The 56,959-nt window shown below is 72.5% G+C and carries 49 protein-coding genes and 1 tRNA gene (2 of these 50 cut by a window edge); 24 read left to right on the forward strand and 26 right to left on the reverse strand.

Features of this window, described 5'->3' with window-relative positions:
• A protein-coding gene (gene msrB, locus ASC64_RS03945; protein WP_056906171.1) for a peptide-methionine (R)-S-oxide reductase MsrB crosses the window boundary here: on the reverse strand, nt 1-16 show its beginning. It extends 383 nt beyond the left edge of the window; only the first 16 of its 399 coding nucleotides appear in the window; the start codon lies at nt 14-16; its stop codon lies beyond the left edge, outside the window.
• Nucleotides 17-69: 53 nt separating this feature from the next.
• Between msrB and ASC64_RS03950 the strand changes: the two genes are divergently transcribed.
• Nucleotides 70-1,152 (forward strand): DNA polymerase domain-containing protein, encoded by a 1,083-nt coding sequence (locus tag ASC64_RS03950; protein ID WP_056906172.1) that lies wholly within the window; start codon nt 70-72, stop codon nt 1,150-1,152.
• A gap of 149 nt (nt 1,153-1,301) precedes the next feature.
• Here ASC64_RS03950 and ASC64_RS03955 read toward each other — a convergent pair whose 3' ends face one another.
• A complete protein-coding gene (locus tag ASC64_RS03955; RefSeq protein ID WP_056906173.1) occupies nt 1,302-4,043 on the reverse strand; it encodes a stealth conserved region 3 domain-containing protein in 2,742 nt (913 codons plus the stop codon).
• 78 nt (nt 4,044-4,121) lie between these two features.
• Between ASC64_RS03955 and ASC64_RS03960 the strand changes: the two genes are divergently transcribed.
• Nucleotides 4,122-5,201: a sulfotransferase family protein gene (locus tag ASC64_RS03960; protein WP_056906174.1), complete on the forward strand. Its 1,080-nt coding sequence runs from the start codon at nt 4,122-4,124 to the stop codon at nt 5,199-5,201.
• A 324-nt stretch (nt 5,202-5,525) separates the two neighbouring features.
• On the opposite strand, the gene ASC64_RS03965 is transcribed toward ASC64_RS03960, so the two are convergent.
• Genes ASC64_RS03965 through ASC64_RS03990 form a run of 6 tightly spaced genes read right to left on the reverse strand, consistent with a single transcriptional unit; the run spans nt 5,526 to nt 10,724 of the window.
• Entirely contained in the window at nt 5,526-6,110 is a 585-nt protein-coding gene (locus tag ASC64_RS03965; protein WP_056906175.1) for a hypothetical protein, read from the reverse strand.
• Entirely contained in the window at nt 6,107-7,228 is a 1,122-nt protein-coding gene (locus tag ASC64_RS03970; RefSeq protein ID WP_056906176.1) for an ATP-dependent DNA ligase, read from the reverse strand. The genes ASC64_RS03965 and ASC64_RS03970 overlap by 4 nt, the downstream gene beginning before the upstream one ends.
• Before the next feature lie 36 nt (nt 7,229-7,264).
• The gene (locus ASC64_RS03975; protein ID WP_056906177.1) at nt 7,265-7,963 is read right to left on the reverse strand and encodes an ABC transporter permease; all 699 of its coding nucleotides are present in this window, start codon (nt 7,961-7,963) and stop codon (nt 7,265-7,267) included.
• Between the two features lie 13 nt (nt 7,964-7,976).
• Complete coding sequence (locus ASC64_RS03980) at nt 7,977-8,888, reverse strand: ABC transporter ATP-binding protein (protein ID WP_056906178.1); 912 nt, start codon at nt 8,886-8,888, stop codon at nt 7,977-7,979.
• Entirely contained in the window at nt 8,885-9,760 is an 876-nt protein-coding gene (locus tag ASC64_RS03985) for a hypothetical protein (protein WP_056906179.1), read from the reverse strand. Before ASC64_RS03985 ends, ASC64_RS03980 begins: the two co-directional genes overlap by 4 nt.
• Nucleotides 9,753-10,724 (reverse strand): ABC transporter ATP-binding protein, encoded by a 972-nt coding sequence (locus tag ASC64_RS03990; protein WP_235563506.1) that lies wholly within the window; start codon nt 10,722-10,724, stop codon nt 9,753-9,755. Before ASC64_RS03990 ends, ASC64_RS03985 begins: the two co-directional genes overlap by 8 nt.
• Before the next feature lie 173 nt (nt 10,725-10,897).
• Between ASC64_RS03990 and ASC64_RS03995 the strand changes: the two genes are divergently transcribed.
• Nucleotides 10,898-10,979 (forward strand) — tRNA-Gln (locus ASC64_RS03995).
• 66 nt (nt 10,980-11,045) lie between these two features.
• Here ASC64_RS03995 and ASC64_RS04000 read toward each other — a convergent pair.
• Complete coding sequence (locus ASC64_RS04000) at nt 11,046-12,053, reverse strand: zinc-dependent alcohol dehydrogenase (protein WP_056906180.1); 1,008 nt, start codon at nt 12,051-12,053, stop codon at nt 11,046-11,048.
• Nucleotides 12,050-13,513, reverse strand: coding sequence for a DUF4389 domain-containing protein (locus tag ASC64_RS04005; RefSeq protein ID WP_056906181.1), 1,464 nt, complete (start codon nt 13,511-13,513; stop codon nt 12,050-12,052). The genes ASC64_RS04000 and ASC64_RS04005 overlap by 4 nt, the downstream gene beginning before the upstream one ends.
• A 201-nt stretch (nt 13,514-13,714) precedes the next feature.
• Between ASC64_RS04005 and ASC64_RS04010 the strand changes: the two genes are divergently transcribed.
• Nucleotides 13,715-13,999: a hypothetical protein gene (locus ASC64_RS04010; RefSeq protein WP_056906182.1), complete on the forward strand. Its 285-nt coding sequence runs from the start codon at nt 13,715-13,717 to the stop codon at nt 13,997-13,999.
• Nucleotides 13,996-15,348 carry a glycosyltransferase gene (locus tag ASC64_RS04015; RefSeq protein ID WP_056906183.1) on the forward strand — a complete coding sequence of 451 codons (1,353 nt, stop codon included), beginning with the start codon at nt 13,996-13,998 and terminating at the stop codon, nt 15,346-15,348. Before ASC64_RS04010 ends, ASC64_RS04015 begins: the two co-directional genes overlap by 4 nt.
• Here ASC64_RS04015 and ASC64_RS04020 read toward each other — a convergent pair whose 3' ends face one another.
• Nucleotides 15,349-17,034, reverse strand: coding sequence for a SulP family inorganic anion transporter (locus ASC64_RS04020; RefSeq protein ID WP_056906184.1), 1,686 nt, complete (start codon nt 17,032-17,034; stop codon nt 15,349-15,351).
• Complete coding sequence (locus tag ASC64_RS04025; RefSeq protein WP_056906185.1) at nt 17,031-17,612, reverse strand: hypothetical protein; 582 nt, start codon at nt 17,610-17,612, stop codon at nt 17,031-17,033. Before ASC64_RS04025 ends, ASC64_RS04020 begins: the two co-directional genes overlap by 4 nt.
• 102 nt (nt 17,613-17,714) lie before the next feature.
• Between ASC64_RS04025 and glmU the strand changes: the two genes are divergently transcribed.
• Together glmU and ASC64_RS04035 are read left to right on the forward strand one after the other, a co-directional pair.
• Nucleotides 17,715-19,175, forward strand: a complete 1,461-nt coding sequence (glmU, locus tag ASC64_RS04030) for a bifunctional UDP-N-acetylglucosamine diphosphorylase/glucosamine-1-phosphate N-acetyltransferase GlmU (protein ID WP_056906186.1) — start codon at nt 17,715-17,717, stop codon at nt 19,173-19,175.
• 108 nt (nt 19,176-19,283) lie between these two features.
• Complete coding sequence (locus tag ASC64_RS04035) at nt 19,284-20,255, forward strand: ribose-phosphate diphosphokinase (protein ID WP_056906187.1); 972 nt, start codon at nt 19,284-19,286, stop codon at nt 20,253-20,255.
• Nucleotides 20,256-20,391: 136 nt separating this feature from the next.
• Here ASC64_RS04035 and pepN read toward each other — a convergent pair whose 3' ends face one another.
• The gene (gene pepN, locus ASC64_RS04040; RefSeq protein WP_056906188.1) at nt 20,392-22,800 is read right to left on the reverse strand and encodes an aminopeptidase N; all 2,409 of its coding nucleotides are present in this window, start codon (nt 22,798-22,800) and stop codon (nt 20,392-20,394) included.
• A gap of 294 nt (nt 22,801-23,094) precedes the next feature.
• On the opposite strand from pepN, the gene ASC64_RS04045 reads away from it, so the two are divergent.
• The 14 genes from ASC64_RS04045 (at nt 23,095) to ASC64_RS04110 (ending at nt 41,238) form a co-directional block, all read left to right on the forward strand.
• Nucleotides 23,095-23,778 (forward strand): 50S ribosomal protein L25/general stress protein Ctc, encoded by a 684-nt coding sequence (locus tag ASC64_RS04045; RefSeq protein WP_056906189.1) that lies wholly within the window; start codon nt 23,095-23,097, stop codon nt 23,776-23,778.
• A gap of 137 nt (nt 23,779-23,915) precedes the next feature.
• Nucleotides 23,916-24,527 carry an aminoacyl-tRNA hydrolase gene (gene pth / locus ASC64_RS04050; RefSeq protein WP_235563508.1) on the forward strand — a complete coding sequence of 204 codons (612 nt, stop codon included), beginning with the start codon at nt 23,916-23,918 and terminating at the stop codon, nt 24,525-24,527.
• Nucleotides 24,528-24,663: 136 nt separating this feature from the next.
• A complete protein-coding gene (locus tag ASC64_RS04055) occupies nt 24,664-25,473 on the forward strand; it encodes a hypothetical protein (protein WP_056906191.1) in 810 nt (269 codons plus the stop codon).
• 120 nt (nt 25,474-25,593) lie between these two features.
• Nucleotides 25,594-26,436 (forward strand): glycosyltransferase, encoded by an 843-nt coding sequence (locus ASC64_RS04060; protein ID WP_056906192.1) that lies wholly within the window; start codon nt 25,594-25,596, stop codon nt 26,434-26,436.
• A complete protein-coding gene (locus ASC64_RS04065; protein WP_082550168.1) occupies nt 26,433-27,149 on the forward strand; it encodes an acyltransferase in 717 nt (238 codons plus the stop codon). Before ASC64_RS04060 ends, ASC64_RS04065 begins: the two co-directional genes overlap by 4 nt.
• Nucleotides 27,149-28,216: a Gfo/Idh/MocA family protein gene (locus ASC64_RS04070; RefSeq protein WP_056906193.1), complete on the forward strand. Its 1,068-nt coding sequence runs from the start codon at nt 27,149-27,151 to the stop codon at nt 28,214-28,216. Before ASC64_RS04065 ends, ASC64_RS04070 begins: the two co-directional genes overlap by 1 nt.
• The gene (locus ASC64_RS04075; protein ID WP_056906194.1) at nt 28,213-29,214 is read left to right on the forward strand and encodes an NAD-dependent epimerase/dehydratase family protein; all 1,002 of its coding nucleotides are present in this window, start codon (nt 28,213-28,215) and stop codon (nt 29,212-29,214) included. Before ASC64_RS04070 ends, ASC64_RS04075 begins: the two co-directional genes overlap by 4 nt.
• Complete coding sequence (locus tag ASC64_RS04080) at nt 29,211-30,362, forward strand: DegT/DnrJ/EryC1/StrS family aminotransferase (protein WP_056906195.1); 1,152 nt, start codon at nt 29,211-29,213, stop codon at nt 30,360-30,362. The genes ASC64_RS04075 and ASC64_RS04080 overlap by 4 nt, the downstream gene beginning before the upstream one ends.
• Complete coding sequence (locus ASC64_RS04085; RefSeq protein WP_056906289.1) at nt 30,359-31,003, forward strand: NeuD/PglB/VioB family sugar acetyltransferase; 645 nt, start codon at nt 30,359-30,361, stop codon at nt 31,001-31,003. The genes ASC64_RS04080 and ASC64_RS04085 overlap by 4 nt, the downstream gene beginning before the upstream one ends.
• Nucleotides 31,000-32,148, forward strand: a complete 1,149-nt coding sequence (locus tag ASC64_RS04090; RefSeq protein WP_056906196.1) for a DegT/DnrJ/EryC1/StrS family aminotransferase — start codon at nt 31,000-31,002, stop codon at nt 32,146-32,148. The genes ASC64_RS04085 and ASC64_RS04090 overlap by 4 nt, the downstream gene beginning before the upstream one ends.
• A complete protein-coding gene (locus tag ASC64_RS04095) occupies nt 32,145-33,164 on the forward strand; it encodes a glycosyltransferase (protein ID WP_082550169.1) in 1,020 nt (339 codons plus the stop codon). Before ASC64_RS04090 ends, ASC64_RS04095 begins: the two co-directional genes overlap by 4 nt.
• A 114-nt stretch (nt 33,165-33,278) precedes the next feature.
• A complete protein-coding gene (locus tag ASC64_RS04100; protein ID WP_056906197.1) occupies nt 33,279-38,045 on the forward strand; it encodes a DUF4082 domain-containing protein in 4,767 nt (1,588 codons plus the stop codon).
• A 56-nt stretch (nt 38,046-38,101) separates the two neighbouring features.
• Nucleotides 38,102-39,634, forward strand: coding sequence for an oligosaccharide flippase family protein (locus ASC64_RS04105; protein ID WP_162245768.1), 1,533 nt, complete (start codon nt 38,102-38,104; stop codon nt 39,632-39,634).
• Nucleotides 39,631-41,238, forward strand: coding sequence for a glycosyltransferase (locus tag ASC64_RS04110; RefSeq protein WP_056906199.1), 1,608 nt, complete (start codon nt 39,631-39,633; stop codon nt 41,236-41,238). Before ASC64_RS04105 ends, ASC64_RS04110 begins: the two co-directional genes overlap by 4 nt.
• A gap of 29 nt (nt 41,239-41,267) precedes the next feature.
• Here ASC64_RS04110 and ASC64_RS04115 read toward each other — a convergent pair whose 3' ends face one another.
• The 11 genes from ASC64_RS04115 to ASC64_RS04165 form a co-directional block, all read right to left on the reverse strand.
• Nucleotides 41,268-42,632 carry an O-antigen ligase family protein gene (locus ASC64_RS04115; protein WP_056906200.1) on the reverse strand — a complete coding sequence of 455 codons (1,365 nt, stop codon included), beginning with the start codon at nt 42,630-42,632 and terminating at the stop codon, nt 41,268-41,270.
• Complete coding sequence (locus ASC64_RS04120; RefSeq protein ID WP_056906201.1) at nt 42,629-43,459, reverse strand: Wzz/FepE/Etk N-terminal domain-containing protein; 831 nt, start codon at nt 43,457-43,459, stop codon at nt 42,629-42,631. Before ASC64_RS04120 ends, ASC64_RS04115 begins: the two co-directional genes overlap by 4 nt.
• 13 nt (nt 43,460-43,472) lie before the next feature.
• A complete protein-coding gene (locus ASC64_RS04125) occupies nt 43,473-43,754 on the reverse strand; it encodes a phosphopantetheine-binding protein (RefSeq protein WP_056906202.1) in 282 nt (93 codons plus the stop codon).
• An 83-nt stretch (nt 43,755-43,837) separates the two neighbouring features.
• Nucleotides 43,838-45,064 carry a pyridoxal-dependent decarboxylase, exosortase A system-associated gene (locus tag ASC64_RS04130; RefSeq protein ID WP_056906203.1) on the reverse strand — a complete coding sequence of 409 codons (1,227 nt, stop codon included), beginning with the start codon at nt 45,062-45,064 and terminating at the stop codon, nt 43,838-43,840.
• Entirely contained in the window at nt 45,061-46,689 is a 1,629-nt protein-coding gene (locus ASC64_RS04135) for an acyl-CoA ligase (AMP-forming), exosortase A system-associated (RefSeq protein ID WP_082550171.1), read from the reverse strand. Before ASC64_RS04135 ends, ASC64_RS04130 begins: the two co-directional genes overlap by 4 nt.
• A gap of 91 nt (nt 46,690-46,780) precedes the next feature.
• Nucleotides 46,781-47,797 (reverse strand): glycosyltransferase family 2 protein, encoded by a 1,017-nt coding sequence (locus ASC64_RS04140; protein ID WP_082550172.1) that lies wholly within the window; start codon nt 47,795-47,797, stop codon nt 46,781-46,783.
• Complete coding sequence (locus ASC64_RS04145) at nt 47,794-48,504, reverse strand: hypothetical protein (RefSeq protein ID WP_056906204.1); 711 nt, start codon at nt 48,502-48,504, stop codon at nt 47,794-47,796. Before ASC64_RS04145 ends, ASC64_RS04140 begins: the two co-directional genes overlap by 4 nt.
• 25 nt (nt 48,505-48,529) lie before the next feature.
• On the reverse strand, nt 48,530-49,576 hold the full coding sequence (nadE, locus tag ASC64_RS04150; RefSeq protein WP_082550173.1) for an NAD(+) synthase: 1,047 nt from the start codon (nt 49,574-49,576) through the stop codon (nt 48,530-48,532).
• Complete coding sequence (gene asnB / locus ASC64_RS04155; RefSeq protein WP_056906205.1) at nt 49,573-51,570, reverse strand: asparagine synthase (glutamine-hydrolyzing); 1,998 nt, start codon at nt 51,568-51,570, stop codon at nt 49,573-49,575. The genes nadE and asnB overlap by 4 nt, the downstream gene beginning before the upstream one ends.
• The gene (locus tag ASC64_RS04160; RefSeq protein WP_082550174.1) at nt 51,570-52,421 is read right to left on the reverse strand and encodes a serine O-acetyltransferase; all 852 of its coding nucleotides are present in this window, start codon (nt 52,419-52,421) and stop codon (nt 51,570-51,572) included. Before ASC64_RS04160 ends, asnB begins: the two co-directional genes overlap by 1 nt.
• A 23-nt stretch (nt 52,422-52,444) precedes the next feature.
• Nucleotides 52,445-52,729 carry an acyl carrier protein gene (locus ASC64_RS04165; RefSeq protein WP_235563510.1) on the reverse strand — a complete coding sequence of 95 codons (285 nt, stop codon included), beginning with the start codon at nt 52,727-52,729 and terminating at the stop codon, nt 52,445-52,447.
• Nucleotides 52,730-52,935: 206 nt separating this feature from the next.
• Between ASC64_RS04165 and acpS the strand changes: the two genes are divergently transcribed.
• On the forward strand, nt 52,936-53,322 hold the full coding sequence (gene acpS / locus ASC64_RS04170) for a holo-ACP synthase (protein WP_056906206.1): 387 nt from the start codon (nt 52,936-52,938) through the stop codon (nt 53,320-53,322).
• Nucleotides 53,323-53,336: 14 nt separating this feature from the next.
• On the opposite strand, the gene ASC64_RS04175 is transcribed toward acpS, so the two are convergent.
• Nucleotides 53,337-54,497 carry a glycosyltransferase gene (locus ASC64_RS04175; protein WP_056906207.1) on the reverse strand — a complete coding sequence of 387 codons (1,161 nt, stop codon included), beginning with the start codon at nt 54,495-54,497 and terminating at the stop codon, nt 53,337-53,339.
• A 115-nt stretch (nt 54,498-54,612) separates the two neighbouring features.
• Between ASC64_RS04175 and ASC64_RS04180 the strand changes: the two genes are divergently transcribed.
• A complete protein-coding gene (locus tag ASC64_RS04180; protein ID WP_156384996.1) occupies nt 54,613-55,569 on the forward strand; it encodes a hypothetical protein in 957 nt (318 codons plus the stop codon).
• Nucleotides 55,570-56,007: 438 nt separating this feature from the next.
• Here the strand turns inward: ASC64_RS04180 and ASC64_RS04185 are convergent, their stop codons facing one another.
• A complete protein-coding gene (locus ASC64_RS04185) occupies nt 56,008-56,376 on the reverse strand; it encodes a hypothetical protein (RefSeq protein ID WP_056906209.1) in 369 nt (122 codons plus the stop codon).
• Here ASC64_RS04185 and ASC64_RS04190 point away from each other — a divergent pair.
• Nucleotides 56,348-56,959, forward strand: partial view of a DUF222 domain-containing protein gene (locus tag ASC64_RS04190; RefSeq protein ID WP_156384997.1) — the 5' portion only. 291 nt of this gene lie beyond the right edge of the window; the window shows 612 of its 903 coding nt (coding positions 1-612); the start codon lies at nt 56,348-56,350; its stop codon lies beyond the right edge, outside the window. The genes ASC64_RS04185 and ASC64_RS04190 overlap by 29 nt on opposite strands.

Below are 56,959 nucleotides of genomic sequence, written 5' to 3' on the forward strand. Positions count from 1 at the left end.
GAACGTCATAGGCCATACCTCTGAGTTTACGGACGCGTTCCAGTGAGGCGTCCCGCTAGGGTCGCGGGTATGGCGAAGGCGTCGGAGGCGTACGTCCGGGCGGGGGAGCGCGAGGTCAGGATCTCGTCCCCCGAGCGGGTCATCTACGAGGCGACGGAGGCGACGCCGGAGGTCACCAAGCTGATGGTGGCGGAGTACTTCGCCAGCGTCGAGGACGGCCTCATGCGGGCCCTGCGCGATCGCCCGACCGCGCTCGAGCGCTGGACCTCCGGCGTCCGCGAGGGGATGAAGCTCGCGACCGGGCCGCAGGACCGCAACGCCGACGCGTTCTACCAGAAGCGCGTCCCCAAGGGGGCTCCCGACTACCTCGAGATTGCGACGATCACCTTCCCGTCCGGTCGCACCGCCGACGAGATCTGCCCGACCGAGATCGCCGTGCCGGTCTGGTGCGCGCACATGGGCACGCTGACCTTCCACCCGTGGCCTGTGCGACGTGCCGATGTCGACCATCCCGACGAGCTGCGGATCGACCTCGACCCCCAGCCGGGCACGACCTTCACCGACGCCGTGCGGGTCGCCGGCGTCGCCCGCGAGCTGCTCGAGGAGATGGGACTGATCCCCTTCGTGAAGACCTCGGGCAACCGCGGCATCCACATCTACGTCCGGATCCGTCCCGAGTGGGACTTCGCGGCCGTGCGGCACGCGGCGATCGCGATCGGCCGTGAGCTCGAGAAGCGCGACGACGGCGTGACCACCGCGTGGTGGAAGGAGGAGCGCGGCGAGCGGATCTTCGTCGACTTCAACCAGAACACCCGTGACCGCACCATCGCGTCGGCGTACTCCCTGCGGCCCATCGCGGGTGCCCCGGTGTCGACGCCGGTGACGTGGGACGAGCTCGCGACGCTCTCGTCACCCTTGGCGTTCAACCTCTTCACGGTGCCGGAGCGGCTGGCCGCCGACGGCGACCCGTGGGCCGCGATCGACGACGTCCACTGCGGCCTCGAAGTCCCGCTCGCGCTCTGGGACGAGCACCCGGTCGAGCTCAACTTCCCGCCGGACCACCCGAAGATGCCCGGTGAGCCGCCCCGCGTCCAGCCGTCGAAGAAGGTCGAGTCGCACTGGGACGCCGAGGGCAACCGCATCCCCGACTGAGACCCCGCCGCGTTCCTCACCGTCGCTGGTTGAGGAGGGCGGGCAGCGCCCGTCACGAAACCCCTCAGCCTCGGGCGTGCGAATCGGGTGACCGGGTCTCGTGACAGGCGCCGGGGCGCCTTCCTCGACCACCGAAGGCGTGGGGCGCGCTACTTCTCCCAGGGTGCCGGGATCGGGAAGTACTCCTCGAGGAACTCGTGGAGCAGGCCGTCGGCGCGCTCCTCGTCGAAGGCGGCGAGCATGTTGTCGGCGATGCAGAAGAAGTCGCGGTTGCGGTGGCTCATCTGCTTGAGCTGGACGGGCAGCTGCTGGTGGCCGAGGTCGACGTAGCCGTGGTGGGCGGTGGCGCGGAAGGCCTGCCCGGTGATCAGCCCGTAGCTCTGCGCGAAGGACGACAGCATCGACACGTCGGCCTCGGAGCGGAAGGGCGCGAGCGTGGTGGCCTCGACCTCGGCGGGGAAGCGGGCCGCGATCTCCTCCAGCGTCGTACGACGTTGGGGGTGCGGGCTGTGCATCATCGTCTGGGTGAGGTTGACGCCGAACGCCTCGGCCAGGATCCGGCGGTTGTTGAGCGCCGCGGTGAGGTAGGGGCGGTCGTCGGTGCCCGGCAGGCCGACGGCGCGGTGGTCGGCGACGAAGGCGGCGTACTGGCCGCCGGGTGAGAAGAAGTGCTCGGGGCGCCGCGGCCGCCCGAGGAACACGTCGTCGTTGACGTAGACGAAGTGGTCGGCCAGGTCGGGCACGGCGTGGAGGCGGGTCTCGATGGCGTGCGAGCTGAAGGTCGGCAGCGCGGCCTCGGGCAGGATGTCGCGGTGGTCGACGACCCGGATGCGGTCGTGGGAGGTGTCGAGCCACGACGGCACCTGGCCCGCGGTGACGAGGTGGATCCGGCGCACCCAGGGGGCGAAGAGGTGGAGGCTGCGCATCGAGTAGCGCAGCTCGTCGCGGCTGCGGTAGCGCTGCGCGCCGCCCGCCCGGGCGCTCGGCGTGCCGCCCATCTCGGTGATCCGCTGGTCGCGCGCGGCCAGCCACGCCTCGTCGTCGCCGTCGACCCACGTGTAGACGACGTCGACGTCTAAGCGGCAGTCGTCGACGGTCGGGAGGGCCATCGTCTCCAGCGTCGGGACGGTCACGCCCTCGACCTCGATCGTGGTGCGCGGGGTCCCGGCGGGCACGCGGTCGCCGAACCGGTTGAGGCTCGGCGCGAACAGCTCGCCGTCGGGCGACTCCTCCCAGAACTGCACGCCGACCTCGACGCCCTCGCCGAGCACGCCGTCGTGGCCGCCACGCATGGGCCACGGCTCGAGGAACAGCGAGGCGGTGCGGTTGCGCGCGAGCTCGTCGGTCATCGCGGCGACCGTGCCGCGCCGCTCGGGCCAGCCGCGCTCGGCGGGCTCGCGGACCGACAGCCAGTCGGGCACGGACGCAGCGGCCAGCGCCGCGAGGAAGGCGCCCCGGCGTGACGACGGCACGACGACGAAGGGGTGCGGGTCGAGGCCACGGGCGGGCACCACGAACCAGCCGTCGCTGCTCGCGGTGGCTGCGGCGGTGAGCGCCTGCAGGGTCGTCGTACGCGCCTGGGCGGGGGTGAGGCCGCGGGCGCCGGTCGTCTCGGGCAGGTCGCCGATCGGTCCGGGGCGCAGGCCGTGCAGGACGCGTCGCGGGGCGAGCGGGTCGGCGCGGCGGGCCATGGCACCGCGGAACACGTCGACCCACTGGCGGGCCAGCGCCAGGCCGTCCCAGCGCTCGGACCGCTCCAGCGCGGCGGCACCGAGCCGGGTGCGGAGGTCGTCGTCGGTGGCGACGCGCTGCATGGCGGCGGCGAGGGCGGCCTTGGAGCCCGGCGGCACCAGCAGCCCGTCGACGTCGTGGGTGATGATCTCGCGGGGGCCGGAGGGGCAGTCGTACGACACCGCCGGCACGCCCGCGGACATCGCCTCCTGCAGGACGAGCGGGTAGCCCTCGGCGCGCGAGGCGAGCACCGCGACGCTCGCCCGGGTCCACTCGGTGGTCATGTCGTCGGTCGTGCCCGGGAGCTCGACCCGGCCCTCGAGCCCGAGCTTGCGGACCTGTGCGGCGAGGTTGCCGGCGCGCGGGCCGTCGCCCCAGATCCGCAGCGTCCAGCCGGGGATCTCCTCGTGGATGCGCCAGAACGCGTCGACGACGTGCTCGAACTGCTTCTCGGGGGCCAGCCGACCGGCCGTGACGAACGTCTTCTGGTCCAGCGCGGAGCGCGGTTGCGGCTCGGCGGGCAGGGGGTTGGGGATCACGAGCAGCTCGGGTGCGGCACCCCCGAGGCGGCCGGCGAGCCAGCGCGACATCGACTCGGTCAGCGACACCACGACGTCCGCGCGGGGAGCGAACTCCAGCAGCGCGCCGAGGTCGTTGACCCGGCTGGAGGAGGCGCGATGCTCCTGGTGCACCAGCGCGACGCCGTCCGGCGCGAGCTGGGCGACCACGGCCAGCAGCTCCGGGGTCGTCGTGACGAGGACGTCCGCGTCGAGCGCGGGCAGCGCCTCGCGCAGGGTCGCGTCGGTCAGCGCGTTGAAGGTCGCGTCCCACGACCGCGGCACGATCACGGACTCGCGGTCGGCGAGCTCGGCCGGGTGACGACCGTTGACCGCGGCCGCCCGCTCACCGCGTACGTCGACGAGGTAGGTGACCTCCAGCCCGTCGGCCAGCGGGTAGTGGGTCGTCGCACCGCTTCGGGTGACGCTCAGGATCCGCACCCGGTGGCCCTCGCCGAGGCCGACCAGCGCGTTGGCCTGCGCGATCCCGGAGCGCGCGGTGCCGCCCATGCCGTCGGCGTTGAAGAGCACGAAGACGATGTCGAGAGGCCCGTCGCGGCGCACGCGGCGTACGGCCGATCGCACCTTGTCGGAGAGTGCCACGTGTCCGGTGTCCTGTCCTCGTCGAGTGCGGTCGCCACGATCCTAGGAGGTGGGACGCCGGCCGATAGGGTGACCCGCATGCCGACGCCCCCCACCCCGCTGGTCCTCGTCTCCGGTTCCGGCCGCAGTGGCACCAGCTCCCTGGCGGGCACGCTCAAGCGGCTGGGCCTCCACGTGCCGCAGCCCGAGGTCGAGGCGTCGGAGACCAACCCGCGCGGCTTCTACGAGCCGCAGTGGGTCATCGACTTCCACAAGCGCCACCTCCGCGAGCTCGCGCTGTTCAACATCGACAGCCGACCGGCCGCGGTCGACCTCGTCGCCGACTACCTCGCGTCCGGTGAGCCGACCGCCGAGCTGCGCGAGTGGCTCTCCGGGCAGCTCGACGCAGAGCAGATCGTCGTGAAGGACCCGCACGCCTTCTGGTTCGCCCGGGCGTGGGAGGACGCGAGCCGCGACCTCGACGTGGACCTGCGCTGGCTGACGGCGCTGCGCCACCCGGCCGAGGTCGTCGGGTCGCGCGACATCGCCTACCTCTCCAGCCAGTCCGACGACCTGAGGCTCACCAAGGAGACCTCCAACGTCGCCGGTTGGGTGCACGCCGCCCTCCTGACGGAGCAGGCCGGGCGCGGTGACAAGCGCTCGTTCGTGAGGTACGTCGACCTCCTCGCCGACTGGCGCGCTGCGCTGGCGCCGGTCCAGCAGCAGCTCGAGCTCGACTTCAACACCGATCTCTCGTCGACCGAGCACCACCCGGTGGACGACTTCATCGAGCCGTCGATGCGCAAGTCCCAGCTGACCTGGGACGACGTCCGCACCCCCGTGTGGCTGCGCGACATGGCCGAGGAGGTCTGGCAGCTCCTCGGCGTGCTGACGACGTCCCCGGCCGACGACGACACGCAGGCGCGCCTGGACGTCATCCATCTCGAGTACGACACCCGCTACGCCGACGCCGTGGCCCTCACGTTCGACCACACGAAGGCGGAGTCCACGCTGGCCGCCCGCGAGGCGCGTGACGCGCAGCGCGCCACGGTGCAGCACCTGCGTCGCGAGCTCGACCAGGCGCGCCGGGCCGGCAGGCCGCAGACCGTCGGCGGGCGCGAGGCCGCCTCGATCCTGGGCCGCGCCGTCGTACGCCGGGTGCGGCGACCGCGCGGCTGAGCCGTCGTACGCCCCTCGGTGGGGTCGGCCAGGCCCGGACGTGAGCCCGCTGGGGTAGTCCACCGGCATTCGGTTGTCGGGACGTGGGTGTGGGAGCCACTTCCCGGTGGACTATCGCGGGGGTGGCTGGGTAGTCCAGTGGCGTACGGCTGTTGGGGGGCGTCCTGAACAGCCACTTCTCACTGGACTACGTCGACGTGGGGTGGGGCGGGGTAGTCCAGTGGCGTACGGCTGTGAGGAAGGACGTGGGGCAGCCACTTCTCACTGGACTACCCCGACACCGGGTGCCGCGACCTCCGCGGTCCAAGACCGGACCAAGACCGGTCAGAGGCCGGTGACGCCCTCGCCGGAGCCGGAGGCCTGCTCGTCGAAGTTCTCGTGCTCGATGAGGTGCAGGACGGGTACGCCGAGCTTGCGACGGGCCCGCGAGGTCCAGTCGACGTGGAAGAACTCGGCGACCACGTGCGGACGCGTGAGGATGATCGCCTCGCGGGCGTCGACCGCCGCGACCATCGCGGTCAGCGCGTCGACGGGCGGCTCGGAGGTGACCTTGCCGTGGCAGGTGCCGCCGGCCTCCTTGAGCGCGACGAGCGTCTGCTGCAGCTCGGCGGAGGAGTTCTCCTGGCACTCCTTGCGGAGAGCCTCGATGTCGACGTCGTTCATCGCCAGGGCCGGGGCGGCCATCAGGTCACCGGCGCCGAGGGTGCCGAGGGAGGCCTCGATGCGGGCGGCAGCGTCCTCGAGGGGCAGCAGCACGTGGTAGACGACCGGGTCCTCGATCTCGACGTGGAGCGAGCGCACCTGCTTGGCGTCGGCGGGGGACAGGGCCTGCTCGACGAGGAGCACCACGTCGTAGGTGCCCTGCCCGTCGTGGATCGAGTCGTCGGGGATCTCGGTGTGGTCGGTCATGACTCGCCTCCGTGGTCGGTGCTCAGGATTCTAGTGAGGTCATAGCCCGCGGGCTCGTCCAGCTGGGCATATCCGCAACTCTCGGGATCGCGGTCGGTGCGCCACCTCGTGAAGTGCGCAGTGTGCCGGAAGCGGCGACCCTCCATGTGGTCGTACTTCACCTCCAGCACCCGCTCGGGTCGCAGCGCGGTGAACCCGAGGTCCTTGCCCTGGCTCCAGCGGCTCTGGGTGCCGGGGACGCGCTCGGGGTTGGCGGTGAGGAACTCGTTCCACTTCCCCCAGGGGTGGTCGGCGATGTCGCAGACCAGCGGCTGCAGCTCGTGCCACATCGCGGCCCGCTTCGCGGCGGTGAAGCTGGCCGAGACGCCGATGTGCTGCAGCTCGCCGTCGTCGTCGTACAGGCCGAGGAGCAGGGAGCCGATCAGCGGCTCCTCCGGCGTCGACGTCTTGTGCTCGCGGTAGCCGGCCAGCACGACGTCGGCCGTGCGCTCGTGCTTGATCTTGAGCATGGTGCGCTTGTTGGGTTCGTACGCCGCTCCCAGGGGCTTGGCGACCACGCCGTCCAGGCCGGCGCCCTCGAACTCGTCGAACCACCGTTCGGCCTCCGCCGGGTCCTCGGTGGTGCGGGTCAGGAAGCACGGGCCGGTGCCGTCGAGGTCGGCCAGCGCCTCGACCAGGGCGGCGCGTCGCTCGGCGAAGGGGCGCGCCAGGAAGGACTCGTCACCGAGCGCGAGCAGGTCGAAGGCGACGAAGCCGGCCGGCGTCTCCACCGCGAGCTTGTCGACGCGGCTCGCCGCCGGGTGGATCCGCTCCTGCAGCGTCTCGAACTCCAGCCGCCAGCCCTCGGGCCCCTGCAGCCCGACGAAGATCTCACCGTCGAGCACGATGCGCTCGGGCAGCTGCCGGCGGCAGGCCTCGACCACCTCGGGGAAGTAGCGGGTCAGCGGCTTGGTGTTGCGGCTGGCGAGCTCGACCTCGTCGCCGTCCTTGAAGACCAGGCAGCGGAAGCCGTCCCACTTGGGCTCGAAGCTCAGGCCGCCGTGCTTGGCGGGATCCGGCACGCCGCTGACGCTCTTGGCCAGCATCGGCTGGACGGGCGGCATCACGGGAAGGTCCACGAAATCGAGCCTATCCCTGACCGGAGCGGCCGGGCGTCAGTCCTCGCCGCGCAGCGAGAACGAGCGCAGCCGGTCACCGGCGAACCACACGCCGGCCACCGTCACCACGATGCTGGCCAGCACCGCCCAGGTCAGGTTCGCCGGGTCGGGCAGCTTGGCGGAGACCTCGTGGCCGACGCGCAGGCCCCACTGGCCGATGCTCAGCCACGCGACGCCGGTGAACAGGTTGCCGAGCAGGCTCTCCCAGATCAGCACGAACATCAGCGACGCGATGACTGCGTGCCGGGTGATGGCGGAGATCGCCAGGAACAGTGCGGAGTACGCCGTCCCGGCGACGACGGCGCCGACGAACATCCCGAGCGCGCGGGTGGTGTCACCCGTGATGAGCGAGGCGACGAGGATCGCCAACGACCCGGCCACCAGCGTGGCGGCGAGCGCGACGACCCACTTGCTGATGGCCACGACGTAGCGGTTCACCGGCTTGGCGAGCAGGTAGACGATCGAGCCGTCGTCGACCTCGGGACCCAGCACCGAGGACGCCGCGAGGATCGCGACCAGCGGCAGCACGAGCGGGTAGCCCAGCCCGGGCAGGATGTCGAAGGCCGCGTCCCCGTCGGTGAGCGCGGTGATCAGGGTGACCAGCGCGATCAGCAGCACCGGGAAGGCCAGCAGCAGGAAGAAGCGGCGTCGGCCCAGCAGTGCTTGCAGGGCGAGCTTGGCGATCGTCCCGTTCATGAAGGGTCCTTGATCATCGGGCCACCAGGTAGGCGAAGACGCTCTCCAGCGACTCGTCGCTGGGGGAGAGCTCGAACAGGGTCACGTCGTGCTGCCGCGCCCAGCCGGGCAGGCCGACGGCGAAGCTGCCCAGGTCGTCGACCTGGACGTCGAGCTGGTCGGCGCGCAGGCTGACCGCGCGGACCGCCGGCTGGGCGATGAGGACCGCGGCCAGCGCGCGGTTGTCGCTGGACTGGACCGCGTACTGCACCGGCCGGTCGGTCATCAGCCGGCGGATGGCACCGAAGTCGCCGGAGGCCGCGTGGCGACCGGAGACGACGACCTCGATGTGCCGGGCCAGCCGCTCGACCTCCTCGAGGATGTGCGAGCTGAAGAGCACCGTGCGGCCCTCGTCGCCCAGGCGGCGCAGCAGGTCCATCAGGTGCATCCGCTGACGGGGGTCCACGCCGTTGAACGGCTCGTCGAGCAGCAGCACCGCGGGGTCGTGCACCAGGGCTGCCGCGATCTTGATGCGCTGCCGCATGCCCTTGGAGTAGGTGTCGAGACGCCGAGCGGCCGGCTCGACCATGTCGACCTCCTCGAGGATCCGCTCGGTGGCGGCGGCCGCGTCGGGGAGGCGGTGCAGGTCGGCGTTGGCGCGGACGAACTGCCGGCCGGTGAGGTAGCCGAAGCTGAGCTCGCGCTCGGGCACCAGGCCGATCTGGCGGTAGATGGCCGTGTTGCGCCACACAGGTTGGCCGTCGAGCGTGACGTGCCCGGAGGACGGGGCCAGGAAGCCCGACATCATCGCCATCAGCGTGGTCTTGCCAGCGCCGTTGGGCCCGAGGAGGCCGGTGACGCCGGGGCCGATCGACAGGGACACGTCGTTGACGGCGACCACGTTGCCGAACCAGCGCGAGGCGGAGTCGAGGACGAGGGTGCTCATCGCGAACCCACCTTCCGGAAGCGGGCGACCAGGCCGAGCACGCAGAGCGCGGTCAGCACCACGGCGACCAGGACGTACGCCAGTGCCCAGGCGCTCCCCGGCGGGGTGAACGTGACGACCCCGGCGTGCCAGGCGTCGGCGAGGCCGCTGAAGATCGACCACGGCGAGAGGAGCCCGGCCGCGACGCCGATGCCGTCGGCGTCCTGTGCGTTCGTGATGGCCTGCACCGAGGTGACCACGCCGGAGACGACGATCAGGGCGACCACCGACCCCACGACCGCGAAGCCGCGGCGCAGGGAGACCGAGGAGATCAACCCGGTGACGCCGGCGACGAGCGCGGCGAGCAGCAGCTGGAGGACCACCGCCTTGAGCAACCCCTCGAGCTGGTCGCTCTTGTCGAGGCCGGCCAGCAGGGCGCCGGCGAACAGCAGGAACGTCGGCACCCACATGAAGAAGAGAAGCGACGTGGTCAGCGACAGCCACCTCGTCACCGCGAAGACCGAGGAGGAGAGGGGCCGGGCCAGGTAGAGCACGATCGAGCGGTGCCGCAGGTCGCGGGAGAACAGGACCGGTGCCTGCGCGGCCGCGAAGAGGCTGATCACGAGCTGCACCTGGTTGGTGTAGTCGGCGTAGGTGACCGGCAGCGAACCCAGGCCGGTCAGCACGACGACGCCCACCACGATCGCCGCCGGCAGCGTGGCCATGGCCAGCAGGATGAACGGCAGGATCTTCGACTTGCCGGAGCGGCCCAGGCCGTAGGTGTGGCGCAGGCCGGTGACGTAGAGCGTGCGGGCGATGGTCGCGGTGCCGTCGCGCGGACCGTCGTAGCGCCGGTAGCCGAGGTCGTGGATGACGCCGGAGCGCTCAGACATGGGCACCTCCCTCGAGGAACACGTCCTCCAGGTGGCCGTGGTCGGGCTCGAGCCGCATCAGCCCCAGCCCGAGCTCGGCGGTCACGTCGCGGATCACGTCGTGGACCGCGCCGGCCTCGGCCAGCTCGGGCGGCGGCGGGTCGACGGCGACCATCGACCCCCGGGGACGGCAGGTGAGCCCACGCTGGGCGAGGGCCTCGCCGAGACGGTCGCGCTCGGTCTCGGTGCCGACCACCTCGACGAGCAGGTTGCCGGTCCGGCGGAGGAAGTCGGTGGTGGCGCTGGACCGCAGCAGGCGGCCGCCGTCGAGGACGATGACGTGGTTGCTGACCTGCTCGAGCTCACCGAGGAGGTGGGAGGTGACCAGCACGGCGATGCCGAAGTCGCTGCCGATGCGCTGCACGAGGCGCAGCATGTCGGTGCGGGCCGCCGGGTCGAGGCCGTTGGTGGGCTCGTCGAGGAAGACCAGGTGGGGGTCGTGGACGAGTGCCTGTGCGAGCTTGGCCCGCTGCTTCATGCCGGTCGAGTAGCCGCCCATCGGCCGGTAGCGCTCCTCGTCGAGCCCGACGTGCCGCAGCACGTCGGCCGCGCGCTCACGCGCCGGTGCGGCGCCGAGGCCGGACATCCGGGCCATGTGCACCACGAAGTCACTGGCGCTCACGTCGGGCGGGAGGCAGTCGTGCTCGGGCATGTAGCCCACCAGCCGCCGGATCTCCTGGCTCGCGTGCTCGATGTCGTGGCCCAGCACGCTGGCGCTCCCGCTCGTCGGCTCGAGGAGCCCGAGCAGGATCTTGATGAGCGTCGACTTGCCAGCGCCGTTGGCGCCGACGAGGCCGGTCACCCCGGGGCCCACGTCGACGGTCAGGTCGGTGAGCGCGTGCACCGAGCCGTAGTGCTTGGTGAGGCCCGCGGTCGTGATGACCGACTGGTTGGTGGGCAGCAGCCCGGTGAGTTCCCCCGTCACGCCCGCCACGCTAGCGGCCGGCGACGTCGTACGGCATCAGGGATCGCCCGGATCGGCGTGAAGGTCTGGTGAAGATACGTCCCGCCCGTGACGCTGCGGACGTGCTGCGATCCGGTCGCCCCGCCGACCGGATCGCCACACGTCCCGTGCTTTCTCCTAGGCTTGGGCACCTATCCCCGGTTGGTCTGCCGGCAGGGCCCGCCTGACTTTGAATCAGGACTAGCGACGTAGGTTCGACTCCTACCCGGGGAGCCACGCACAGGACCGTGGAGCCCCGGTGCCACCGGGTGGCTCCAGGGCTCCACGATGACGGGGCCGGCGCTACATCTCGAAGACGAGGCGGGCCGGCACCTCGCCGGCGAGGACCTCCTCGAAGCACGCGTTGACGTCCTCCAGCCTGCGGGTCTCGGTGACGACGCGGGTCAGGCCGCGCGCGTGGAGGTCGAAGCACTCGGCCAGGTCGTTGCGGGTGCCGACCAGGGAGCCGATGACCGAGATGCCCTTGAGCACGGTCTCGAAGACCGGGAGCTCGAGCCGGTCGTCCGCGGGCAGTCCGACGAGCACGAGCCGGCCGTTGGGGTTGAGGGCGGCGTGCGCGGCGCGCATCGCAGCCGGCGACGGCACGGTCACGAGGGCGACGTCGACGCCGCCGAGCGCGGCGAGCTCGGCCTGCTGGTCGCCGCGTGCGTCGACCACGTGGTCGGCGCCGAGGTCCTTGGCCAGCTGGAGCTTCTCGTCGTGCACGTCGACCGCGACGGTGCGCGAGCCGAACACGCGGGCGTACTGCAGTCCCAGGTGCCCCAGGCCCCCGATGCCGACCACCATCGCGGTCTCACCGGGCTGCGGCCGGGCCACCTTCAGCCCCTTGTACGTCGTCACGCCCGCGCAGGTGAGCGGCGCGGCGTCGCGCGAGGTCACCGCGTCGGGCACCGGCACGACGTGGCTGGCGTAGGCGACGGCGTGCTCGGCGTAGCTGCCGTCCATCGTGTAGCCCATGTAGGACGGGCTGGTGCAGTAGGTCTCCCAGCCGGCGACGCAGTAGCGGCAGTGGCCGCAGGCGTGGCCCAGCCAGGGCAGCGCGACGCGCTGACCGATCACGACGGGGAGGTCGCCCTCGCCGACCACCTCGACGGTCCCGACGCCCTCGTGGCCGGGGATGAGCAGGTCCTTGGGCTTGACCGGCCACTCCCCGCGGGCGGCGTGGATGTCGGTGTGGCACAACCCGCAGGTCTCGATCCGCACGAGCACCTGGCCGGGGCCGGGCTCGGGGACCGGGACGTCGCGGATCTCCAGCGGTGCGCCGAGCGTGGGGACGACTGCTGCCTTCATCGTTCTCTCCTAGCAACTGTGCGGACGGGTACGGCGATCAGCAGGGCCCCGGCGAGCAGCAACAGCCCGGCGAGGACGAAGAGGACGGCGACGACGGCGTCGAGGACGGGGAGCTGGGCCCCCGTGGCGACGTCGGCGGAGACGCCTCGGGCGCCGTCGGTGCGCATCAGCACGAAGGTCCAGCTGCCGTCCTGCGGCTCCCAGTCGAGGGTCGCGCCCGTGCCAGTGGCGCTGGCCACCCAGAACGTCTGGTCCTGGGGCGCCGACCGGGGCGCTCGGCCTGACGTCTCCTCCAGCACGGCCTTGCCGTCCCGGATCTCGCGGAAGACGTCACGCCCGACGCCGTCGAGGTAGGCGGACACGTCCGCCGAGCGCGCAACGCCGATGAAGAGGGGCGTCGCGGAATCGCTCTCCGCCGTGACCCGGACGTCGCCCAGGACCCGGTCGGGGACCCAGTCGGGTGCCCCTTCGGTGGTGATCCGTGCGTCCTCGGAGGTGATGGCCCACGCGCCGCCGTCCATGCCGATGGCGGGACTCATCACGAACCCGTCGTCGCGGTCGGTCGCACCGACCAGCGCGAGGGTCCCACCGGCCCCGGCGAGGCCGAGGCCGGCGAGCACCAGGACCGATCCGGCGACGACGGAGACGATGCGCCCGGTGGTCCAGCCCCGGGGGCCGGCGTGCGGGGCAGCGACGGGCGCGGGCGGGCTGTCCAAGCCGTCCGGACTGTCCGGACTGTCCGGACTGTCCGGGCGGCGGGAGGCCGTGGCGCTCTCGTGGCCGCCCATGTCGAGGCGGAACGGCGGGTACTCGTCAGTCATCAGTGCGACGTAGCCGGCGACGCGCAGCACCCACCGGTTGAGGCCGAGGACGAGGTCGAAGACCTGCTGCGGGTAGCGACCGGTGAACAGCAGGACGACGGCGGCGACCAGCACGAGGACGCCGATGAGGCTGATGCTGATCCAGCTCTCGTCGTCCGCGCCGCTCACGCCGTACGCCACGCCGCCGGCGAAGAGCGCGACGATCAGGTAGTGCGGGATCGCCAGCAGCCACCACTTCACCAGCACCAGCCCGCGCGACAGGTGCTCGGGGTGGTCGACACTGAGGTGGGCGGGGTAGTCCGGCACCTCGGCGAGCGTGAACGGCGGGTAGCGGTCGGTGCCGAGCACGCCGTAGGAGTAGTAGGAGACGCGCCAGCTCCAGCGCATGACGCCGACGTTGAAGTCGAAGATCGGCCGCGGGTAGCGGCCAGTGAACAGGATGGCGAAGAACGCCACCACGCTCAGCACCGCGAAGGCGACCCACAAGAAGGCCAGCACGACGTAGTGCGGGATGGCGAGGAACCACTTGACGATCCACAGGCCCCGGCTCAGGCCGGGGTCGAGGTCGGCGTCGACGTGCACCGGGTAGCTCGGGGGAGCGGCCGGGGGGACGGGTGAGGCGGTGGTCGAGGTGGTCATCAGTGAGCCCTTCGGTCGACGGCTCCCGGACGGTGCGTGACGCGACCGGGAGCCGCTCGTTCCCCTCGATCGTTGCGCTGCCGCGAGGCACCGGGCAGGGCCGAACGGCACGACTTCCCGGGGAGGTGGTGGGACCTAGGACCCTGTCGTCCCCCACGTGGGGGAGCGAGACTCGGGGCATCCACAAGGAGGAGGACCCGCATGGCCCACGCCCCCGCACCGCCCCCGCCCGACACGGTCCGGCTGGTCGTCGACGACGTGGCCGGCCTCGCGGACCTGGTCCGGGAGGCGGCGCTGCGCGCCCTCGGCTCCGACCGGGCCCTCGAGCTCGTCGAATCGGCCGTGCCAACGTGCGACCACGCGGCGCGGGCCCGCGCGATCCGGCGCATGGACGAGGCGCTGGACGTCGCCCGCCGTGCCGCTCCGGGGGTCCAGGTCCGGGTGGGTGCCCCGATCGAGCTGCCCTCACCCAGGCACCCGTCGTGACGGGGGTCGAGGAGGTCGCGGTCGCCCCGATCGCGCTGCAGCGGCTGGAGCCCCTGCTGACCCCCGAGCGCGTCGAACGCCTCGAGACGTACGTCGCCGTGGCCCGCCGGCTGCTCGAGGGCCGCACCGTCTGGAACCTCAACTCGACCGCGCGTGGCGGCGGGGTCGCGGAGATGCTGCACACGCTCGTGGCCTACGCGGCCGGCACCGGCGTCGACATCCGCTGGCTGGTCGTCGGCGGTGACCCCGACTTCTTCGCCGTGACCAAGCGCCTGCACAACCGGCTGCACGGCGTCCCCGGCGACGCGGGAGCGCTCGACGCGGCCGCGCGGGCGACGTACGACGCCACGCTGGCGCGGCACCGTGGCCAGGTCCTCGAGCACGTCCGGCCCGGCGACGTGGTCCTGCTGCACGACCCGCAGACGGCCGGGCTCGCCCAGGCCCTGCGGGACCGTGGTGCCTTCGTGGTCTGGCGCTGCCACGTGGGGCTCGACGACCACAACGCGTGGACGCGGGAGGCGTGGGGGTTCCTGCGCGAGCTGGTCGAGCCCGCGCAGGCCTGCATCTTCTCGCGGGAGTCGTTCGCCCCGGACTGGGTCGACCGGCGGTGGCTGCGCGTGATCCCGCCGTCGCTCGACCCGTTCAGCCCCAAGAACATCGACCTGGACGCGGCCGAGGTCGACCGCTTGGTCCACCGTGAGGGACTCGTGGTCGAGGGGTCGCCGCTGCCGAGGGACGGCCGCGTCGTGCTGCAGGTGAGCCGGTGGGACCGGCTCAAGGACATGGCGGGCGTGCTCGACGCCTTCGCCGGGCACCTCGACGAGCTGCCGCCCGACGTCCACCTGGTGCTGGCCGGTCCGGAGGCGACGGGCGTGGCCGACGACCCCGAGGCGGCCGAGGTGCTGGCGGAGTGTCGTGCGCTCTGGCGCGCGCTCCCCACCCGGGCCCGCGACCGCAGCCACCTGGTGTCGGTGCCGATGGACGACCTCGACGACAACGCCCGGACCGTCAACGCGCTGCAGCGCTGGGCGACGGTCGTGGTGCAGAAGAGCCTGGCGGAGGGGTTCGGGCTGACCGTGACGGAGCCGATGTGGAAGGGCAGGCCCGTCGTCGCGTCCGCCGTCGGCGGCATCCTCGACCAGGTCGAGGACGGCGTCAGCGGCCTGCTGCTGCGCGACCCGCGCGACGGCGCCGAGCTGGCAGGCGCACTGTCGTCCCTCCTCGCCGACGCCGGGCGGCGCGAGGAGATGGGACGCGCGGCGCACGAGCGGGTGCGCGACCACTACCTCGCGGACCGCCACCTGATCCAGTACGTCGAGCTGTTCGCGCAGCTGATGGGCGAGGTGTAGTCACTCCCGGCCGGTTGCGGCGCGGAACGCCTCCAGGGCGGTCGGCAGCGTCGGGAAGATGTGCTCCTCCCCGATGCGGTCGAGCACGCCGCTCGGCTGCAGCGCGTTGCGCGGGTCCTGCTTGAGCCGGGCCAGCGCCAGCACGATGCCCTTCGCGGCGAGCTCGGCGCGCAGGGTCTCGAGCGCGTCCGCGCCGGTGAGGTCGACCTCCCCGATGGTCTCGGCGTTGAGCAGCACCCACTCCGGGGCGTACGCCGCCACCGAGTCCCGCACCCGGGCGAGGAAGTTCTCGGCGTTGGCGAAGAACAGCGGGGCGTCGTAGCGGTAGACGAGCAGCCCGGGGACGGGAGCAGCGTCGTCGTAGTCGTCGACGTCGTGCATGCCTGCGACGTCGGGCACGAGGCCCTCGACCGCGTCGTGGGGGCGCGCCACCCGGCGGAACACGTCGACGAGGGAGAGGCTGACCGCGACCAGCACGCCCTCGAGGACCCCGAGGGCGAGCACGCCGAGCGCGGTGGCGAGCGCGATGACCAGCTCCGTACGCCGGTAGCGCGCGATCCGGACGAACTCCGCGACGTCCACCAGACGGAGGCCGGCGTAGACGACCACCGCGGCGAGGGCCCCGTCCGGGAACCGGGCGAGCACGGGGCGCAGCGCCACGACCAGGACCAGTGCGGCGGCCAGGGTGGACAGTCCCGCCCAGCGGGACCTTCCCCCGACGGCGTCGACGATCGCCGTCCGGCTGCCCGAGCTGCTGACCGGGAACCCGTGCACCAGCCCTGCGGCGACGTTGGAGACCCCCAGCGCGAGGAGCTCGCGCTGCGCGTCGACGCGGTCACCCCGGCGGGCCGCGAAGGCGCGGGCATCGATCACGTTGTCGGTGAACCCGACCACCGCGATGGCGAGCGCGGTGGTCAGCAGTGCCCACGACCCCAACGACGACAGGGCGGGCAGGCCGACGTCCGGCAGTGCGAACGGCAGCGTGCCCACGACCGCCACCCCGTCCTCGGAGAGGCGGGCCACGGCCACGGCGAGGGTCGCGGCGAGCATGCCGAGCAGCGGCACAGGTCCGGTGGGCCACAGCCGGTCGCCGACCAGCAGCACGGCCAGGGTGCCGAGGCACACCGCGAGCGTGGGCCAGTGGATCGCCGACGGGTGCTGCGCCACCCACCACGCCTGCGTCAGCGGGTCGCCCTCGGGGGCGTCAGCAGCCGTCCCGCGCCCAGTCTGCGACAGCACCATCAGGCCCGCGATGCCGGCCATGTAGCCCACCAGCACGGGCTTGGAGAGCAGGTCGGCCAGGAACCCCAGGCCGCCGGCCCACGCGAGCAGGCACACGCCGCCGACCGCCAGGGCCAGCAGCGCCGCGGTGTCCTGCGCGGACTTCCCGGGCACCGTGATGGCGGCGAGCGCCGCGCCCGTCATCAGCGCCGTCGTCGACTCGGGACCCACGGAGAGCTGCGGGGACGACCCGAGCAGGAAGTAGACCGCGAGCGCGGCGAACGCCGCCCAGAGCCCGGCGGCGGGCGGCACCCGCGCCAGGCCGGCGTACGCCAGCACCTGCGGGACCAGGTACGCCGCGACGGTCACGCCCGCGACCACGTCCCGCCGGAGCGCGCGCGCCTCGGGCGGGCGCAGCGAGTCGAGCCACCTGGAGGAGGGAGTGGAGGAGGGTGAGGTCGTCATCGCGACCCGGCCACGAGTCCGGCGTGCCAGCCCGGTGCCCGTCCGCCGGCGGGCGGCGCCACCCGGGCGAGGTCGTGGTCGCTGCGGACGAGGAGCCACGAGGTCAGCGAGTTGGAGTTCCACATGTCGCCGGTGCGCTGCTCGTCGAGCGCCCAGGTCGCCGTACGGAACTGGGGCGCCAGCTCGAGCACCCGCTGCGCGCGCCGGACGTCGGCGCTCATCCGGACCGGGCTGTCGACGGCCTCGTCGACGTCGGGGATCCGTCCGCCCTGCCAGCACCGGACCTCGTAGCGGAACAGCCGGGACCGCCCCAGCCAGCGCAGGCCTACCGGTCCCTCGGCGACCACGCCCCGATCGGGCTCGCGTGTGTTCCAGACCGGGGCCATCTCGATGGCCCAGCGGTCAGGGCCCAGGCGTACCTCGAGGGCGGAGTGGTAGAGGTCGCAGGCGCGGCGGTGCTCACGACGCGCGACGAAGGCCTCGAACACCCGGCCATTCAGCCGGACGCAGTGCCCGCCTGCGCCGAGCGGCAGCCAGTACAGGTCCACGCTGGCGCGCCGCGACGTGCTCTCGGTCATCGCACCTCCTCGGCGCCAGTCGACCGCGCGCGCACCGCGCCCCGCTAGGGCCCAACGTCCCGCGCTTCCGCGGGGCGGAGGGACCGGTGACAGACTGCGGCCATGGACAACCTCACCGTCATCGTCCTCGCCGCAGGCGGCGGCACCCGGATGAAGTCGAAGACCATGAAGGTGCTGCACCCCATCGCCGGGCGCTCCATGATCGGCCACGTGCTGCGCGCCGTGCAGGCCGTCGAGCCCACCCGCGTGGTCGCGGTCGTCGGCCACCAGCGCGAGCAGGTCGGACCCCACATCACGGAGCTGCTGCCCGACGCGGTGCTGGCCGTGCAGGAGACGCAGGAGGGCACCGGGCACGCCGTACGGATCGCGCTGGAGGCGGCGGGCACGACCACCGGCACGGTGATCGTGGCCGCTGGCGACACCCCACTGCTGGAGGGCGAGTCGCTGCGGGCGTTCGCCGAGGAGCACGAGGCCGCCCAGCGTGCAGTGAGCATCCTGAGCGGGCGCGTGCCGAACCCGTTCGGCTACGGCCGCATCGTCCGCAACGCCGAGGGCGACGTCGAGGCGATCGTGGAGGAGAAGGAGGCCACGCCCCAGCAGCAGGCGATCGACGAGATCAACTCCGGCATCCTGGCCTTCGACGCGGAGTTCCTCGTCTCGGCGCTGCCCCGGATCAGCAACGACAACGCCAAGGGCGAGTACTACCTCACCGACGCCGTGGGCCTGGCCCGCGAGGACGGCCTCACGGTCGGCGCGCACCTCATCGAGGACGTCGACCAGACCGAGGGCGCCAACGACCGTGCCCAGCTCGCCGAGCTCGGTCGCCGGCTCAACAGCCGCATCGTGACGCGCTGGATGAAGGAGGGCGTCACGGTCATGGACCCGGCGACCACCTGGATCGAGGCCGACGTGGTCCTCGAGCCCGACGCGACGATCCTGCCCGGCACCCAGCTGCTCGGCGCGACCGTGGTCCGCGAGGACGCCGTCGTCGGCCCGGACACCACGCTCAAGGACTGCGAGGTCGGCGCCGGCGCCCGCGTCGTACGCACCCACGGCGAGCTCGCCGTCATCGGCGGGGGCGCGACGGTCGGCCCGTTCGCCTACCTCCGGCCGGGCACCCAGCTCGGCGCCGGCGGCAAGATCGGCACCTTCGTCGAGACCAAGAACGCCCAGATCGGCGACGGCGCCAAGGTGCCGCACCTGTCCTACGTCGGCGACGCCGAGATCGGTGAGGGCACCAACATCGGGGCCGGCAGCATCTTCGCCAACTACGACGGGGTGGCCAAGCACCGCACCGTCATCGGTCGCCACGCCAAGACCGGGTCGAACAACACCTTCGTCGCACCCGTCGCGGTGGGGGACGGCGCCGGCACCGCGGGGGGCACCGTCGTACGCCGCAACGTGCCGTCGGGCGCGCTGGCCGTCAGCTCCTCGCCGCAGCGCAACCTCGAGGGCTGGACCGAGTCGAGGCGCGCCGGCACGGCGCAGGCGGAGGCCGCGCGAACGGCGCGTGAACAGCAGGAGAAGGACTCCCCGGGATCTGGTCCGGGATCCGCTGGGTGACCCGGGGTTGGGGATGTCGGGTCGGTGGGTGAGAATCGTGCCAGCACCTCCGATCGAGCCACCCCCGAGGCTGACCAGCACAGCGAGGAGTCGCGCCGCGTGACCGGAATGAAGCGGACCACCGAGAAGAACCTGATGGTCTTCAGCGGACGGGCCTACCCCGAGCTCGCGGAGCAGGTCGCCGACCTCCTCGAGTGCGGCCTGGTCCCCCAGGACGCGCGGGCCTTCGCCAACGGCGAGCTCTACGTCCGCTACGAGGAGTCCGTGCGGGGGTGCGACGCCTTCGTGATCCAGAGCCACACCGCTCCGATCAACGAGTGGATCATGGAGCACCTGATCATGGTCGACGCGCTCAAGCGCGCCTCGGCCAAGCGGATCACCGTGGTCATGCCGTTCTACGGCTATGCCCGCCAGGACAAGAAGCACCGCGGTCGCGAGCCGATCTCGGCCCGCCTGATGGCTGACCTGTTCAAGACCGCGGGCGCCGACCGGCTGATCACCGTCGACCTGCACGCCGACCAGATCCAGGGCTTCTTCGACGGCCCCGTCGACCACCTGATGGCGCTGCCGATCCTCACCGACTACGTCAAGGAGAAGTACGGCGACCAGCAGCTCGCCGTCGTCTCCCCGGACGCCGGCCGGATCAAGGTCGCTGAGCGCTGGTCGGCCCGGCTCGGCGGCGTGCCCCTGGCGTTCATCCACAAGACACGCCGCATCGACGTGGCCAACGAGGTCGTCGCCAACCGCGTCGTGGGTGAGGTCGCCGGCAAGATCTGCATCCTGACCGACGACATGATCGACACCGGCGGCACGATCGTGAAGGCCGCCGAGGCCTGCATGGCCGACGGCGCCGCCGGCGTGATCATCGCCGCGACCCACCCGATCCTGTCCGACCCCGCCGTCGACCGGCTCAAGAACTCCTCCGCGATGGAGGTCGTGGTGACCAACACGCTGCCCGTCCCCGCCGACAAGCAGTTCGACAAGCTGACCACGCTCTCGATCGCCCCGCTCATCTCCCGCGCCATCCGCGAGGTCTTCGAGGACGGGTCCGTTACTTCGATGTTCGACGGCCACGCCTGATCAGCGCCGCCCGGCACGCACGCTGGCTGCGTTGTCGTCGGTCGACGGCCCGCTTCGCTCAAAGGCCGCCGTCCCTCCTCCGCCTTGCCATCGCACGCACCGGACGACGCTGATACGGCGTGGTACTGGGTGAGGGCTACAGCGTGCGGTCGAGGTCGTCGAGCGCGTCGTTCCAGGAGCGGGCCAGCACGGTGGGCACGTCGCCGGCCTCGAGCGCGGCGGCGACCGCGTCGCGAAGCTCGTGGCGTACGGCGATCGTGAGGGGCAGGCGGGGGAAGGCGTCGCCGATGACGTCGCCCATCGCCTGGCCCGACCGGCGGGCCAGATCGAGGCCGTCGGTGACGTAGCGGGTGAGGTAGGGGCGGACCAGGTCGGCCTGCTCCCAGCCCCAGAAGCCCTCGCCCACCGCGTCGAACTCGTGGTTGCCCAGCTCGCCGCCCATCAGGCGCTCCCACATCTCGGCCTTGGCCTCGGCGGCGGGGACCGCGGCGCGCGCGCCCAGGGCCGCGTGGTGGCCCGACACCGACCGGTCACGGGCCTCCTCGGGCTCGATCCAGGACGGGTCGCCGAGCTCGGCGAGCCGGTGCACGGCGTTCCAGCGCACGGTGGGGTCGACGTCGTCACGGCCGAGCCAGTCGGCGAGGAACCCGGTGTCGGCGCTCAGGCGTGCCAGCACCCGGGAGGCACCCGGCGCGAGCGCGGCGTCGCCGCCTTCCACGGCACCGCGGGCGATGTCGGCGATCGCGGCGAGGTGACCGGCGACCTCGTCGGGCTGCGAGTGGCGGCGGGTGATCGTCTGCAGGTTGCGCATCACGCCCTCGAAGACCAGCGGGTGGGTCTCGGGGCGCAGGTGGGTGTCGGCCAGCGCGACGAGGTCGGCGACCGGGATCACCTGCGACTCCGTCAGGTCGATCGCCGTCCACCAGAGCATGGCGCGGGTCAGGTGCGACTCGACCGACGAGAGCCCGGCGGTGATCGCCTCCCACGACTGCTCGTCGGGGCGGACGACGGCAAAGGTCTCGTCGCCGGAGTTGGGCACGACGACCTTCCCGGCGAACTCCTCGAGCCGCACCGGCTCGTCGCCCAGGTGCACGTCGCGGGAGTCGAGCAGCCCCATCGAGGCGTCGTACGCCGACACGGTCAGGCGGTGCGACCGCGAACCCTCGCGGGTGAGCACCGGGACGTCGCCGTCACGGGTGACGACCAGGGTGTCGAAGCCGGTCGTGCGCAGCCAGGCCTGCGCCCAGGCGCGGACGTCGAGGTCGGTGGCCGCGTCGAGGGAGTCGAGGAAGTCGGCGAGGTCGGCGTTGCCGAAGGCGTGGGCGTTGAGGTGCTTGTTGACGCCTGCGATGAAGTCGTCCTCGCCCAGCCAGTGGCCGAGCTGGGCGAGCGCGGCGTTGCCCTTGGCGTAGGTGATCATGTCGAAGTTCGCGAAGGCGGTGTCGACGTCGACGATCTTGTCGGTGTCCTCCGCGATCGGGTGGGTCGAGCGACGGCGGTCGGCCCGGTAGCCGGTCGGCTTGCGGGTGATGGCGGCCGAGGTCCACGCGTCGGTGTAGCCGGCCGCCACGCCGGCGACGTCGAAGCCCATGAAGTCGGCGAACGACTCGTTGAGCCACGAGTCCTCCCACCACTTCATCGTGACGAGGTCGCCGAACCACATGTGCGCCATCTCGTGGGCGATGGTCGAGGCCATCCACTCGCGCTCGAGCTCGGTCGGCGTGCCCTGGGTGAGCGCCTGGTCGCGGAAGACCACGCAGCCGGGGAACTCCATCGCGCCCCAGTTGAGGCCGGGCGCGTAGACCTGCTGGTAGTCGGCGTAGGGGTACTCCGGGTCGAAGACGGTCGTGTAGTGCTGGAAGCAGGCGCTCGTGATCCGCTTGAGCTCCTCGGCGTCACGGCGCAGCTCCCGCTGCTGCGAGGCGCGCGCGTGCCAGCCGAAGGGCAGCGTGCCGCCCGGAGCCGGGGCGTAGGGCTCGTCCCACGTCACCGAGACCCACGGGCCGCCGACCATCGTGAAGAGGTACGACGAGAAGGGCGGGGTGGTCTCGAAGGTCCAGGTGTCGCCCTCGCGGCCGCGCAGCGCGCCGTTGGCCAGCACGGTCCAGTGCGAGGGCGCCGTCACGCTGAGATCGAACGTGGACTTGATGTCGGGCTGGTCGAAGCAGGGGATCACCTTCTGGGTGATGTCCATCGACGTGTGCGCGCAGACGTAGCGCTCCCCGTCGGCAGGGTCGACGGTCACCGTCATCCCGTCGCCGTCGGTGACGTAGGGCATCCGGGCGGTGACCCGGACCTCGTTGGTCTCGCCGAGGTCGGTCAGCGCGATCCGCCCGTCGGCGTACGGCGCCGGGCGGCCGTCGAGCGTCACGTCGGTCCCGCCGTTGAGCTCGAGGAAGGTCGAGGCACCCGGTTGCGTGCAGCGGAACGAGATCGTCGCCTCCACGCCGAAGGACTCGGTCGAGGTGAGGTCGAGGTGGACCCGCGTGTGGACGTCGGTCAGCAGGACGGCGCGCTCGCGCGCCTCGGGGAGCTTCAGGGGCACCGGGCCACCCTAGTGACGACGTCCACACCAGTTCGACCGCAATTCCTCGACCGCAGCTCCTCGACCGCAGCTCGACGGGACACGGCGGGGATTCGACCTGCACGGGACGCGGGACTAGAGTTCTCGGGTTGCCTCGGCGAGGGAGCCGGTCGGACGACCAGGACTCCGTGATCGACTGGGCCGGACCGCCTCACCGCGCCGCGCTCACGATCCGGAGCGCGGCGTTCGTCGTCTCCGGAGCGCCGGGCCCACGAACCCGATCACCGACACCACCCCCGACGTACGGAGAACACCATGTCTGCACCCGAGAAGATCGCCGCCGAGCCCCGCACCGAGTTCGGCAAGGGCGCCGCGCGCCGCATCCGCCGCGAGGACAAGATCCCCGCCGTCATCTACGGGCACGGCAACGACCCGGTCCACGTGATCCTCCCCGGCCACCAGACGATGATGGCCCTCAAGCACGGTGGCGCCAACGCGCTCCTCGCGCTCGACGTGGACGGCACCGAGCAGCTCGCCCTGACCAAGGACGTCCAGGTCGACCCGATCCGCCGCGTCATCGAGCACGTCGACTTCGTCGCCGTCAAGCGCGGCGAGAAGGTCACCGTCGACGTCCCGATCCACGTGGTGGGCGACGCGGTCTCCGAGACCCTCGTGGTCACCGAGAACGCGGTCGTCTCCGTCGAGGCCGAGGCCACCCACATCCCCGAGTTCTTCGAGGTCTCCGTCGAGGGCGCCGAGGCCGGCACCCAGATCCTCGCCAAGGACCTCGACCTCCCGTCGGGCACCACGCTGCTCGCCGACGAGGACCTCCTCATCGTCAACGTGACCGAGCAGATCTCCGCCGAGGCCCTCGAGGCCGAGCTGGAGGAGGCCGAGGCCGAGGCCGGCATCGAGCACGACGCCCCCGAGGCCGAGACCGAGGCTGCCGAGGGTGACGCCGCCGAGGGCGACGCCGCGGAGAGCACCGACTCCGAGTGACCCGCTGAGCGGGCACGTCGTGCCCGCCAGGACTGCCGACCGGGCGGTTCGTCCCCAGCGACGGGGACGAACCGCCCGGTCGCTGCACGTGACGGGGACGAAGCGCCCGGTCACCTCAGGATGGAAGGATGGACGCCGTGACTGACGCCCCCACCGCCTCGGACGTGTGGCTCGTGGTGGGCCTGGGCAACCCCGGCCCGTCCTACGCCGGCCACCGGCACAACATCGGCTACCTCGTCACCGACGAGCTCGCCTCCCGGATGGGGTCTGCCCCCGGGAAGGTGCACTGGCGGGCCCACAAGTCCGGCCGCGCCGAGGTCGTCGAGGGCCGGCTCCCGATCGGCGGGCCACGCGTGGTGCTCGCCCGCGGCCGCGGCTACATGAACGAGTCGGGCGGCCCGGTGAAGGCGCTCGCCTCCTTCTACAAGGTCGCCCCCGACCACATCATCGCGATCCACGACGAGCTCGACATCGCCTTCGGCACGCTGCGGGTCAAGCTCGGTGGCGGCGACAACGGGCACAACGGGCTGAAGTCGATGCGGTCCTCGCTCGCCACCGGCGACTTCTACCGCGTCCGGGCCGGCATCGGGCGCCCGCCGGGGCGCCAGGACGTCGCGGACTTCGTGCTGTCCAACTACTCCACGGTCGAGCGCAAGGAGCTGCCGTTCCAGGTCTCCGACGCAGCCGACGCCGTCGAGTCGCTGATCACCGACGGGCTGGAGAAGACCCAGCAGCGCTTCAACTCCTGACAGCCCCAGGCCACGGCCTGTCACTGTCACCGCCACTGTCGATCTCGCTGGCATCCCTCCGTCTTCCCCTGTTTGGGCCATGAGGCCCGGCCCGGTCCCGGCCTAGCGTCGGGAGCCCGACGGCGAGGAGGAGTCGATGACGCCACCGCAGACGGCCGGGTCGGGCACGCGGGACGCGACCGGCGTACGCGTCCCGGCGCCGCGCCACAGCTGGGACCCGCCCGCCGCCCCGCCGCCCCGCGCCCGGACCAGGCGCCGCCGGGTGCGCGAGGTCCTGGGCACGCTGATGGTCCTCTCGCTGATCCCGCTCGTGGCGCTGGTCGGCGTCAACCTCCACCTCGTCAACCGCCTCGACCGCATCGACGGTGCCTTCGACGGCCTCAGGGACCGTCCGGCGGCCGCGCCGGGGGAGACCATCCTGCTGGTCGGCACGCGGCCCGGTGGCCGCGCCGACGTGGGATGGCTGGACGGCCTGCAGTCGATCGAGTCGGTGATGCTCGTGGAGGTCGACCCCGACGGGGTGCGCGCCGACGTCAAGTCGCTGCCCCTGCTCGACGGCGTCGCGGCGTCTGCGCGGACCGGGCGACCTGCCCGCGCCGTCGAGGCCACCGAGTCGTGGGCGGGACGCCGGGTCGACCACATGATCGCGATAGACTGGCGCACCTTCGCGGAGCTGGCCGCCGACAACGGCGTCTCCGCGACCTACGGCTACGGCTCCGGGACCACCGCCCAGCACGACTACCTCCGCGAGGTGCTCGAGGGCACCCTGCACGCGGAGCTGCGCAAGCAGCCGCTGGACCTCTACCGTGCGCTCAGCACGGTCGCGCGCGGAGCCGCGGTGGACGACGAGTGGTCGCTGCTCGAGCTGGACCGGTTCGTGGTCCACCTGCGCGACCTGCGCTCGGCCGAGATCACCTTCTCGACTGCCCGTGCCGGGCAGCGCTGAGGACCACTCCCCAAAATGGGCGAAAGCCCCCGTGCGCGGGCCGCCCCGGCCGCGCGGCTCCACAAGATCTGACAGTGCCAGCCGTTCGGCTCGGCACTCGAACTTGGGGGAGTTGGAGAGATGGCCGTTGCCAGCGTCATCATCCCGGCGCACAACGAGGCGGCCACGATCGGTCGCAACCTGCTCGCGCTGCGGCAGGGCACGCACGAGTCCGACCTCGACGTGGTCGTGGTCTGCAACGGCTGCACCGACCGGACGGCCGAGGTCGCCCGTCGCGCCGACCCCCTCGCCCGGGTGATCGAGATCCAGCAGCCCTCCAAGGCCGAGGCCGTCCGGGTCGGCAACACCGCCACCGACGTCTTCCCGCGGGTGCACCTCGACGCCGACATCGAGCTCTCGGGCGCCGCGGTGATGCAGCTCCTCGAGCCGATCACCCGCGACAACGTCCTGGCCACCGCGCCCCGGCGCGATGTCCCCAAGGCATCCTGCTCCCGCTGGGTCCGCTGGTACTACGACGTCTGGGAGGCACTGCCCCAGGTCGAGTCCGGCCTCTTCGGGCGTGGCGTGGTCGTCCTCTCCGAGCAGGCGCAGGCGCGGGTCGCCGCGCTGCCGCGGATGATGAGCGACGACCTCGGCATGTCCGACTCGTTCAGCGGCGACGAGCGCCGGGTCGTTCCCGGTGCCGTCGCCGTGATCCACCCGCCGCGCACCCTGCGCGACCTGGTCCGCCGTCGGATCCGGATCGCGACCGGCAACACGCAGGCCGCCCAGCTCGGCGTACGCCGACCGGCCTCCCGCACCAGCACGCGCACCCTCCTGGGGCTCGCCGTCGGCCGACCGCGCCTCGCCCTGCGGCTGCCGGTCTTCCTCGGGGTCCACGTCGCCGCCCGCCTGGGCGCCCGGCAGGCGGTGCGCTCCGGAGACTTCACCACCTGGCAACGAGACGAAAGCTCACGCTCATGACGACGCTGTCCGACTCCCAGACCCAGCAGGCCCAGCAGGCAGGACCGGCCACCGTGCCGGGCCCGCGCACCGAGGCCCTGCCCGAGCAGCCGGAGGCCGAGGCGACCATCGCCGAGAGCGCCACCGTCGAGGACGGAGCCCGGGTGGGTGCCGGCGCCCAGGTGTGGGACCAGTCCGTGGTCCGCTCCGGCGCCGACGTCGGCGCCGGCACGATCCTGGGCCGCGGCGTCTACATCGGTCCCGGAGCGCGCCTCGGCGAGCGCTGCAAGGTCCAGAACCAGGCCCTCGTCTACGAGCCGGCCGTCCTGGGCGACGGCGTCTTCATCGGCCCGGCCGTGGTGCTGACCAACGACACCTTCCCGCGGGCGGTGACCCCCGACGGCCGGCTCAAGAACGCCGACGACTGGGTGGCCGTCGGCGTCACCATCGACGAGGGCGCGGCCGTCGGGGCCCGCGCCGTGTGCGTCGCCCCGGTCCACATCGGCAGGTGGGCCTCCGTGGCCGCCGGCGCCGTGGTGACCCGCGACGTCCCCGACCACGCGCTGGTGGTCGGCGTCCCGGCCCGCCAGGTCGGCTGGGTCGGCCGCGCCGGCGTGCCGCTGGTCGAGACCGCGCCCGACACCTACAGCTGCCCGCGCACCGGGACGACGTACGTCGTCACCGACGGTGCGCTGGTCGAGACGACCGAGACCGAGAACGAGGAGAACATCTGATGACCGACCGCCTGGGCGTAGCCGTGATCGGTGCCGGCTACTGGGGGCCCAACCTGGTCCGCAACTTCGGGTCGTCCCCGCACTGGGACCTCAAGGTGGTGTGCGACCTCGACCTCGCGCGGGCACGCGCCGTGGCGGGTCCGCACGTCGAGGTGACCGACCAGCTGCAGCGGGTGCTCGACGACCCGTCGATCGACGCGGTGGCCATCGCGACGCCGGCGCGCACGCACCAGGGCCTGGCCCTGGACGCGCTGCTGGCCGGCAAGCACGTCCTGGTCGAGAAGCCGCTGGCCGACAGCGTCGCCGGCGGCCGGGCGATGGTCGAGGTCGCCGAGCAGCGCGGCCTGGTCCTGATGACCGACCACACCTACTGCTACACGCCCGCCGTGCAGAAGATGCGCGAGCTGGTGGCCAGCGGCGAGCTCGGCGACATCCACTTCATCGACTCGGTGCGGATCAACCTCGGGCTGGTGCAGCCCGACATCGACGTGCTGTGGGACCTCGCGCCCCACGACCTGTCGATCCTCGACTTCATCCTCCCCGGCGGGCTGCCGACGACCGGGGTGCACGCCACCGGCGCCGACCCGATCGGCGCGGGCCGCGCGTGCGTGGGCCACCTGACCCTGCCGCTGGCGGGCGACGGGCTCGCCCACGTGCACGTCAACTGGCTCAGCCCCACCAAGATCCGCCAGATGGTCATCGGCGGCTCGCGGCGGACGCTCGTCTGGGACGACCTCAACCCGCAGCAGCGGCTCAGCATCTACGACCGCGGCGTCGACCTCGCTCGTACGTCGGTCGCCGGGGCGGACCGCGCGGCCTCGTCGATCTCCTACCGGCTCGGCGACACGTGGTCCCCGGCCCTGCCCGAGCGCGAGGCCCTCGGCCAGATGGTCGCCGAGTTCGCCGGTGCCATCCGGGAGGACCGGCCGGCGCTCACCGACGGGCACGCCGGGCTGCGCGTGCTCACCGTGCTCGAGTCGGCCTCGGCCACGCTCTACGGGGAGCCGGCCCTGACCGTGCCGCCCGCACCCCGCGCCGCCGAGCCGGCCCTGGAGGCGGTCCGATGACCGCGCTCGCCGGGGCCCGCGCCCTCGTCACGGGCGGGGCCGGCACGATCGGCTCGACGCTCGTCGACCAGCTGCTCGACGCGGGCGTCTCGCAGGTCCGGGTGCTCGACAACCTGGTCCGTGGCCGGGAGGCCAACCTGGAGTCCGCGCTGGCCCGCGGCGGCGTCGACCTGGTCCGCGGCGACATCCGCGACAAGGACCTGGTCAACGACCTGACCCGCGGCTGCGACCTGGTCTTCCACCAGGCCGCGATCCGGATCACCCAGTGCGCGGAGGAGCCGCGGCTGGCCCTCGAGGTGCTGGTCGACGGCACCTTCAACGTCATCGAGGCCGCTGCCGCGGCGAAGGTGGACAAGGTGGTCGCCGCCTCCTCGGCGTCCGTCTACGGCCTCGCCGAGCAGTTCCCGACCCCGGAGTCGCAGCACCCCTACGACAACGACACGTTCTACGGCGCCGCGAAGACCTTCAACGAGGGCATGCTCCGCAGCTTCCGGGCGATGCACGGCATCGACTACGTCGCGCTGCGCTACTTCAACGTCTACGGCCCGCGCATGGACGTGCACGGCCTCTACACCGAGGTGCTGGTGCGCTGGATGGAGCGGATCGACGACGGCATCCCGCCGCTGATCTTCGGCGACGGCCGCCAGACGATGGACTTCGTCTTCACCACCGACATCGCCCGCGCCAACGTGCTCGCCGCCGAGTCGTCGGTGGTCGAGGGCGTCTACAACGTGGCCCGCGGCGAGGAGACCAGCCTGCTCGGGCTGGCCGAGACGCTGCTGCGGGTGATGGGCTCGGACCTGCCCGTCGAGCACGGCCCCGAGCGCGGCGTCAACGGTGTCGTACGACGCCTCGCCGACACCTCGGCGGCCGAGCGTGACCTCGGGTTCGTCGCGCACACGCCGCTGGAGGAGGGGCTGGCCCAGCTCGTGGAGTGGTGGCGCCCGCAGCGCGAGGAGATCGCCGCCGGGCGTCCCGTGCAGGCGGTGGCCCGATGAGCGTCGACGCCAGCCTCACGCGCATCAACGTGATGCAGCCGTGGCTCGGCGAGGAGGAGGTCGCCGCGGTGGCCGCGGTGCTGCGGTCCGGGTGGGTCGCCCAGGGGCCCCAGGTCGCCGCCTTCGAGGCCGCCTTCCGGCAGTCGCAGCAGGCGGCGCACGCGGTGGCCGTGAGCAACTGCACCACCGCGCTCCACCTCGCCCTCGTGGTCGCGGGGATCGGTCCCGGCGACGAGGTCGTCGTCCCGTCGTTCTCCTTCGTCGCGACGGCCAACGCCCCGACCTACGTCGGCGCCACCCCTGTCTTCGCCGACGTCGACGCGACCACCGGCAACCTCACCCCCGCCACGATCGCCGCGGTGGTCACCCCGCGGACGCGCGCGGTGATCGCCGTGGACCAGGGCGGCGTGCCGCTCGACCTGGCCGCCGTCCGTGCCTGGTGCGACCCGCTCGGGATCACGGTCATCGAGGACGCAGCCTGCGCCGCCGGGTCCACCGCCTACGGACGCCCGGTCGGTTCCGGAGCCGAGATCGCGGCCTGGTCCTTCCACCCGCGCAAGCTCCTGACGACCGGTGAGGGCGGGATGATCACGACCTCGCGCGCCGACTGGGCCGACCGCGCCCGCCGCCTGCGCGAGCACGCGATGAGCGTCTCGGCCGCCGACAGGCACGCCAGCGTGCTGGCGCCGCCGGAGTCCTACGCCGAGATCGGCTTCAACTTCCGGATGACCGACATGCAGGCCGCCGTCGGCCTGGTCCAGCTCGGCCGGCTGCCCGAGATGGTGGCGCGCCGCCGCGAGCTCGCCGCGACGTACGCCGCCGTGGTCGCCGAGCTGCCCGGGCTCCGGATGGTCGCCGACCCGTCCTACGGCACCACCAACTTCCAGTCCTGCTGGGTCGAGGTGCTCGAGGACCACCCGCTCGACCGCGAGGAGCTGATGATGCACCTCGCGGAGGCCGGCATCTCCGCCCGACGCGGGATCATGGCGGCGCACCGCCAGCCCGCGCACGCGCACCGCGAGCGCATCCCGTTGCCGGTGACCGAGCGGCTCAACGACCAGACGCTGATCCTGCCGCTGTTCCACCAGATGACCGACGCCGAGCAGGCGCGCGTGTGCGACGCGCTCGCCACTGCGTGGCGGCCATGACGGGCCTCCTGCTCGTCGGGGCGAGCGGTCTCGCCCGCGAGGCGACCGCGGTCGCCGTCATGCTCCAGCACGACGGCCCGGTCGACATCGTCGACGACAACCCCGCGCTGTGGGGGACCCTGCACGGACTCACGCCCGTGCTCGGGTCGGTGGACCTGGTGGCCGACGTCGTCGACTTCGAGGTGGTGCTCGCGCTCGGTGCCGGACGGCACCGCCGTCGCGTGGCGGTGCGGCTCGACATGCTCGGGGTCGACCCGGCGCGCTACACCTCGCTCATCCACCCGCGGGTCGTGCTGCCGGGCAGCTGCCACATCGGCACCGGCGCGATCGTGCTCGACGGCGTGGTCCTCACCGCCGACGTCGAGGTCGGCGACCACGTGGTGCTGATGCCCCACGTGACCCTCACCCACGGCTGCACCGTCAGCGACTACGCGACGGTCTGCGCCGGGGTCTCCCTGGGCGGCGACGTCCAGGTCGGCGAGGCCGCCTACATCGGCATGAACGCCTCGGTCCGCCAGGGCGTGCACATCGGCCCCGGAGCCACCGTCGGGATGGGCGCAGCGGTCCTCGACGACGTACCAGCAGGAGAGACCTGGGTGGGAGTCCCCGCCCGACCGATCCGGACAGGAGTCCACGCATGAACAGCACCACCATCCCCTTCGTCGACCTCGCCTCGCAGCACGCCGAGGTCGCCGCAGAGGTGGAGGCGGGCCTCGCGTCCGTCTTCGCGGCGACGGCCTTCGTGGACGGGCCGGCGGTCGGGGACTTCGAGCAGCAGTACGCCGAGTTCGTCGGCGTCGACCACTGCATCGGCGTCGGCAACGGCACCGACGCGCTGGAGCTGGCGCTGCGCGCAGCCGGGGTGGGGCCAGGTGGCGAGGTCGTGATGCCGGCCAACACCTTCATCGCCACCGCCGAGGCGGCCTCGCGCATCGGCGCCGTACCGGTGCCGGTGGACGTCGACGACGAGCGGCTGCTGATCGACCCGGCAGCCGTCGAGGCGGCGATCACTCCGCGCACGCAGGCCGTGGCCGCGGTGCACCTCTTCGGCCAGCTCGCCCCGGTCGGGCGTCTCGGCGAGATCTGCGACGCGCACGGCATCCCGCTCGTCGAGGACGCCGCGCAGTCGCAGGGTGCACGCCACGACGGTCGCGGCGCCGGCGGCCTCGGCCGCGTGGGCGCGACCAGCTTCTACCCCGGCAAGAACCTCGGTGCGGCTGGCGACGCGGGTGCGGTGACCACCGACGACACCACGATCGCCGCCGAGGTCCGCCGGCTGCGCAACCACGGCTCCTCCACCCGCTACGTCCACGACGTGATCGGGATGAACTCCCGCCTCGACACCGTCCAGGCCGTCTACCTCCGGGCCAAGCTCGACCGGCTGGAGAAGTGGAACGAGCTCCGGGTCCGCGCGGCGGCCCGCTACGACGCGCTGCTCGCGGACGTCGCGGGCGTACGCCGTCCGCTGCTGGGCGCCGACGGCACCCACGTGTGGCACCTCTACGTCGTCCGCGTCGCCGAGCGTGACGCCGTGCTCGCCGAGCTCGGCCGGGCCGGTGTCGGAGCCGGCATCCACTACCCCTACCCGGTGCACCTCACCGGCGCCTACCGCCACCTCGGCCTGGGCCGGGGCACCGCGCCCGTCGCCGAGGCCGCGGCCGACCAGATCCTCTCGCTGCCGATGCACCCGCACCTGACCGAGGCCATGCAGGACCGCGTCGTCGAGGTGCTGGCCTCGGCCGTCGCGAGCCACCCCGGGTCCGACGCCGACGGAGGACGATCGTGACGACTCTCCTGGTCGCCAACGACGGCGGCCACCTGATGCAGCTGCACACGCTGCGTCCGCGGCTCGGTGTCGGGGACGACGTGGTGTGGGTGACGCCCCGCACGCCGCAGACCGAGTCGCTGCTGGCGGGGGAGCGGGTCCACTGGGCCTTCCCCTGCCCGCCCCGCGACACCAGGGCGCTGGCCCGCAACACGCTCGCGTGCCGCCGGCTGTTCCGCGAGCACGACGTCGCGTTGGTCGTGAGCACGGGTGCTGCGCTGGCCCTGGCCGTGCTGCCGCAGGCCCGGGTGCGCGGGATCGAGACGGTCTACATCGAGAGCGCCACCCGCCTCGACGCCCCGTCGCTCTCCGGCCGGGCCCTGGCGATGGTGCCCGGCATCACGACCTACAGCCAGTCCAGCGCCCTGACCCGCGGGCACTGGCAGTACCTCGCCTCGCCGTGGGAGCTCTACGACACCACCCCGACCGCGCCCCGACCGGTGCGACGGATGGTGGTCAGCCTGGGCACGCAGGAGGACTACGGCTTCCGCAGGCTGCTCGAGCGGCTGGTGCCGCTGGTGCCGACCGGCACCGAGGTGCTGTGGCAGACGGGCGGCACCGACACCACCGGTCTCGGCATCGACGCCCGGGTGCGGGTGCCCTCCGAGGAGATGTCCTCCTCGATCCGTGCCGCGGACGTCGTGGTGGCGCACGCCGGCACCGGCATCGCGCTGATGGCGCTGGAGAACGGCAAGTGCCCGATCCTGGTGCCGCGCCGCTCGATGCACGGCGAGCACGTCGACGACCACCAGCTGACGATCGCGCTCGAGCTCGCGCTGCGCGACCTGTGCATCTCCCGCGACGCCGACAGCCTCAAGGAGCGCGACCTGGTCGCGGCGGCCAGCCGCACCGTGACCAAGGTCAGCGACCCGCCGCAGCTGCGGATCACCTCCGTCCCGCTGCCCCGGCAGCGCACCGGCGGCTCGGTGGCCGCCACCGCGACGGCGGCCGCTGCGGCGACCGCGGCACGGGTGTAGTTGAGAACGCACCGAAATGTGGGGATATCCGCCGGTGGGCGGACCTCGGGCCCCGTGACGCAATCAGGATCGGGACCGTGGCGCGCTGTCGCGCCGTTGAAGGGTGGGGTAGGGATGGTCAGCACGACGACCTCTGCGGTGGGGACCGCGCGCGGGTGGGCGACCAGGGCGACCGCCCTGGTCCTCGTGGCCGCGCTGAACGCGCTCGTGGGCCCGGCCCTCCTCGGTGGACCGTCCCCGGCCAACGCCGCCGATCCGTGCGGCGCGGGCGGCAACAAGATCGCCTGCGAGAACGCCAAGCCCGGCACCGACCCGGAGATCTGGGACATCCAGGGGGCGGGCGACTCCTCGATCCAGGGCTTCGCCACCGACATCTCGGTCAACGTCGGCCAGCGCATCGACTTCAAGATCGCGACCAACGCCTCGTCGTACACCATCGACATCTACCGGACCGGTTGGTACCAGGGTCTCGGCGCGCGCTACATCACCTCTGTGACGCCGAGCGCGACGCTCCCGCAGACCCAGCCCAACTGCATCACCGACGTCACCACCGAGCTCTACGACTGCGGCAACTGGGCGGTCTCGGCGTCGTGGAACGTGCCGTCGACGGCCGTCTCGGGCGTCTACGTCGCCAAGCTGACGCGCACCAACGGCGACACCAGCCACATCACCTTCATCGTCCGCGACGACTCCAGCACGTCGAGCATCGTCTTCCAGACCGCCGACCCGACCTGGCACGCCTACAACACCTACGGCGGCTCCGACTTCTACGCCGGCGGCGCCAACGGCCGCGCCTACAAGGTCAGCTACAACCGCCCCTTCAACACCCGCGGGAGCGCGGCCGGGCGTGACTTCTACTTCGGTGCCGAGTACGCCCTCGTCCGGTTCCTCGAGCGCAACGGCTACGACGTCTCCTACATCGCCGGCGTCGACACCGACCGGCGCGGCAACCTGCTCACGAACCACAAGGTCTTCCTGTCCGTGGGCCACGACGAGTACTGGAGCGGCGCCCAGCGCGCCAACATCACCGCGGCACGCGACGCCGGGGTGAACCTGCAGTTCCTCGCCGGCAACGAGGGCTACTGGCGCACGCGCTACGAGCCGTCGGCCGACCCGTCCCACACCGCGTACCGGACCCTCGTGACCTACAAGGAAACCTGGGCCAACGCCAAGATCGACCCCACCAACCAGTGGACGGGCACGTGGCGCGACCCGCGGTTCGCCTCGCGCGCCAACGGCGGCGGGATGCCGGAGAACGAGCTCATCGGCACCGGCTACATGGTCAACTTCAGCGACCTGGCGATGACCGTGCAGCAGGCCGAGGGCCGTTATCGCCTGTGGCGCAACACCCCGCTCGCGACGACCTCGGCCACGCAGACCACGCTGGCCCCGCACACCGTGGGCTACGAGTCCAACGAGGTGATGGACAACGGGTTCAGCCCACCGGGCCTGGTCAAGCTGTCGACCACCACGGGAGCGGTCCCGCAGTACCTCCGCGACTTCGGCTCGACCGTCACGGCGGGGACGACGAAGCACAACCTCACGCTCTACAAGGCGCCGAGCGGTGCGCTGGTCTTCAGCGCCGGCACCGTGCAGTGGACCTACGGCCTCGACGCCGAGCACGACTCGGAGTACCCCGACAACGTCGCCGACTCCCGCATGCAGCAGGCGCAGGTCAACCTGCTCGCCGACATGGGCGCGCAACCGGCGACCCTGATGACGGGGCTGGCAGCGGCCGCCAAGTCGACCGACACCGTCGGGCCGACGATCACCATCAACACGCCCGCCGCCGGCCAGGCCCAGAAGAACGGGGACCTGGTCACCCTCACCGGCACGGCGACCGACGCGGCCGGACGCGTCGCCGGCGTGGAGGTCTCCAACGACAACGGCGCGACCTGGCAGGCCGCCGGCGGCACCACGTCGTGGACCGCGACGGTCGTGCAGAAGGGTCGCGGCACCACCCCGATCCTGGTCCGCGGCATCGACGACAGCGCCAACATCGGGACGCCGGCCAGCCGGAGCTTCTCGGTGAGCTGCCCGTGCAGCATCTTCGGCAACATCACGCCGCCGACCCCGGACACCGACGACAACTCCGGCGTCGAGCTCGGCCTGCGGTTCACCCCCGTGGTGGACGGCTTCGCCACCGGCGTCCGCTTCTACAAGGGGACGGGCAACACCGGCACCCATGTCGGCTCGCTGTGGAGCTCGACCGGTCAGCGCCTGGGCCAGGTCACCTTCGCCAACGAGACCGCGACCGGCTGGCAGACCGCGCAGTTCACGCAGGCGGTGCCGATCATCGCGGGCCAGACCTACACGGTCTCCTACACCGCACCGCGCGGCCACTACGCCTCCGAGCAGTGGGCCTTCGCCTACCGCGGGGTCGACACCGGCGGGATGCAGGTGGCGGGCGGCTTCGGTGCGACACCGGCGGGCGTCTACGGCGGCGGCGGGACGATGCCGTCCTCGAGCTACCAGAAGGCCAACTACTTCGTCGACCTCACCTACTCCGCGACCGACGACTCGCCGCTGATCGCGATGAGCCAGTCCCCGGCCCCGGACTCGAGCGCCATCCCGGTCACCACGACGGTCTCGGCGCGCTTCTCCAAGGCGATGGCTGCCGGCACGCCGGGCCTGACCCTGCGGGACTCCAACAACCAGCCCGTGGCCGGCTCGACGTCGTACGACGCACCCAACCGCACGATCACCTTCACTCCGACCAACCAGCTGGCCGCCTACGTGCGCTACACCGCGACGCTCTCGGGCACCGACGCGCAGGGCAACCCGATCACCTCGGGCGGCACGTGGTCCTTCACCACCGCGAAGCCGCCGAACCCGCCGGGCGTCTGCCCGTGCTCGCTGTTCAGCGACGAGACGGTGCCGACGGTCATGGAGATCAACGACGGCGTCCCGCTCTCGCTGGGCACCCGCTTCACCTCCGACGCCAAGGGCATCGTGACCGGCGTCCGGTTCTACAAGTCGTCGGGCAACACGGGCGCGCACGTCGGCTCGCTGTGGAACGCCAACGGTGTGGAGCTGGCCTCCGGCACCTTCACCAACGAGTCCGCCAGCGGCTGGCAGCAGCTGAACTTCACGACGCCGGTGGCGATCGCCAAGAACACGCCCTACGTCGTGTCCTACCGCTCGACGTCGGGTCGCTACTCGGCCACGCCCAACGCGTTCTCCGAGCGTGACCTCTCCTGGGCTCCGCTGCGGGTGACCTCGACCTCGGGCGCCTACACCTACGCCACCGGCTTCCCGGGCGGCACGTCCAGCACCAGCTACCTCGTCGACGTGGTCTTCGAGAAGACGCCGCCGAGCATCTCGATGACGTCCCAGTCGCCGGCACCCGGTGCGCTCGACGTCCCGCGCAGCAGCAAGGTCGTGGTCGACTTCTCCGACCTCGTCGAGCCCGGCTGGGCCATCTCGGTCAACGGTGGCGGTGCCCTCGCGGGCAGCGCGGTCCTCTCCACCGACCGGCAGCGCATCACGTGGACGCCGTCCGCGCCGATGCCCGCGGGCACCGACGTCACGGTGACCCTCACCGGGGTCACGACCAGCGACGGCGCGAGCCTCGGCACCCGGACGTGGACCTTCCGCACCAGGGACGCCGAGACGCTGCAGAACCAGACGCTCCTCGGTGACGTCGTGCCCGACACGAGCGCCGCCGACGACGGCGCGCCGATCGAGCTCGGCATGGCCTTCACCCCGTCGCGCAACGGCACGGTCAAGCAGATCCGGTTCTTCAAGGGCGCCGGCAACAACGGCACCCACACCGGCTCGATCTGGTCCGCGGCCGGCAGCCGGCTCGCCACGGTGACCTTCACCAACGAGACGGCCGGAGGCTGGCAGACCGCGACGCTCGCGACGCCGCTGCAGGTGACGGCCGGCACGACGTACGTCGTCTCGTACTTCGCGCCGCAGGGCCACTACGCGGTGACGCCCGGCTTCTTCGGCGGCGCGCTGACCAAGGGCGACCTGACGGCGCCGTCGTCCAACAACGGCCGCTACCTCTACGCCTCGGGCGGGGGCTACCCCGGCTACACCTACGGCGCCGCGAACTACTTCGTGGACGTGGTGTTCGAGCGTGCTGCCGCTTCGCTCACCGTCGACAGCCGGACGCCGGCCCCGGGCGCGGACCAGGTGTCGCTGTCCGCGAAGCCGTCGATCACGATGTCCGCACCGCTGGCCACGGGCTGGTCGGTGGAGGTCACGCGCAGCGGCGTGCCGGTCGCCGGGACGTCGGCCCTCTCGGCCGACGGTCGCACCATCACCTTCACCCCGGCCGCGCCGCTGGTCGCCACCAGCGCGTACTCCGTGAGCGTGTCCGGGCTCGCCTCGACCGAGGGAGCCACCCTCGGCACGCAGACCTGGTCGTTCACCACCGGCATCGACGACATCGGCACCACGTCGCTCTTCGCCGACGTCACGCCCACCACCGCGGCCGCGGACGACACGTCCGCGATCGAGCTCGGCACCAGGTTCACCGCGTCGCAGGCCGGGTCGGTGACGGCGGTGAGGTTCTTCAAGGGCACCGGCAACAGCGGCACCCACGTCGGCTCGCTGTGGGACGCGGCGGGCAACAGGCTGGCGCAGGTGACGTTCACCAACGAGACGGCGACCGGGTGGCAGACCGCCGCGCTCGCCACCCCGGTGGCGCTGACGCCCGGGGCGACCTACGTCGTGTCCTACTACGCACCCGTCGGCCGCTACTCCGCCTCGCCGGGCTACTTCGCCACGGCGGCACGGACGGTCGGACCGCTGACGGCACCGTCGGGCAGCAACGGCGTCTACCGCTACGGAGCCGGGGGCGGCTTCCCGGCCGGGTCCTACAACTCGACCAACTACTTCGTCGACGTGGTCTTCAAGGCCGCCTCGCCGTGACCTGCGGGCGCGGCGGGGGCTGACAGGCGCAGATGGACGACGCAGCAGGGGGCAGCGTGGGAGCGGACAGCACAGGATCGGGCGCAGGACCGGGCACAGGACCGGACGAGCCCGGCGGAGGCCAGGGCGACCTGGCGCGCACGGCGGCAGGAGCGTTCGGCTGGAGCTTCCTCAACACGGCGATGTCGAGGTTCGGCACGCTGCTGGTGGGGGTGCTGCTGGCGCGCATCCTCGGTCCCGGAGAGTTCGGCACCTTCGCCGTCGCCATGGTCGCGCTGCTCGCGGTGCTCAGCTTCAACGAGCTCGGCGTGAGCCTCGCGGTGGTGCGGTGGGAGCGAGACCCTCGCAGCGTCCTGGGCAGCGTCAACGCGATCTCCACGGCCGGCAGCGTGCTGCTGTTCGCCGCGATGTACGTCACCGCGGAGCCGGTCGCCCGGGCCCTCGGGTCCGAGGACGCCGCCGGGATCATCCGGCTGATGTCGGTCTCGGTCGTCTTCAGCGGGATGGTGGCCGGCCCGGCCGCCCTGCTGCAGCGCCAGTTCCGCCAGCGCCGCCGCTTCGCCATCGACCAGTGCGTGACCTGGTCGGGCACGGCGCTGTCCCTGGTGCTCGCGCTGGGAGGGTTCGGAGCGTGGAGCCTCGCGTGGGGCCGGGTGGTCGCCACGCTGATCGGGGTCGTGCTCTTCATCCACGCCACCCGTCCCTACCGCTGGCACGTCGACCGCACCCTCGTGGGGCCACTGCTGCGCTTCGGCCTTCCGCTTGCCGGGGCGAGCATCGTGGTCTTCGCCGTCGGCTACGTCGAGCAGGTGGCGGTCGGTGCGACCCTCGGCGCCACGTCGCTGGGCTACTTCGTGCTGGCGTTCAACCTCGCGTCGTGGCCGCTGAACATGTTCTCCCAGCCGCTGCGCAGCGTCGCGCCGGCGGTCTTCTCGCGGATGCAGGGCGACCCACCCCGACTCGCCGCCGCCTTCACCCTCCTGCTGCGCGTGCTCGCCGTGGTGACGCTCCCGGTCTGCCTGGTCGGCGCGGCAGCGGCCGACGACGTGGTCCGGTTCGTCTACGGCGACCAGTGGGGCGCGGCGTCCGAGGTGTTCGCCGTGCTGGTGCTGGCCACGTCGGTGCGGATCTTCCTCGAGCTCTCCTACGACCTGCTCGTGGTGCGCCGGGCGACAGGCCAGCTCCTCGCAGTGCAGCTGCTCTGGCTCGCGGCACTGGCGCCGGCGGTCTGGTTCGCGGCCCGCCGGGAAGGCCTGGTCGGGGTCGCCGTCGCCGAGCTGGCCGTGGTGCTGGTCGTGGTGCTGCCGTGCTACCTCGGCATGCTGCGCCGTGCCGGCATCCCGCTGGCGCCCCTCGGTGCGTCCGTCGTGCTCCCGATGCTCGTCGCGGTCGCCGCGGCGGCGGTGACGGTGCTCGTGGCGGCCGAGCTGTCCTCCTCGTTCGTGACGACCATGGCCGCGGGCACGGTGTGCCTCGCGGCGATCGCCTGCGTGCTGGCGCTGCGCCCCGACCTGCTGCGGCAGGCCAGGGCGTTGCGCTCCGCGCCGGCGGCTGACGACGCCGACGCTGTCGAGGTGGTCGACGCATGAGGACGCCCGAGGCGAGCTCGTCCCGGACGGGCGAGGTGGCGCGACTCGACCACAACTGGCAGGTCTTCGACGCGCTGGTGCGGCGGGCCGAGCGGCTCGTCCGCCGCGACCGCGACGAGCGGGCCGCGGTCGCTGCGATGACCGCGGCGACCTTCGCCTGGTGCAACCCGAGCGGGGTCTTCGCCAGCGGCGCGCTCGAGGACGTCCTCGTCCAGCTCGGTGCCCGGCTGCCCGAGCCGGTGGGACCGGTGCCCACCCGGGCACCCGGCGCACGGCCCCGGGTCCTGCACGTCGTGACCCAGGTCTACGGGACCGGCGGGCACACCCAGATGCTCGCGAACTGGCTGCGGCTCGACACCGCTCGCGACCACCACGTGTGCCTCACCGGCCAGGGCGACCGCCAGGTCCCGGCGAAGCTCACCGACGTGCTCGCGTCCGAGGACGCGCTGGTCCGCCTCGACGCGCGGCACCGCCGCCTGGTCGACCGGGCTGCCGAGCTGCGCGACCTGGCGCGGGCGCACGACCACGTGGTGCTGCACGTCCACCCCAACGACGTGGTGGCGAGCATCGCACTGGCCCCGCGCACCGAGGGCCGCCCGGAGGTGCTCCTGGTCAACCACGCCGACCACGTGTTCTGGGTCGGCGTCGCTGCCGCCGACCGCATCGTCAACCTGCGCCAGAGCGGCGCCCGACTCAACGTCGAGCGGCGCGGGGTCCCCGAGGCGCGCAACGCGTTCGTCGTACGCCCTCTGCAGCTGCGCGAGCGCGAGCACCCCCGCCGCCAGGCGCGGGCCGCGCTGGGGATCGCCGAGGACGCGGTCGTCGTCGCCAGTGCCGCCGACACCTACAAGTACGCCGCTGCCGGCGGCGCGACACTGCTCGACATCCTGCTGCCCGCGATCCGGGGCGTGCCGGGCGCAGAGCTGCACGTGGCCGGTCCGGCGCCAGACGGCGCGTGGTCGGTGCTCGCCGAGGAGGGGCTGGGACGGGCGTGGGGGCTGCTGCCTGACGTCCACACGTTCCTCGAGTCGGCCGACGTCTACGTCGACTCCTACCCGTTCGCCTCCCTCACCTCGATGCTGGAGGCGGCCACGATGGGCACCCCGGTCCTCACCCTGCGGTCCGGCGGTGACGAGCTCGGCGTGCTCGGGGCCGACACCCCGGAGCTCGACGACGACCTGCTGGTCGCGCGCTCCGGCGAGGAGCTGGCCGCGGAGGTCACCCGGCTGCTGCGGGACCCCGCGGCACGCGCGGAGGTGGGCACCGCCACCGGGGCCGCGGTCCACCGCAGCCACGGTGACGGAGCGTGGGTGGAGGCGGTCGGCAAGGTGCTCGACGCGCCACCCGTGTCCGGGCCGGCGTCCGCTCCCGCCCGCGCGGTGCGGCGGACCGGCGAGCTCGACCGCCGGTTGCTGCTGATGATGGCCAACGGCGTCGGGCAGGGGCTCGCGGGCACCCTGGACACGATGTCGGCGCAGCTCTCGTGGCCGCGCCGCGTGGAGACGGCGGCGCGCCTGGCCCGCTCCGGCACGGCCCGACCGGCCCTCCTGCTTCCGGCCGGTGCCGCGCGTCGACTCCGGCGCCTGCGCTCCCGGACGGCCTGAGCCGCCGGCGCGTCGGACGACCAGAAGTGTCAGCCGCGGGTGGCCGGCAGGCCTGACCCGGCATCGCTGCCGGACTTGTGGTCGTCCGACGCGCCGCGGCTGGGCGCGTCCGCCGCCTCGCGGGTGAGCCGGCGCGCCGCGCCGGCGAGACCGATCAGCAGGAGGAAGCAGCCCGCCGTCTGCGGGAAGGCGAAGGCGTCGAAGAAGGCCAGGCCGCACGCACCCGCCCCGACCGACGCGAGGAGGGCGTGGGCGTAGAGAGCGCCGTCGGCGGCGTCGGGGTCGTCGACCCGCTCCTCGAGGTCGATGCGCGCCCGACGGGCGCTCAGCATCCCGCACACGATGAGGGTGAGGAGGGCCAGCAGCCCGACGGCACCGGCCTCGATCGTCAGCCCGAGGTACGCGTTGTCGAGGATCCAGTACTTGGGCAGGAACGTGCCGAAGCCGCGGCCGATGATCGGCGAGCTCGAGATGAACTGGCCGGCGATGTCGTAGCTGCCGGTGCGCGAGGCGATGCTCGGGTCCTTGCCCGCGTTGGAGAACAGCCCCTGGATGGAGCCGAGCAGCCCCGGCACCGAGACGTACATGACCGCGCTGACGACCAGGACGAAGGCACCTGCCGTCAGCCGGCGACGGTTGTCCCACTTGAGGGCCATCACCAGCACCCCGGCCACGGCGCACAGGTAGGCCGAGCGCGACAGCGAGAAGTAGATCGAGCACATCATCGCCACGAGCATCGCCCGGTAGAGCCAGCGGTAGCGCGAGCGCACCGACGCGCACACGATGAGGACGGGCAGGGTCATGCCGAGCACCACGCCGTACTCGATCGGGCTGGTGGAGGTGCCGCTCGGCCTGGTGAAGCCGGAGCGCGAGCCCAGCGTCCAGTCCGAGGTGCCGGCCACGAGTCCGGGGATCCGGATGCGGTCGATGTAGAGCTCGCGGGTGGCGTACTGCAGGAGACCGAGGAGGGCGACCACGCCCGCGGCGAAGGCCAAGCGGCGCAGCAGCACGACGTGGCGATCCATGCTGACGATCCCGTCGGCGGCCATCAGCGCGACGCCCGCCATGCCCAGCAGCCGGAGCAGGCCCGAGTCGGCGACGCTGATCTCGTCACCGGGCAGCGGACCGGCCATCGCGTGGGCGTAGACGATGAGCATCACCACGAGCAGCCCGAGCAGCGCGGCTCGCACCGGCTGGACGCCCGCCCCCGACGGCTCGGCGCGGCGCACGGTGAACCAGGCCCAGACCATGAAGATGACGACGCCGAGCATGTTGGCGGGGCTGCCTGCGCTGCCCAGCGCCGGGACGACCATCGGCGAGGGGATGAACCACAGGAGCGCGAGGTAGACCGTCAGGATCGCGGTGGCGTCGGCGCCACCGCGGCGCTCGGTCATGACGCCTCGTCGCGCTCAGCACCCCGGCGCCGGCGCCGGACCAGACGCGTCGTCACCGTGCGCTCTGCGGCAGGCCGGCCGGCCGCCACGGGGCGCAGCGGCGTCGGTTGCGGTGCGACGTCGTCCTCGTCCGTGCCGTCACGGTCGTCGTCGGCCGGGGGAGGCCCGGCGGCGGTCTCGTCGTGGTCGGTTGCACCGGCGGGGTCGGGGCTGCGCCGGCCGAGGAGCAGGCTGTCGATCAGGGCGATGAGCATCAGGCCCGCGCCACCGACGCCCGCGCCCGCGAGGATGGCCGAGCGGATCATCGACTTGTTGGTCGCCTGCGGCTTCTCGTCCTGGGTGAGCACCGTCGATGCCACGCGCTCGGCCTCCGGGAGGTCGAGGTTGGACTGGAGGTTGCCCAGCTCGACCGGGACCAGGCTCACCAGCGAGTCGAGCGCCTCGGTCGCCACGGTGGGGCTGTTCGCCTCGACGGTGAACAGGATGATCGGGGCGCTGTTGGTGTAGTCGGGGACGATCTCGAAGGTGGTGCCGACGGGGAAGGTCTCGCCGAACTCGTCACTCACCTTCTTCGACGTCAGCGCGCGCACGACCACGTCACGGGCCTGGTTGACCCCGCTGAGCGTGAGGTAGGGGTTCTCCTGCGTGCGCGAGCCGTCGGGCATCGAGCTCTGGGAGGGCGGGTAGACCAGGACGGTGCCGGTGGCCTCGTAGGTCGGGCCGACGCGCTGCGTGACGACGAACATCGCCCCGAGCGTCAGGACGACCAGCGCCAGCACGAGGTACCAGCGTCGCCGCAGCGAGCCCCAGAGGACGCTCATCTCCATGGTCGGCCTCCGCTCAGTCCGCGGTCGTGAGGCGGCCGTCGACGAAGTCGGTGAGCGTGCCCACCGTCTCGAACACCTCGCCGGTGAAGTCGTCGTCGTCGATCACGATGTCGAAGCGGTCCTCGAGCGCCGCCGCGAGCTCGACGACGCCGAGCGAGTCGAGCTCGGCCAGCTCGCCGAAGAGCCCGGTGTCGCGCGTGATCGAGCCGGCCCGGTCCTCGATGCCGAGGGTGCGGGTCAGCACCTCCACGACGCCCGCGAGGCTGTCGGTGTGCTGGCTGGTAACGGTGTCCATGACGCTGGTTCCCCCTGCTGCTTCTGCTGCTTGTGCTGACTGGTCGGTGGGTGCGCGGTCGGGCGACGGCGCCGGCTCGGCGCTCACACCAGCACCTCCGCGGGCGCGGGATGGCCCAGGAACGCGGTCGGGCTGGCGGTCAGGCCGTAGGCCCCGGCCTGGAAGACGGCGACGAGGTCACCGACCTCCACCTCGGGCAGGTCCACCTCCTCGCCGAGCACGTCGAGCGGCGTGCACAGGCAGCCGACGACGGTCACGGGTCCGGCGGGCTCCTCCGTGGCCCGGGCGGCGAGGGCGACCGGGTAGTTGCGCCGGATCACCTGGCCGAAGTTCCCGGACGCGGCGAGCTGGTGGTGCATGCCGCCGTCGACGACGGCGTAGCTGCGTCCGCGCGACTCCTTCACGTCGACCACGCGGGTGACGTAGAGGCCCGCCTCGCCGACGAGGTAGCGCCCGAGCTCGATCACGACGGTGGCCTCAGGCAGCGCCGGGGCCAGCCGGCCGTCGACGAGATCGGTGAGCCGTGACCCCAGGGCTGCGAGGTCGAGCCGCTGGTCCTTCTCGAAGTAGGGGATGCCCCAACCGCCGCCGAGGTTGACGTACTCGACGGTGCCCGGCACGTGGGGCGCGAGCTCGAGGACGAGGTCGACGGTCTTCTCGAGTGCCTGCACGAGGATGTCCGCGCTGAGGTTCTGGGAGCCCGCGAAGACGTGGAAGCCGACCACGTCGACGTCGTGCTCGGACACCTCCCCGAGCAGCGAGGGGATGGCCTCGGCATCGACGCCGAACTGCTGCGGGCCGCCGCCCATGCGCATGCCGGAGCCCTTGACCGCGAACGACGGGTTGACGCGTACGGCGGCGCGCGGGCGCAGCGCGAGCTCCTTGCCCGTGCGGACCAGGCGCGCCAGCTCGGTGCGCGACTCCACCTCGACCGTGACGCCGGCCGCCACCGCGCGGCGCAGCTCGGCGTCGGTCTTGCCGGGGCCGGCGAAGCTGATGGAGCCGGGGTCGCAGCCGGTGTCGAGCGCGACCGCGAGCTCGCCGGCGGAGGCCACGTCGAGGTGGTCGACCAGTCCGGCGAGGTGCTGAACGACGGCGGGCATCGGGTTGGCCTTCACGGCATAGCCCAGGCGCAGCGAGGCGGGCACCGCCGCCCGGACCTCGGCCACACGGTCGGTGATGAGGGCGCGGTCGTAGGCGAAGAACGGTGTCGAGCCGACCCGCTCGGCGAGGCGGTCGACCGGGACGCCCCCCACGAGGAGCCGACCGTCGGTCGTGCCGTGGGCGGCGACGTGGTCGCTGGTCCTCATGCGGGGTCCTCACGGCGTTGTTCGGGGGAGCGAAGCGGAGGAGAAGAAGGTCGTGGGGAGTTCATCAGCTCCTGGCGGAGCAGGACCCGGTCGAACTTGCCGTTGGGGGAGCGCGGCAGCTCACTGCGCACCAGCACCTCGGCGGGCACCATGTAGCGCGGCAGCTGGCGGCGGAAGACCGCGACCAGGTCGGTGGGGTCCAGGCTCTCCCCGGACGGGCTGACCACGACCACCACCCGGTGCCCGAGCGCCTCGTCGGGCAGGCCGAGCGCCACCGCGTCGCGGACCAGGCCGCTGTCGTAGGCGACCTCCTCGATCTCGGTGGGGCTGATCCGGTAGCCGGAGGTCTTGATCATGTCGTCGGTGCGGCCGACGAAGTAGAGGAAGCCCTCCTCGTCGGCGACGACCCGGTCTCCGGACCACACCGCCAGCTCCGGCGTACGCCAGTCGGGCCGGTCGCCGGGCACGGGGCGGAACCGCTCCGCCGTCTTGTCCGGCGCGCCCCAGTAGCCCTGGGCGACGAGCGCACCGCGGTGCACCAGCTCGCCCTCCTCACCGGGCGCGCACGGGGTGCCGTCGGGCCGGGCCACGAGGATCTCGGCGTTGGGGATGGCCTTGCCGATGGAGTCGGGCCGTCGGTCGACCTCCGCCGGGTCGAGGTAGGTCGAGCGGAACGCCTCGGTCAGGCCGTACATCAGGAACGGGCTGGCCTGGGGGAAGAGCTCGCGCAGCCGCGACAGAGTGGACTGCGGCATCCGGCCGCCGGTGTTGGCGAAGTAGCGCAGCGACGAGGTCGCCTCCGCGGGCCACTCCGCGGCGGTCAGCTGGATCCACAGCGGGGGCACGCAGGTGAGGCCGGTGACGCCGTGGCGGGCGCAGAGCCGCACCACGTCGCGGGCGAGGAGGTAGTTGACCAGCACGACGTGCGCGCCCGACGCGAACGCCGTGGTGACCTGGCTGAGCCCGGCGTCGAAGCTCAGCGGGAGCGCAGCGAGGATCACGTCCTCCTCGTGGTTGCCGAGGTAGCTCGAGACGCTCTCGGCGCCGACGAGGAGGTTGCGGTGGGACAGCACGACGCCCTTCGGGCGGCCGGTGCTCCCGGACGTGTAGAGGATCGCCGCGGTGTCGACGTCGATGACCGTCGACGGGTGAGGTGCGCCGGCGACGGCCGCGACGCGCTCACCGAGGTCGTGCAGCTCGACCTCGCCCCCGGTGGGCGCTGCCCCGTCGGCGTCGACGAGCAGGACGTGGGCGAGGCCCGCGCAGCCCTTCGCGTCGTCGCGGATCGACTCCCAGCGCTGGCGCGAGGTGATCAGCACGCGGACGTCGCAGTCGCCGAGGATGTAGGCCACCTGGGCGCCCTTGAGGGCCGGGTTGACCGGCACGAACACCGCGCCGGCGACGGAGGCGCCGAAGATGCCGGCGACCGTCTCGGGACGCTTGTCGAGGTAGACCGCCACGCGGTCGCCCCGCTCGACACCGAGGTCGGCCAGCACGGCGCCGGTGCGCCAGGCCTGCTCCCACGCGCTCGCGTAGTCGAGCGTGACGTCCTGGTGGCTGAGTGCGGGACGGTGGCCCGAGCGGACCGCGCGTTCCTTGAGCAGGTGGTGCAGGTTCGTCCGCATCTGGTCAGGCCCCCATCGTCCTCACGCCGGCCGCCGCCCCCCGGCGACCCACGGCACGTCGAGTGGTCGACTCGCCGTCCCGTCAGGGACGCTACGTACCGGAGGCCTCGGCGTGGGCTTCTCCGGCGGGTAGTACCGGATTTGGGGTAGTGCCCCGGTCGACGGCGTCGCAGAGGTCGAGCCAGGCGGGCCCGCGCGGTGCGCGCAGCAGCGACGGCCGGACGAGGGTGCGCACCGCCGCGCGGGCGATCGCGTCCCCCCGCAGCGCCCGCGTGGACTCCCGCAGCATCAGCGCGACCCAGTAGAGCGCGGTCTCCGGACGCGAGAACAGCCGCGAGAACAGCCGGAGCCGGTTGGCGGTGAGCAGCGCCCACAGCCGCGGCGAGGTGCCCGAGCCCCCCTCGAGGTGCTGCGCGCCCGCGGCGGGGACGTAGCGCACGCCGAGGCCGCGGGATCCGGCGCGGAGGTGGAAGTCGGTCTCCTCCGAGTAGAGGAAGTACGACTCGTCCCACGGGCCGCAGGCGTCGAGGCAGGCGCGGCTGACCAGCTGCGTGGAGCCCTCCGCCCAGTCGGGTCGGGCCTCGTGCTCGTAGCGCAGCGGGTCGGTCACCACCTCGCCCAGCGCCGGCCAGCGCCCGGCGACGGTCGCGCCCAGGACGGCGTCGGCATAGGCGCGCAGCAGCGTGGGCCGGCGGCGCATCGAGTGGATCAGTGCACCGTCGGCGTCGGTGAGCCGCGGCACGGCGATCCCGGTGCCCGGCTCGTCGAGCCCAGCCAGCAGCGTCGGCAGGCAGCCGGGCAGCAGCCGGACGTCGGGGTTGAGGACGAGCACGGCGGGGGAGTCGTGCGTCTCGGCGATCGCCGCGTTGACCCCGGCGGCGTAGCCGGCGTTGCGGCCGGTCTGCAGCACCGTCACGTCCGGGGCGAGTCTCCGCGCGACCGCCACGGTGTCGTCGCTCGAGGCGTTGTCCACGACCACGAGCCGGTAGGGCACGTCGCCCGCCCCGGCCGGGAGGGACGCGATCAGGCCGGGCAGCACCTCGGCGCTGTTCCAGGTCACGACCGCCACCGCGACCGGGCCCCGGCTGGTCCGTCGTGGGGTGTTCATGCGACGACCGGGGAGCGTGGGCGGCGGCGCAGCAGCGACGTACGCGCGGGGGTGACGGCCGGCGCGGTACGGAGTCGAGCCTTCGGGCGGCGCCGTTCGAGCATGAGCAGGACCGCCAGGGTGACGGCCATCCCGGACAGCCCGGTGGCCGCCAGCGCGCGCGAGCGGCTGCCCGAGATCGGGATGACGGTCGGGTACTTCGAGGACGGCACGGCCCGGGCCCGCAGCGCCAGCGGGGCGCCCATGTCGTCCTGGATCTGCTCGAGCAGCAGCGAGATGCGCAGGGACGTGGCGCGGGCGGTGGCCAGCACCTCGTCCGGGCTGGACGCGGCCACCTGGACGTCGAGGTAGTTGGCGGGGAAGAGCGGGCGCCACTGCGTGCCCAGGTTGGGCACCCGCACCTGGACGCCCTCGCGGTGTCCCTCACCGACGATGGTCGCGGCCACGTCGCCGGTGAGCAGCGGTGGCGCGCCGTCGTTGAAGTCTGTGGCGATGACGCCGACCAGGGGCTGGAGGCCGTAGACCGGGTCGTCCAGCACGGTCGTCTTCTGCGCGCCGCTCGGTCCGACGAGCAGCACGTTGTACTGCGTCCAGTAGACCGGCGTCTGCTGCGTGACGACGTAGAGCGCGCCCAGGGTGAGCACGCCGCCGAGCAGCACGACGTACCACCGTCGCAGCGCGGCGACGAACAGGTCGCGGGCGGTCATCGTGCGACCCCCGGTGGGGCGTGGGTCATCCTCGTCCGATCCCCCGCCCGATCTCCTCGACCGGCTCGACGAGCTGCGGCGGGAGGTGGAGGTAGGCCGTGGTCGTGCGCTTCTGGTCGATGTCGCCCCACACCCGCTGCACCTGGTCCGGGGTGAGGCCCGCGGCGGCCGCGACCTGCTCGATCGGGCGGCCGGTGTTCTTGCCGTGGAGGCAGATGTCCATGAGGTTCCACGGCAGCGAGAAATAGAACTCCTCCTGCGACTGCGGCAGCGAGTAGGTGTCGGTCGTGGACGGGCGGGTCCGGATCGCCTCCGGGACGCCGAGGTGCTCCGCGAGCGCGTAGACCTGGGTCTTGTAGAGGTGGGCGATCGGCTTGACGTCGGCGGCCCCGTCGCCGAGCTTCACGAAGAAGCCCTGGTCGTACTCCAGTCGGTTGGGCGTGCCGGTGACGACGTAGTTGAGCCGGTCGGCGTGGTAGTACTCGACCATCCGACGCGCGCGCTGCTTGAAGTTCGTCGCCGCCACGATGCCGAGGTAGGACTCGGTGGTGAGCCGGTGGCGGGTGGTGGTGCCATCGGGCGCCTGGACCACCACGGAGTAGAGCCGCAGGCTCTCGGAGTCGACCACGCTCGGCAGCACGATCTTGGACAGGTGGTCGGGGCCGTAGTCGGGGCAGACCATCCGGATGGCCGCGTCACGCCGCTCGTAGCACCCTGCCGCCTGCAGGATCGGCGTGATGTCCTCGACCACCGAGTCGATGCCGAGGGCGTCCGACACCATGGTGCTGAAGCCGAGGGTGTCCTCGGAGGAGTCGCGCTCGGGCATGTGGATGCCGAAGACGCGCTTGGCGCCGAGGGCCTCCACGCAGAGCGCGGCCACCACGCTGGAGTCGATGCCGCCGGAGAGGGCCACCGTGGCGCCCTTGCGGCGGGACCGGCCGAGGTAGTCGCGCAGCATCGTGGTGATCCGGGCGACCTCGGCGTCGAGGTCGAGGGCGAACGGGTCGGAGTCGACCGATGCCTGCTGCGTGCCGGGCACGGCTTCGTCCAGGTCTTGGGACGCGGTGGTCATGCGGTGCTCCTCACGGGCTGGACCCGGTCGATGACGGTCATCGGCTCGGGCGGGTGGTTGTCGGTGGCGCGGCCGGCGTCGACGACGAGCTGCTGGTGCAGCAGCTGCGTGGAGACGACCGCCAGCAGGCGCATGTTGTCGGTGTTGCCGGTGCGTACGCCGTGGGTGCGGGCCGCCTTGGTCAGCAGCCCCTGCACGGCACGCGGGTTGAACACGCCGGCGTCGGCCACCGCGGCCGGCGACGTGACGTCGCCCAGCCAGTCGGGCGGCGTGTCGGTGAAGAAGCTGGCGGTGTCGGGTGCCCGGTAGGGCTGCTTGGGCCGGCGCCGGATCTCCTCGGGGACGAGGTCCTCGAAGGCGAGCTTGAGCAGGTGCTTCTCGTCGAGCCCGTTGAGCTTGTGGCGGGCGGGGAGCTGGTTGGCGAAGGCGATGACGTCCTTGTCGAGGAAGGGGAAGCGGCCCTCCACGGAGTTGGCCATCAGCATCCGGTCGCCCTGGCTGGACAGGATGTAGCCGGGCAGCAGCGTGGTCATCTCCAGCCACTGGGCGCGGGACAGCGGGTCCCACGACGCGCTCTGCGGCGGGAGCAGCGCCAGGACGTCGTCGCCCGCGCCGCGGACGACCTCGTCGAGCAGCCCCGGCGCCAGCATCCCCTTCACGGCGCTCGTGGACGCCCATCGGGGGCGGTGCGAGATCGCCGGGTCGTCCGGGTCGAGGTCCTGGCCGAAGAAGCTCCGGGCGAAGGCCGGCGCCTGTCCGGGGTTGTTGGCCATCCAGGGGTAGAGCAGCTCGACCGCCCGGTCGCGGGTGGTCGAGCCGGGGTCGCGCGCCCAGAACGCGCGCACCCGCCCCTCGCGGAAGATGTCGTAGCCGGCGAGCACCTCGTCGGCGCCCTCGCCGGTGACCACGACCTTGTAGCCGTTCTGCCGGACCAGCCTGGAGAGCAGGAAGAGCGGCGCGGGCGCGGTGCGCAGGATCGGCGTCTCGGTGTGCAGCACCACGTCGGGGAACACCTCGGCGACGTCAGCGGGCGAGACGGTGATGTCCTGGTGCTGCGCGCCGAGCTGGGCCACCATCCGCTGCTGGTGGACCCCCTCGTCGTACTCGGCGTCGGCGAAGCGCAGCGAGAAGGTGTGCAGCGGTGCGTCGGTGTAGCGGGCGATCACCGCCGCGGTGATCGAGGAGTCGATGCCTCCGGAGAGGTAGGCGCCGACGGGCACGTCGCTGCGCAGGAAGCGGAGCCGGGCGGCCTCGACGATGCGCTCGCGCAGCTCGCGGGCGTTCTCCTCGACGTCCTGTCCGGGCTCGGCGCCCCGTGCGGGGAAGTCGGCGCTCCAGTAGGGCCGGCGGCGGAAGCCGTCCCGGTCGAGCACGGCGACGTGGCCGGGCTCGAGCTGCTCGATGCCGCGGAAGACCGTGCGCGGCGCGACCGTCGACCAGTACGTCAGCACCTGGTCGAGGCCGACCGGGTCGAGCTCGCGCGGCACCTCGGGGTCGGCCATCAGCGCCTTGACCTCCGAGGCGAAGGCGATCCGGTGCGCGTCGCGCGTGAAGAAGAGCGGACGTACGCCGAGCCGGTCGCGCGACAGCACCAGGCGGCGCTCGCGGCTGTCCCACAGCGCCAGCGCCCACTGCCCGTTGAACCGGGTGAAGCAGTCCTCGCCCCACTCCTCCCAGGCGTGCACGATCACCTCGGTGTCGCTGTGCGTGCGGAACCGGTGACCGCGCCGGCGCAGCTCGTCGCCGAGCTCGACGTAGTTGAAGATCTCGCCGTTGAAGGAGATCCAGAGGGTGCCGTCCTCGTTGCACAGCGGCTGCGCGCCGCCCTCGGTGTCGATGATCGCGAGGCGGGTGTGGCCGAGCGCGGCCTGGTCGTCGAGGTAGAGGCCGCTGCCGTCGGGGCCGCGGTGCCTGAGGCGGCCGATCATCCGGGTCACGAGCTCGCGGTCGGGGGGAGGTCCGTCGGTGACGACGACCCCGCAGATGCCGCACATCAGGCGGGCCTGCCGGCGCGCGCGAGGACGGCACGCATGCCCTCGGCGGTGCCGAGCTGGTCGGGGTCGATGTCGTCCTCGCGCAGGACGACGTCGAAGACGTCCTCGAGGAAGATCGCGGCCTTGACGGCCTCGAGCTGCCGGTCGCCGGCCGGGTCGCGCAGCCGGGCGTACTCCGCCAGTGCGCGGTCGACCTGCTCGTCGGCTCCGTCGTCCTGCACCGGGGCCGGACGGCGGACGCGATAGTTGAGCATGGCTGAGTTGTCGTAGTCGGCGTTGACGACGCGGCCGGGGTTGCCGGCGACGAGCGCGCGCGGCGGGACGTCACGCGCGATGATGGTGCCCGCGGAGATGGTCGCGCCGTCGCCGATCGTGACGTCGCCGCTGATGGTGGCGCCGGGGCCGATCCACACGTCGTTGCCGATGCGCGGCACGCCCTGGTCGCCGGCGGCGACCCGCTGGCCGATGGTCACGTTGTGGTGGAGCACGCAGTTGTCGCCGATGCTGACCGGGCCGACGAAGACGCCGGTGTGGTGCATCAGGTAGAGCCCCGGCCCGATGCGGGCGCGGTGGTCGATCTCGGCGTGGTGGATCGTCGACGTCCGGCGCCGCCAGACGGCGCTGACGATGCGCGGCGCGAGGCCGAGCACGCGGTGCTGCCGGTGGTAGCGGCGTACGGCCTGGTCGAAGCGGTAGCACGCGACGACGCGGAAGTCCGCGTTGAGCAGCCACAGCCGCAGCCGCTGGCGCGGGCCACGGCGGCCCTCAGCGGAGATCGCGTAGTACTTGTCGAGGTCCGTGCGGAACGGACGAAGGTCCGGGTCGTCGACCCGGCCGTGCAATGCCCCCATGGCTGCCCCCGGAGTCGTGAAGGTCAGCCCACGGGCTGGGTGGCCCCGGTCTTGGCGAGCACGAAGCGGGTCAGCCCGCCGATGCTGCCGAGGTTCTCGAACACGGTCTCGGACTCGGCCACCTCGATGCCGAAGCGGTCCTCGAGGAACTCGATCAGCTCGAGGATGCCGGTGGAGTCCACCACGCCCTTCTCGAGCAGCGACTCCTCGTCGGCCGGCAGCCGGTCGGTGTCGCCGAAGAGGTAGTTGTCCCCCATGAAATCGCGCAACGTCTCCCTGATCTGGTCGCGCTCCATCTGGTCCTGCACGTCGGCCTCCCAAGTGTGTCATCGGCCCGCCCCCTGTGGGCCCGCCGATCAGTGGAACAGGTGTCGGGGCCGCCTGCCGGGTGCGAGCAGGGATGCTCCCCAATAGTGGTGACGGGTCCTGCGCGGCCCCGTCCCGGGCGTCCCAGGAGCCCTAGCGTTCCCCTGTCGGCCCGCTCCTCTCGCGGGCCCGGGAACGGGGGACCTCGATGATCGGCGCGGGCACGGACATCGTCTCGGTGGCACGGATGGCGAGCCTGGTGCAGACCGGCGGCGACCGCTTCCTCCAGCGCTGGTTCACCGGCGCCGAGATCGACTACTGCACCTCGATGGCGCGCCCCGAGCTGCACTTCGCGGCCCGGATGGCGGCCAAGGAGGCCGTCGTGAAGGCGCTGCACGGTCCCGGCGACGGCCCGGTGCCCTATGCCTCGATCGAGATCACGCGCGGCGACGACGGAGTGCCGGGCGTGGCGCTCAGCGGCGACGTGCTGGCCCACGCACAGAGTCGTGGAGTCGGACCGATCCACGTGTCGATGTCGCACTGCGACGAGTACGCCGTCGCGGTGGCGCACGCCGAGGCTGCCCCGGCGGCCTGAGGCGTCAGCCGGGCTCACCTGCGGGCGCGACCGGCTCCCAGCGGCACCGCCTGCGGGCGGCTCCACTCGTCGGGCGGTCGCACCGCGGCGGGACCGCCGACGAGCCAGACCTCGCCCCACTGCACGCCGGCGAGCCAGTCGCCGTCCGCCAGGAGCGGCCGCAGCCGGGCCAGGTCGCCGACCTCGAGACCGGTGACCAGCACCCGGTCGGCCGGGTCCAGCGAGGCCAGCGCCACGGGCAGCTCGGGGAGCTGGAGGGCGGTCATCGAGACGGGGCGTCCGTCGCGCTCGAGCACCACGGGCCATCCGGCACGCGCGGCGAAGCCGCCGACCCGGTCGACGTTGACCAGGTGCAGCGGGTGGGTGCTCGACCAGTCGACGAGGTCGACCTCGTGCGCGATGTCGGCGAGCACGACCGGGATCGCAAGCTCCGCGCGCACCTGCGCGGCCAGTCGGGACTGCCGCAGCCAGGTGCGGCGCCAGCCGTGGCTGCGCACCAGCGGCAGCCGGCGCCAGTCCGGTCCGCGCGCGCCGACCGTGCCGCAGCTGGTGTGGATCGGCTGGAGCGCGGGGTAGCGGTCGCCGACGTGCCGGTGGGCCTCGTCGAGCCGCGCCAGGTTGGTGGTCATGCTGTTGTGGGTGATCGCCGTGTCGACCGCGCCGGCCAGCCGGCCCCGGGCGCGCACGCGCAGGGAGTACTCGACGGCGTAGGCGTGCCAGGCCAGCTCGGGGTCCTCGCTGAGCGGCTCGGCGAGCAGGTCCTCGCGCCGGGCTATGACCAGGACCTCGTCGAGCGTGTCCACCGGCACGGGGCTCGGCGCGGGCTCACCGATCAGGATGACCCGGTCGCGCAGCCGGCCGGCCGAGGAGCGGGTCGCGGTCACGCCGTTGGCGCCGAGGATGCCCCAGCGCTCGTCCTCGAGCCAGGCCGCGCCGGCGGCGAGCTGGTCGACGTCGTGGAGGTAGACGTCCTGGTGGACCAGCACGACCACGTCGTGGTGCGCCAGCCGCACCGCGTGGTTGAGCGCGGCTCCCGCCGTGGAGAAGGCGTGGGTCGTGTTGTCGATCGGGAGGTACTCCACCTCGACCGGACCGTCGTACGCCTCGAGCGATCGGTCCAGGCAGTGGCGTCGTACGGCAGGGTCGTTGAACACGCACGCGATCGTCAGTCCCACGGCGCGAGTCGACCACGGCGTCCGCGGCCGTCCACCGGTCGAGCGGCGACATCCCCCGAGTGGGGTACGCGCGTGCAGTGGTGTCCGGGTGATGCTGGGTGCCAGGGGGTACGTGATGGCACGGAATCGACGCACGGCCGCGTTCGCCGTCGCGGCGCTGGTGGCTGCCGGTCTCGGCGCGGTCGGCTACCGCGCGCTGGCGCAGCCGGAGCCCTCGCCGGTCGAGGGCTCGGCGAGTGCGGCGTCCTCGTCGGGCGACGAGTCCCCGGACGACGACGCTCCGGTCTTCCCGGGGCCGGACGACACCGGCGTACCGCCCGGGACGGAGCTGGAGCCGTACGCCGGTCCGTGCACGCTGGTCGAGACCGTCACGCTGTCGGGCGTGGACGCCACTGGCGTGTGCCCGGCCATCGTGGTGCAGGCGCCCGGCGTGCGGATCGAGGACTCCCGCGTGCCGCGCGTGGAGTCCACCGCGACCCAGGTCGACCCGACGTTCTCGGTCGAGGTGGTCGACTCGGACGTGGTCGCGGGCGAGTGGATCGGCGGCGCGGTGTGGGGCACCAACATCACCGTCCGCAGGACCGACGTGACCGGCGGTCAGCACAGCGTGCACTGCGGCAGCGACTGCGTGGTCGAGGACTCCTGGCTGCACGACCAGTTCAACCCCGAGGGTGAGGCCGCCCACAACAACGCCTTCATCACCAACGGCGGCACCGACATGGTGGTGCGCCACAACACGCTCCACTGCACGTCGACGCTCAACGCCACCGGTGGCGGCTGCACGGCCGACCTCTCGCTCTTCGGCGACTTCGAGCCGGTGCGCGACGTCCTCGTCGAGAACAACCTCCTCAAGGCCAACGGCGAGTCGATCTCCTTCTGCGCCTACGGCGGCGATGCCCCCGGCAAGCCCTTCCCCGAGGCCACCGGCATCGTCTTCCGCGGCAACGTCTTCGAGCGCGGCACCAACGACATGTGCGGCGTCTACGGCCCCGTCACCTCCTTCAATGCCACCTCCGCCGGCAACGCCTGGCAGGACAACACCTGGGACGACGGCAGCCCCCTCACCCCCTAGCGCCAGCGAGCCTCGACACCACGCCCCTTGGTCACCCTCTCGGTGGTTGAGGTGCGAGCGCGAGCGAGCCTCGAAACCACGCCCGCCCCCCGTTGGTCGACCTCTCGCTGGTTGAGGTGCGAGCGCCAGCGAGCCTCGAAACCACGCCCGCCCCCTGTCAACCCCGGTGGTTGAGGTGCGAGCGCCAGCGAGCCTCGAACCCACGCCCCTTGGTCACCCTCTCGGTGGTTGAGGTGCGAGCGCCAGCGAGCCTCGAAACCACGCCCGCCCCCTGTCAACCCCGGTGGTTGAGGTGCGAGCGCCAGCGAGCCTCGAACCCACGCCGGCCCCACGCTTGCCCTCGCTGGTCGAGGAGAGACGGAGTCCCGTCACGAGACCCCTCAACAACCAAGTGGTGAGTGGCCCAGCGACGGACGAGCAAGGCGTAGCGAGACCTGCTCACGGGACGCCTCCACAGATCCACTTCGTCGCCGGCGAGTGTCGGTGGCGCGCGGTAGAATCGAACACATGAGCGAGGCAGTGAAGCAGGGCGCGGAGAGGGTCGCAGACGACCTCTCTGCCACTGCCCTGCTCGCGCTCGCTCGTGATCGCCGGGCCACSGAGAACCGTGCAGCCGCCGATCTCCTGGACGTCGCTGCCCGCTGGGCCGACCTGCACCCGCCGGAGTCGATCCACCACGCCGCGACCTTCACCGTCCCCGGCTGCGAGCACGAGGAACCCATCGCCGGCGAGGGTGCGCCGCTGGTGGCGGAGTGCCGAGCTTGGCGCCGTGCTGGGGATGTCGACCACGTCGGCGAAGAAGCTCATCGGCCACGCGTTGGAGCTGCGTCACCGCCTTCCGCGCCTGTGGGCACAGGTCCAGTCGGGTGTCGTCCCGGCGTGGCGGGCCAGAACGGTCGCGGAAGCCACGATCCACACYGTCCCCACCCTGACAGTCGAAGCGGCCGCGCACGTGGATGCGCAGGTCGCTGCGGTCGCCGGGCGGATCGGTCCCGCGCAGCTGGACCGGCTGGTCGCGCAGACGATCAAGCGGTTCGACCTCGGCGCACCCGACCCCACCGCTGACCCGGAGGACGGGCACCTGCACGTCGACCCCCGCCATGCCACCTTGCACGACGAGGACGTCGACTTCGGCGGCACGATGCCCTTCGACGCCGTGCTCGGCATCGCCGACGCCTTCGACCTGGGCCACGCCGTCGCCCAGGACGCCGCGGCGCAGAAGGCCCTCGGCTCCACCGAGTCCCTCGACGTGCGCAGGTCCAAGGCCCTCGGCAACCTCGCCCGCGCCCAGACCGCTCTCGACCTGGCCGGCATCGGCGCCGACCCCGCCAACCACCCGGCCAACGTTCCGGCCGCTCGGGAGGTCGTCATCCACGCCCACTTCGAGGCC

It is taken from the genome of Nocardioides sp. Root122, assembly GCF_001425025.1.
GTDB lineage: Bacteria > Actinomycetota > Actinomycetes > Propionibacteriales > Nocardioidaceae > Nocardioides.

What these genes read in the sequence shown, in the direction of transcription:
- ASC64_RS03950 (WP_056906172.1), top strand. Translation starts at nt 70, where the DNA reads ATGGCGAAGGCGTCGGAGGCGTACGTCCGGGCGGGGGAGCGCGAGGTC.
- ASC64_RS03960 (WP_056906174.1), top strand. Translation starts at nt 4,122, where the DNA reads ATGCCGACGCCCCCCACCCCGCTGGTCCTCGTCTCCGGTTCCGGCCGC.
- ASC64_RS03965 (WP_056906175.1), bottom strand. Translation starts at nt 6,110, where the DNA reads ATGACCGACCACACCGAGATCCCCGACGACTCGATCCACGACGGGCAG.
- ASC64_RS03975 (WP_056906177.1), bottom strand. Translation starts at nt 7,963, where the DNA reads ATGAACGGGACGATCGCCAAGCTCGCCCTGCAAGCACTGCTGGGCCGA.
- ASC64_RS03980 (WP_056906178.1), bottom strand. Translation starts at nt 8,888, where the DNA reads ATGAGCACCCTCGTCCTCGACTCCGCCTCGCGCTGGTTCGGCAACGTG.
- ASC64_RS03985 (WP_056906179.1), bottom strand. Translation starts at nt 9,760, where the DNA reads ATGTCTGAGCGCTCCGGCGTCATCCACGACCTCGGCTACCGGCGCTAC.
- ASC64_RS04000 (WP_056906180.1), bottom strand. Translation starts at nt 12,053, where the DNA reads ATGAAGGCAGCAGTCGTCCCCACGCTCGGCGCACCGCTGGAGATCCGC.
- ASC64_RS04005 (WP_056906181.1), bottom strand. Translation starts at nt 13,513, where the DNA reads ATGACCACCTCGACCACCGCCTCACCCGTCCCCCCGGCCGCTCCCCCG.
- ASC64_RS04010 (WP_056906182.1), top strand. Translation starts at nt 13,715, where the DNA reads ATGGCCCACGCCCCCGCACCGCCCCCGCCCGACACGGTCCGGCTGGTC.
- ASC64_RS04020 (WP_056906184.1), bottom strand. Translation starts at nt 17,034, where the DNA reads ATGACGACCTCACCCTCCTCCACTCCCTCCTCCAGGTGGCTCGACTCG.
- ASC64_RS04025 (WP_056906185.1), bottom strand. Translation starts at nt 17,612, where the DNA reads ATGACCGAGAGCACGTCGCGGCGCGCCAGCGTGGACCTGTACTGGCTG.
- glmU (WP_056906186.1), top strand. Translation starts at nt 17,715, where the DNA reads ATGGACAACCTCACCGTCATCGTCCTCGCCGCAGGCGGCGGCACCCGG.
- ASC64_RS04035 (WP_056906187.1), top strand. Translation starts at nt 19,284, where the DNA reads ATGAAGCGGACCACCGAGAAGAACCTGATGGTCTTCAGCGGACGGGCC.
- ASC64_RS04045 (WP_056906189.1), top strand. Translation starts at nt 23,095, where the DNA reads ATGTCTGCACCCGAGAAGATCGCCGCCGAGCCCCGCACCGAGTTCGGC.
- ASC64_RS04055 (WP_056906191.1), top strand. Translation starts at nt 24,664, where the DNA reads ATGACGCCACCGCAGACGGCCGGGTCGGGCACGCGGGACGCGACCGGC.
- ASC64_RS04060 (WP_056906192.1), top strand. Translation starts at nt 25,594, where the DNA reads ATGGCCGTTGCCAGCGTCATCATCCCGGCGCACAACGAGGCGGCCACG.
- ASC64_RS04065 (WP_082550168.1), top strand. Translation starts at nt 26,433, where the DNA reads ATGACGACGCTGTCCGACTCCCAGACCCAGCAGGCCCAGCAGGCAGGA.
- ASC64_RS04070 (WP_056906193.1), top strand. Translation starts at nt 27,149, where the DNA reads ATGACCGACCGCCTGGGCGTAGCCGTGATCGGTGCCGGCTACTGGGGG.
- ASC64_RS04075 (WP_056906194.1), top strand. Translation starts at nt 28,213, where the DNA reads ATGACCGCGCTCGCCGGGGCCCGCGCCCTCGTCACGGGCGGGGCCGGC.
- ASC64_RS04080 (WP_056906195.1), top strand. Translation starts at nt 29,211, where the DNA reads ATGAGCGTCGACGCCAGCCTCACGCGCATCAACGTGATGCAGCCGTGG.
- ASC64_RS04085 (WP_056906289.1), top strand. Translation starts at nt 30,359, where the DNA reads ATGACGGGCCTCCTGCTCGTCGGGGCGAGCGGTCTCGCCCGCGAGGCG.
- ASC64_RS04090 (WP_056906196.1), top strand. Translation starts at nt 31,000, where the DNA reads ATGAACAGCACCACCATCCCCTTCGTCGACCTCGCCTCGCAGCACGCC.
- ASC64_RS04100 (WP_056906197.1), top strand. Translation starts at nt 33,279, where the DNA reads ATGGTCAGCACGACGACCTCTGCGGTGGGGACCGCGCGCGGGTGGGCG.
- ASC64_RS04110 (WP_056906199.1), top strand. Translation starts at nt 39,631, where the DNA reads ATGAGGACGCCCGAGGCGAGCTCGTCCCGGACGGGCGAGGTGGCGCGA.
- ASC64_RS04115 (WP_056906200.1), bottom strand. Translation starts at nt 42,632, where the DNA reads ATGACCGAGCGCCGCGGTGGCGCCGACGCCACCGCGATCCTGACGGTC.
- ASC64_RS04120 (WP_056906201.1), bottom strand. Translation starts at nt 43,459, where the DNA reads ATGGAGATGAGCGTCCTCTGGGGCTCGCTGCGGCGACGCTGGTACCTC.
- ASC64_RS04125 (WP_056906202.1), bottom strand. Translation starts at nt 43,754, where the DNA reads ATGGACACCGTTACCAGCCAGCACACCGACAGCCTCGCGGGCGTCGTG.
- ASC64_RS04130 (WP_056906203.1), bottom strand. Translation starts at nt 45,064, where the DNA reads ATGAGGACCAGCGACCACGTCGCCGCCCACGGCACGACCGACGGTCGG.
- ASC64_RS04135 (WP_082550171.1), bottom strand. Translation starts at nt 46,689, where the DNA reads ATGCGGACGAACCTGCACCACCTGCTCAAGGAACGCGCGGTCCGCTCG.
- ASC64_RS04140 (WP_082550172.1), bottom strand. Translation starts at nt 47,797, where the DNA reads ATGAACACCCCACGACGGACCAGCCGGGGCCCGGTCGCGGTGGCGGTC.
- ASC64_RS04145 (WP_056906204.1), bottom strand. Translation starts at nt 48,504, where the DNA reads ATGACCGCCCGCGACCTGTTCGTCGCCGCGCTGCGACGGTGGTACGTC.
- nadE (WP_082550173.1), bottom strand. Translation starts at nt 49,576, where the DNA reads ATGACCACCGCGTCCCAAGACCTGGACGAAGCCGTGCCCGGCACGCAG.
- asnB (WP_056906205.1), bottom strand. Translation starts at nt 51,570, where the DNA reads ATGTGCGGCATCTGCGGGGTCGTCGTCACCGACGGACCTCCCCCCGAC.
- ASC64_RS04160 (WP_082550174.1), bottom strand. Translation starts at nt 52,421, where the DNA reads ATGGGGGCATTGCACGGCCGGGTCGACGACCCGGACCTTCGTCCGTTC.
- acpS (WP_056906206.1), top strand. Translation starts at nt 52,936, where the DNA reads ATGATCGGCGCGGGCACGGACATCGTCTCGGTGGCACGGATGGCGAGC.
- ASC64_RS04180 (WP_156384996.1), top strand. Translation starts at nt 54,613, where the DNA reads ATGGCACGGAATCGACGCACGGCCGCGTTCGCCGTCGCGGCGCTGGTG.